50 protein-coding genes (2 of these 50 cut by a window edge) are annotated in these 57,671 nt (G+C 61.0%); 23 read left to right on the forward strand and 27 right to left on the reverse strand.

What is annotated here, in order from left to right:
- The 10 genes from mraY to lpxC all read left to right on the forward strand — a co-directional run.
- Positions 1–104, forward strand: partial view of a phospho-N-acetylmuramoyl-pentapeptide-transferase gene (mraY, locus tag C4J91_RS05190; protein WP_124361357.1) — the 3' end only. 979 nt of this gene lie to the left of the window's left edge; 104 of the gene's 1,083 nt are visible here — the last part of the coding sequence; the start codon falls outside the window, past its left edge; the stop codon is at positions 102–104.
- 6 nt (positions 105–110) lie between these two features.
- The gene (gene murD / locus C4J91_RS05195) at positions 111–1,457 is read left to right on the forward strand and encodes a UDP-N-acetylmuramoyl-L-alanine--D-glutamate ligase (protein ID WP_124361358.1); all 1,347 of its coding nucleotides are present in this window, start codon (positions 111–113) and stop codon (positions 1,455–1,457) included.
- Positions 1,454–2,677 carry a putative lipid II flippase FtsW gene (ftsW, locus tag C4J91_RS05200; RefSeq protein WP_065885825.1) on the forward strand — a complete coding sequence of 408 codons (1,224 nt, stop codon included), beginning with the start codon at positions 1,454–1,456 and terminating at the stop codon, positions 2,675–2,677. Before murD ends, ftsW begins: the two co-directional genes overlap by 4 nt.
- A complete protein-coding gene (gene murG, locus C4J91_RS05205; protein WP_124361359.1) occupies positions 2,667–3,737 on the forward strand; it encodes an undecaprenyldiphospho-muramoylpentapeptide beta-N-acetylglucosaminyltransferase in 1,071 nt (356 codons plus the stop codon). Before ftsW ends, murG begins: the two co-directional genes overlap by 11 nt.
- Entirely contained in the window at positions 3,730–5,175 is a 1,446-nt protein-coding gene (murC, locus tag C4J91_RS05210) for a UDP-N-acetylmuramate--L-alanine ligase (protein ID WP_124361360.1), read from the forward strand. Before murG ends, murC begins: the two co-directional genes overlap by 8 nt.
- The gene (locus C4J91_RS05215) at positions 5,172–6,128 is read left to right on the forward strand and encodes a D-alanine--D-alanine ligase (RefSeq protein ID WP_124361361.1); all 957 of its coding nucleotides are present in this window, start codon (positions 5,172–5,174) and stop codon (positions 6,126–6,128) included. The genes murC and C4J91_RS05215 overlap by 4 nt, the downstream gene beginning before the upstream one ends.
- 4 nt (positions 6,129–6,132) lie before the next feature.
- Complete coding sequence (locus C4J91_RS05220) at positions 6,133–7,002, forward strand: cell division protein FtsQ/DivIB (protein WP_124361362.1); 870 nt, start codon at positions 6,133–6,135, stop codon at positions 7,000–7,002.
- A gap of 15 nt (positions 7,003–7,017) precedes the next feature.
- Positions 7,018–8,280, forward strand: coding sequence for a cell division protein FtsA (gene ftsA, locus C4J91_RS05225; RefSeq protein ID WP_057724626.1), 1,263 nt, complete (start codon positions 7,018–7,020; stop codon positions 8,278–8,280).
- A 132-nt stretch (positions 8,281–8,412) separates the two neighbouring features.
- Positions 8,413–9,609: a cell division protein FtsZ gene (gene ftsZ, locus C4J91_RS05230; protein WP_003216225.1), complete on the forward strand. Its 1,197-nt coding sequence runs from the start codon at positions 8,413–8,415 to the stop codon at positions 9,607–9,609.
- 112 nt (positions 9,610–9,721) lie between these two features.
- Positions 9,722–10,633, forward strand: a complete 912-nt coding sequence (gene lpxC, locus C4J91_RS05235; protein ID WP_003171886.1) for a UDP-3-O-acyl-N-acetylglucosamine deacetylase — start codon at positions 9,722–9,724, stop codon at positions 10,631–10,633.
- A gap of 50 nt (positions 10,634–10,683) precedes the next feature.
- On the opposite strand, the gene C4J91_RS05240 is transcribed toward lpxC, so the two are convergent.
- From C4J91_RS05240 to C4J91_RS05265, 6 genes are all read right to left on the reverse strand, one after another.
- Entirely contained in the window at positions 10,684–12,171 is a 1,488-nt protein-coding gene (locus C4J91_RS05240; RefSeq protein ID WP_124361363.1) for a sensor domain-containing diguanylate cyclase, read from the reverse strand.
- A 189-nt stretch (positions 12,172–12,360) separates the two neighbouring features.
- Positions 12,361–13,683 (reverse strand): OprD family porin, encoded by a 1,323-nt coding sequence (locus C4J91_RS05245; protein ID WP_124361364.1) that lies wholly within the window; start codon positions 13,681–13,683, stop codon positions 12,361–12,363.
- Between the two features lie 381 nt (positions 13,684–14,064).
- Positions 14,065–15,429 carry a heavy metal sensor histidine kinase gene (locus C4J91_RS05250; RefSeq protein ID WP_124361365.1) on the reverse strand — a complete coding sequence of 455 codons (1,365 nt, stop codon included), beginning with the start codon at positions 15,427–15,429 and terminating at the stop codon, positions 14,065–14,067.
- Positions 15,419–16,096 (reverse strand): heavy metal response regulator transcription factor, encoded by a 678-nt coding sequence (locus C4J91_RS05255; RefSeq protein ID WP_124361366.1) that lies wholly within the window; start codon positions 16,094–16,096, stop codon positions 15,419–15,421. Before C4J91_RS05255 ends, C4J91_RS05250 begins: the two co-directional genes overlap by 11 nt.
- A 31-nt stretch (positions 16,097–16,127) precedes the next feature.
- Positions 16,128–19,223, reverse strand: a complete 3,096-nt coding sequence (locus tag C4J91_RS05260) for a multidrug efflux RND transporter permease subunit (RefSeq protein ID WP_124361367.1) — start codon at positions 19,221–19,223, stop codon at positions 16,128–16,130.
- The gene (locus tag C4J91_RS05265; protein ID WP_124361368.1) at positions 19,220–20,386 is read right to left on the reverse strand and encodes an efflux RND transporter periplasmic adaptor subunit; all 1,167 of its coding nucleotides are present in this window, start codon (positions 20,384–20,386) and stop codon (positions 19,220–19,222) included. Before C4J91_RS05265 ends, C4J91_RS05260 begins: the two co-directional genes overlap by 4 nt.
- 219 nt (positions 20,387–20,605) lie before the next feature.
- Here C4J91_RS05265 and C4J91_RS05270 point away from each other — a divergent pair, with 219 nt between their 5' ends.
- Positions 20,606–20,839, forward strand: a complete 234-nt coding sequence (locus C4J91_RS05270) for a hypothetical protein (protein ID WP_124361369.1) — start codon at positions 20,606–20,608, stop codon at positions 20,837–20,839.
- A gap of 165 nt (positions 20,840–21,004) precedes the next feature.
- On the forward strand, positions 21,005–21,814 hold the full coding sequence (locus C4J91_RS05275) for a transporter substrate-binding domain-containing protein (RefSeq protein ID WP_124361370.1): 810 nt from the start codon (positions 21,005–21,007) through the stop codon (positions 21,812–21,814).
- On the opposite strand, the gene C4J91_RS05280 is transcribed toward C4J91_RS05275, so the two are convergent.
- The 5 genes from C4J91_RS05280 to C4J91_RS05300 form a co-directional block, all read right to left on the reverse strand.
- Positions 21,792–22,535 (reverse strand): YkgJ family cysteine cluster protein, encoded by a 744-nt coding sequence (locus C4J91_RS05280; RefSeq protein WP_124361371.1) that lies wholly within the window; start codon positions 22,533–22,535, stop codon positions 21,792–21,794. The genes C4J91_RS05275 and C4J91_RS05280 overlap by 23 nt on opposite strands.
- A 108-nt stretch (positions 22,536–22,643) precedes the next feature.
- Entirely contained in the window at positions 22,644–23,123 is a 480-nt protein-coding gene (locus tag C4J91_RS05285; protein WP_124361372.1) for an N-acetyltransferase, read from the reverse strand.
- 3 nt (positions 23,124–23,126) lie between these two features.
- Positions 23,127–24,029, reverse strand: coding sequence for a chemotaxis protein CheV (locus C4J91_RS05290; RefSeq protein WP_124361373.1), 903 nt, complete (start codon positions 24,027–24,029; stop codon positions 23,127–23,129).
- 198 nt (positions 24,030–24,227) lie between these two features.
- Positions 24,228–25,202, reverse strand: a complete 975-nt coding sequence (locus C4J91_RS05295) for a D-glycerate dehydrogenase (RefSeq protein WP_124361374.1) — start codon at positions 25,200–25,202, stop codon at positions 24,228–24,230.
- A gap of 121 nt (positions 25,203–25,323) precedes the next feature.
- Positions 25,324–26,292: a LysR family transcriptional regulator gene (locus tag C4J91_RS05300; RefSeq protein ID WP_124361375.1), complete on the reverse strand. Its 969-nt coding sequence runs from the start codon at positions 26,290–26,292 to the stop codon at positions 25,324–25,326.
- 182 nt (positions 26,293–26,474) lie between these two features.
- On the opposite strand from C4J91_RS05300, the gene C4J91_RS05305 reads away from it, so the two are divergent.
- The 4 genes from C4J91_RS05305 to C4J91_RS05320 are packed head-to-tail and all read left to right on the forward strand — an operon-like array spanning position 26,475 to position 31,247.
- Positions 26,475–27,986, forward strand: a complete 1,512-nt coding sequence (locus C4J91_RS05305; RefSeq protein WP_124361376.1) for an efflux transporter outer membrane subunit — start codon at positions 26,475–26,477, stop codon at positions 27,984–27,986.
- A 10-nt stretch (positions 27,987–27,996) separates the two neighbouring features.
- On the forward strand, positions 27,997–30,186 hold the full coding sequence (locus C4J91_RS05310; protein ID WP_124361377.1) for an FUSC family protein: 2,190 nt from the start codon (positions 27,997–27,999) through the stop codon (positions 30,184–30,186).
- Positions 30,176–30,376 carry a DUF1656 domain-containing protein gene (locus tag C4J91_RS05315; RefSeq protein WP_124361378.1) on the forward strand — a complete coding sequence of 67 codons (201 nt, stop codon included), beginning with the start codon at positions 30,176–30,178 and terminating at the stop codon, positions 30,374–30,376. The genes C4J91_RS05310 and C4J91_RS05315 overlap by 11 nt, the downstream gene beginning before the upstream one ends.
- 10 nt (positions 30,377–30,386) lie before the next feature.
- On the forward strand, positions 30,387–31,247 hold the full coding sequence (locus C4J91_RS05320; RefSeq protein WP_124361379.1) for an HlyD family secretion protein: 861 nt from the start codon (positions 30,387–30,389) through the stop codon (positions 31,245–31,247).
- A 104-nt stretch (positions 31,248–31,351) separates the two neighbouring features.
- Here the strand turns inward: C4J91_RS05320 and C4J91_RS05325 are convergent, their stop codons facing one another.
- From C4J91_RS05325 to C4J91_RS05335, 3 genes are read right to left on the reverse strand one after another with little or no spacing between them, the layout of a single operon-like run.
- A complete protein-coding gene (locus tag C4J91_RS05325; protein WP_124361380.1) occupies positions 31,352–31,753 on the reverse strand; it encodes a DUF4440 domain-containing protein in 402 nt (133 codons plus the stop codon).
- A complete protein-coding gene (locus C4J91_RS05330) occupies positions 31,754–32,566 on the reverse strand; it encodes an SDR family oxidoreductase (RefSeq protein ID WP_124361381.1) in 813 nt (270 codons plus the stop codon).
- Positions 32,567–32,579: 13 nt separating this feature from the next.
- The gene (locus tag C4J91_RS05335) at positions 32,580–33,044 is read right to left on the reverse strand and encodes a multidrug transporter (RefSeq protein WP_124361382.1); all 465 of its coding nucleotides are present in this window, start codon (positions 33,042–33,044) and stop codon (positions 32,580–32,582) included.
- 207 nt (positions 33,045–33,251) lie between these two features.
- Between C4J91_RS05335 and C4J91_RS05340 the strand changes: the two genes are divergently transcribed.
- Positions 33,252–33,707 (forward strand): hypothetical protein, encoded by a 456-nt coding sequence (locus C4J91_RS05340; protein WP_124361383.1) that lies wholly within the window; start codon positions 33,252–33,254, stop codon positions 33,705–33,707.
- Positions 33,708–33,837: 130 nt separating this feature from the next.
- Here C4J91_RS05340 and C4J91_RS05345 read toward each other — a convergent pair whose 3' ends face one another.
- The 13 genes from C4J91_RS05345 to yaaA form a co-directional block, all read right to left on the reverse strand.
- Positions 33,838–35,289, reverse strand: a complete 1,452-nt coding sequence (locus C4J91_RS05345) for a mannose-1-phosphate guanylyltransferase/mannose-6-phosphate isomerase (RefSeq protein ID WP_124361384.1) — start codon at positions 35,287–35,289, stop codon at positions 33,838–33,840.
- 220 nt (positions 35,290–35,509) lie between these two features.
- On the reverse strand, positions 35,510–36,166 hold the full coding sequence (locus tag C4J91_RS05355; RefSeq protein WP_043049782.1) for an alginate O-acetyltransferase AlgF: 657 nt from the start codon (positions 36,164–36,166) through the stop codon (positions 35,510–35,512).
- A gap of 16 nt (positions 36,167–36,182) precedes the next feature.
- Positions 36,183–37,370, reverse strand: a complete 1,188-nt coding sequence (locus C4J91_RS05360) for an alginate O-acetyltransferase (protein WP_124361385.1) — start codon at positions 37,368–37,370, stop codon at positions 36,183–36,185.
- Positions 37,371–37,381: 11 nt separating this feature from the next.
- Complete coding sequence (locus C4J91_RS05365) at positions 37,382–38,914, reverse strand: MBOAT family protein (RefSeq protein WP_124361386.1); 1,533 nt, start codon at positions 38,912–38,914, stop codon at positions 37,382–37,384.
- 189 nt (positions 38,915–39,103) lie between these two features.
- Positions 39,104–40,213, reverse strand: coding sequence for a mannuronate-specific alginate lyase (locus C4J91_RS05370; protein WP_124361387.1), 1,110 nt, complete (start codon positions 40,211–40,213; stop codon positions 39,104–39,106).
- Positions 40,214–40,221: 8 nt separating this feature from the next.
- On the reverse strand, positions 40,222–41,670 hold the full coding sequence (locus tag C4J91_RS05375; RefSeq protein ID WP_124361388.1) for an alginate O-acetyltransferase: 1,449 nt from the start codon (positions 41,668–41,670) through the stop codon (positions 40,222–40,224).
- Between the two features lie 11 nt (positions 41,671–41,681).
- Entirely contained in the window at positions 41,682–43,250 is a 1,569-nt protein-coding gene (gene algG / locus C4J91_RS05380) for a mannuronan 5-epimerase AlgG (RefSeq protein ID WP_124361389.1), read from the reverse strand.
- Entirely contained in the window at positions 43,250–44,737 is a 1,488-nt protein-coding gene (locus tag C4J91_RS05385; RefSeq protein ID WP_124361390.1) for an alginate export family protein, read from the reverse strand. Before C4J91_RS05385 ends, algG begins: the two co-directional genes overlap by 1 nt.
- The gene (gene algK / locus C4J91_RS05390) at positions 44,734–46,113 is read right to left on the reverse strand and encodes an alginate biosynthesis TPR repeat lipoprotein AlgK (protein WP_124361391.1); all 1,380 of its coding nucleotides are present in this window, start codon (positions 46,111–46,113) and stop codon (positions 44,734–44,736) included. Before algK ends, C4J91_RS05385 begins: the two co-directional genes overlap by 4 nt.
- A 131-nt stretch (positions 46,114–46,244) precedes the next feature.
- Positions 46,245–47,411 (reverse strand): alginate biosynthesis protein Alg44, encoded by a 1,167-nt coding sequence (locus tag C4J91_RS05400; protein ID WP_124361393.1) that lies wholly within the window; start codon positions 47,409–47,411, stop codon positions 46,245–46,247.
- Positions 47,412–47,449: 38 nt separating this feature from the next.
- Entirely contained in the window at positions 47,450–48,931 is a 1,482-nt protein-coding gene (alg8, locus tag C4J91_RS05410; protein ID WP_164484512.1) for a mannuronan synthase, read from the reverse strand.
- An 82-nt stretch (positions 48,932–49,013) separates the two neighbouring features.
- Positions 49,014–50,330: a nucleotide sugar dehydrogenase gene (locus C4J91_RS05415; protein ID WP_124361395.1), complete on the reverse strand. Its 1,317-nt coding sequence runs from the start codon at positions 50,328–50,330 to the stop codon at positions 49,014–49,016.
- Positions 50,331–51,206: 876 nt separating this feature from the next.
- Positions 51,207–51,986, reverse strand: coding sequence for a peroxide stress protein YaaA (gene yaaA / locus C4J91_RS05420; protein ID WP_124361396.1), 780 nt, complete (start codon positions 51,984–51,986; stop codon positions 51,207–51,209).
- A gap of 132 nt (positions 51,987–52,118) precedes the next feature.
- Between yaaA and C4J91_RS05425 the strand changes: the two genes are divergently transcribed.
- From C4J91_RS05425 to C4J91_RS05450, 6 genes are all read left to right on the forward strand, one after another.
- Positions 52,119–53,243 carry a polysaccharide deacetylase family protein gene (locus C4J91_RS05425; protein ID WP_124361397.1) on the forward strand — a complete coding sequence of 375 codons (1,125 nt, stop codon included), beginning with the start codon at positions 52,119–52,121 and terminating at the stop codon, positions 53,241–53,243.
- A gap of 341 nt (positions 53,244–53,584) precedes the next feature.
- Positions 53,585–54,979: a PhoH family protein gene (locus C4J91_RS05430; protein ID WP_057724660.1), complete on the forward strand. Its 1,395-nt coding sequence runs from the start codon at positions 53,585–53,587 to the stop codon at positions 54,977–54,979.
- Between the two features lie 96 nt (positions 54,980–55,075).
- A complete protein-coding gene (gene moaC, locus C4J91_RS05435; RefSeq protein ID WP_124361398.1) occupies positions 55,076–55,549 on the forward strand; it encodes a cyclic pyranopterin monophosphate synthase MoaC in 474 nt (157 codons plus the stop codon).
- A complete protein-coding gene (moaD, locus tag C4J91_RS05440) occupies positions 55,546–55,788 on the forward strand; it encodes a molybdopterin converting factor subunit 1 (protein ID WP_124361399.1) in 243 nt (80 codons plus the stop codon). Before moaC ends, moaD begins: the two co-directional genes overlap by 4 nt.
- Positions 55,789–55,790: 2 nt before the next feature.
- The gene (gene moaE / locus C4J91_RS05445) at positions 55,791–56,237 is read left to right on the forward strand and encodes a molybdopterin synthase catalytic subunit MoaE (RefSeq protein ID WP_124361400.1); all 447 of its coding nucleotides are present in this window, start codon (positions 55,791–55,793) and stop codon (positions 56,235–56,237) included.
- 225 nt (positions 56,238–56,462) lie between these two features.
- Positions 56,463–57,671, forward strand: the 5' portion of a protein-coding gene (locus C4J91_RS05450) for a hypothetical protein (protein ID WP_124361401.1). 771 nt of this gene lie beyond the right edge of the window; only the first 1,209 of its 1,980 coding nucleotides appear in the window; its start codon is at positions 56,463–56,465; its stop codon lies beyond the right edge, outside the window.

The raw sequence follows: 57,671 nt of genomic DNA on the forward strand, positions 1-57,671 counted from the left end.
ACTTTGAACTCAAGGGCTGGCCCGAGCCACGCGTGATCGTCCGTTTCTGGATCATCACCGTGATTCTGGTACTGGTCGGCCTTGCCACCCTGAAACTGAGGTAGAAACGAGTGTCCCTGATCGCTTCAGACCACTTCCGCATCATTGTCGGCCTCGGCAAGAGCGGCATGTCCCTGGTTCGCTTCCTGGCGAACCGGGGCACGTCGTTTGCCGTGGCCGACACGCGGGAAATTCCACCGGAGCTGGTCACGCTGCGCCGTGACTACCCGCACGTGGAAGTGCGTTGTGGCGAATTGGACGTAGAATTTCTGTGCCGCGCCGATGAGCTTTACGTGAGCCCCGGCCTGGCATTGGCCACACCGGCCCTGCAAGCAGCAGCGGCGCGTGGCGTGAAGCTGTCCGGCGATATCGACCTGTTTGCGCGTCACGCCAAGGCGCCGATCGTGGCCATCAGCGGCTCCAACGCGAAAAGCACCGTGACCACCCTGGTCGGCGAAATGGCGATGGCTGCCGGCAAGCGCGTGGCGGTGGGCGGCAACCTCGGGGTGCCGGCGCTGGATCTGCTCAGCGACGACGTCGAGTTGTACGTGATGGAATTGTCGAGCTTCCAGCTGGAAACCACCCATGACCTCGGTGCCGAAGTGGCTACCGTGTTGAACGTCAGCGAAGACCACATGGACCGCTACAGCGGCCTGCCGGCCTATCACCTGGCCAAGCATCGTATCTTCCGGGGCGCCAAGCAGTTTGTGGTCAACCGCCAGGATGCCTTGAGCCGTCCACTGATAGGCGAAGGCATGCCTTGCTGGACCTTTGGTCTGAGCAAGCCTGATTTCAAAGCCTTTGGCATTCGCGAAGAGAACGGTGAGAAATACCTGGCCTTCGAATTCCAGAACCTGATGCCGGTGCGCGAGTTGAAAATCCGTGGCGCCCATAACCAGTCCAACGCCCTGGCGGCCTTGGCGCTCGGCCACGCGGTGGGCCTGCCCTTCGACGCCATGCTCGCCAGCCTGCGCACCTTCGCCGGCCTTGAGCATCGCTGCCAGTGGGTGCGCGACCTCGACGGCGTCAGCTATTACAACGACTCCAAGGCCACCAACGTCGGCGCTGCCCTGGCGGCCATCGAAGGCCTGGGTGCCGATATCGACGGCAAGCTGGTGCTGATCGCCGGTGGCGACGGCAAAGGTGCCGACTTCAAGGACCTTAAAGCGCCGGTCGCAGCGCATTGCCGCGCCGTGGTGCTGATGGGCCGTGATTCGGACCTGATCGCCGCAGCCCTGGGCGACGCGGTGCCGCAAGTGCGCGCTACCTCCCTGGACGACGCGATCGCCCAGTGCAAAGCCCTGGCCCAGCCGGGTGATGCGGTACTGCTGTCGCCAGCCTGCGCCAGTTTCGACATGTTCAAGAACTATGAAGAGCGCGGCCAGCTGTTCGCCCGCGCTGTGGAGGCTTTGGCATGAGCCTCAACCTGAAAAACATCATCAAACCGTACCCGTCGCCAATCATTACCGGGCGCGGCATCGACCTGGATTTCCCGATGCTCGCCGGTTGCCTGGCGCTGCTCGGCCTGGGCCTGGTGATGATCACCTCGGCGTCCTCCGAAGTGGCCGCCGTGCAGTCGGGCAACACCCTGTACATGATGATCCGTCACCTGGTGTACCTGGTGATCGGCCTGGGCGCATGCATCGTCACCATGATGATCCCGATCGCCACGTGGCAGCGCCTGGGTTGGCTGATGCTGATCGGGGCGTTTGGTTTGCTGGTGATGGTGATCCTGCCCGGCATCGGCCGCGAGGTGAACGGTTCGATGCGCTGGATCGGCTTCGGTGCCTTCAACGTGCAACCCTCGGAAATCGCCAAGGTGTTCGTGGTGATCTACCTGGCCGGCTACCTGGTGCGCCGTCAGAAAGAAGTGCGCGAAAGCTGGATGGGCTTTTTCAAGCCATTCATCGTGCTGCTGCCCATGGCCGGCCTGCTGCTGATGGAGCCCGACTTCGGCGCCACCGTAGTGATGATGGGCGCCGCCGCCGCGATGCTGTTCCTGGGCGGCGTCGGCCTGTTCCGCTTCACCTTGATGGTGGTGCTGGCGGTCGCGGCCGTGACGATTCTGGTGCAGGCGCAACCCTACCGGATGGCCCGTCTGATTACCTTTACCGACCCGTGGTCCGACCAGTTCGGTTCCGGCTACCAGTTGACCCAGGCGCTGATTGCCTTCGGTCGCGGCGAGTGGCTGGGCGTGGGCCTGGGCAACAGTGTGCAGAAGCAGTTCTACCTGCCCGAAGCGCATACCGACTTCGTGTTCTCGGTACTGGCCGAGGAACTGGGCGTGGTCGGTTCGCTGTGCACCGTCGCGCTGTTTGTGTTCGTGTGTGTACGCGGCATGTACATCGGCTTGTGGGCCGAAAAGGCCAAACAGTATTTCGCCGCCTATGTGGCGTACGGCTTGTCGTTCCTGTGGATCGGCCAGTTCCTGATCAATATCGGCGTGAACGTCGGGCTGCTGCCAACCAAGGGCCTGACCTTGCCGTTCCTCAGTTACGGCGGCAGTTCGTTGGTGATTTGCTGCGCCTGCCTTGGCTTGTTGTTGCGCATCGAGTGGGAGAGTCGCACTCACCTGGGCAGCGAAGAGATGGAGTTCAGCGAAAGCGACTTCGCCGAGGAGCCGACCCATGGGCGCTAACGTGCTGATCATGGCTGGCGGCACCGGGGGCCATGTGTTCCCGGCCCTGGCCTGCGCGCGCGAATTCCAGAACCGTGGCTACAGCGTGCACTGGTTGGGAACGCCGCGTGGCATCGAGAACGAGCTGGTGCCGAATGCCGGCTTGCCGCTGCACCTTATCAACGTCACGGGCTTGCGGGGCAAGGGCAAATTGTCGCTGCTCAAGGCGCCGTTCGTGTTGCTCAAGGCGGTATGGCAGGCACGCCAGGTCATCCGTGAGTTGCAGCCTGTGTGTGTACTCGGCTTTGGCGGTTATGTGACCGGCCCCGGCGGCGTGGCGGCGAAACTCGCCGGTATCCCCGTGATCGTGCATGAACAGAACGCCGTCGCCGGTACCGCCAACCGTTTGCTGGTGCCATTGGCCGCGCGGGTGTGTGAAGCGTTCCCGAATACCTTCAGCGCGTCGAGCAAGCGCCGTACCACCGGCAACCCGGTGCGCACCGAGCTGTTCATGGACATCGCCCGCCAAGCGCTGGTCGGACGCAAGGCGCACCTGCTGATCCTCGGCGGAAGCCTGGGCGCCGAGCCGCTGAACAAATTGCTGCCGGAGGCGCTGGCGCAACTCCCTGTGGAATTGCGGCCTGAGATCTTCCACCAAGCCGGCAAGCAGCACGATGAAGTCACCGCCACGCGCTATCGCGAGGCCGGTGTCGAGGCGACTGTCCAGCCCTTCATCAAAGACATGGCCCACGCCTATGGCTGGGCCGACCTGGTGGTCTGTCGCGCTGGTGCGCTGACCGTCAGTGAACTGGCCGCCGCCGGTCTGCCGTCGTTGCTGGTGCCTCTGCCCCACGCAATCGACGATCACCAGACCCGCAACGCCGAATATTTGGCCGGGGAGGGCGCTGCCTTCCTGCTGCCGCAAAGAACGACTGGCGCCGCCGATTTGGCCGCACGCCTGACCGAGGTTTTGATGCAACCGGAACGACTCAACAGCATGGCGAGCACCGCAAGCCGCCTGGCCAAACCTGACGCAACCCGCACCGTGGTCGATATCTGCCTGGAGGTGGCCCATGGTTGAGAATCAGAAAGCCATGCCACAACCGGAAATGCGCCGCATCCGTCGCATCCACTTCGTCGGTATCGGCGGCGTGGGCATGTGCGGCATTGCCGAAGTATTGCTGAACCTGGGCTATCAGGTGTCCGGCTCTGACTTGAAAGAGTCGCCGGTCACCGAGCGCCTGAAGTCCTTTGGCGCGCAGATCTTCATCGGCCACCGCGCCGAGAACGCCGCCGAGGCGGACGTGCTGGTGGTGTCCAGCGCTGTGAACACGTCCAACCCGGAAGTGGCCACCGCCCTTGAGCGCCGCATCCCGGTGGTGCCGCGTGCCGAGATGCTCGCCGAGCTGATGCGCTACCGCCACGGCATCGCCGTCGCCGGTACCCACGGCAAGACCACCACCACCAGCCTGATCGCCTCGGTGTTCGCCGCCGGTGGCCTGGACCCGACCTTCGTCATCGGTGGCCGCCTGAATGCAGCCGGCACCAATGCCCAGCTCGGCACCAGCCGCTACCTGATCGCCGAAGCCGATGAAAGCGACGCGAGCTTCCTGCACCTGCAACCGCTGGTCGCCGTCGTCACCAACATCGACGAAGACCACATGGCAACCTACGACGGTGACTTCAACAAATTGAAGAAAACCTTCGTCGACTTCCTGCACAACCTGCCGTTCTACGGGTTGGCCGTGGTGTGCCTGGACGATCCGGTGGTGCGCGAGATTCTGCCGCAGGTCAAGCGCCCTACCGTGACCTACGGCTTCAGCGAAGACGCCGACGTGCGCGCGATCAATGTGCGCCAGGAAGGCATGCAAACCTTCTTCACCGTGCTGCGCCCCGACCGCGAGCCGCTGGATGTGTCGGTCAACATGCCGGGCAACCACAACGTACTGAACTCCCTGGCGACCATCTGCATTGCCACCGACGAAGGCGTCAGCGATGAAGCCATCGTCGAAGGCCTGTCGCGCTTTGCCGGTGTCGGCCGACGCTTCCAGGTCTACGGCCAGCTGCCGGTTGAAGGCGGTGAGGTGATGCTGGTGGACGACTACGGCCACCACCCGACCGAAGTCGCCGCCGTGATCAAGGCCGTACGCGGTGGCTGGCCGGAGCGCCGCCTGGTGATGGTCTATCAGCCGCACCGCTACAGCCGCACCCGTGACCTGTATGACGACTTCGTCAATGTATTGGCCGATGCCAATGTGCTGTTGCTGATGGAAGTGTACCCGGCCGGTGAAGAACCGATTCCGGGCGCCGACAGCCGCAAGCTGTGCAACAGCATCCGTCAGCGTGGGCAGTTGGACCCGATCTACATTGAGCGCGGCGTCGACCTGGCGCCGATCGTCAAGCCGCTGCTGCGCGCTGGCGACATCCTGCTATGCCAGGGCGCCGGTGATATCGGTGGCCTTGCGCCTAAATTGCTGGCCAGTCCGCTGTTTACCGCCGCAAAGGGGAAGTCGAAATGATCACTGACTACGCCTCCCTGTTCTCCACTGTCGCGCCTGCCGACTTCGGCCGCGTTGCCGTGCTGTTCGGCGGCAAGAGCGCCGAGCGCGAAGTGTCGCTCAAATCCGGCAATGCCGTGCTTGAGGCGCTGCAAAGCGCCGGTGTGAACGCATTCGGCATCGACGTGGGCGATGATTTCCTCGCCCGCCTGCAGGCCGAAAAGATCGACCGTGCCTTCATCATTCTCCACGGCCGTGGCGGTGAGGACGGCAGCATGCAGGGCCTGCTCGAGTGCGCCGGCATCCCCTATACCGGCAGCGGCATCCTGGCTTCAGCGCTGGCGATGGACAAGTTGCGCACCAAGCAGGTGTGGCACAGCCTGGGCATTCCTACACCACGTCACGCCGTGTTGCGCAGCGAGGACGATTGTATTTGCGCAGCCAAGGAACTGGGCCTGCCTTTGATCGTCAAACCTGCCCATGAAGGCTCCAGTATCGGCATGGCCAAAGTGAACTCGGCCGCTGAATTGATCGACGCATGGAAAGCGGCAAGTACCTACGATTCGCAAGTGTTGGTGGAACAGTGGATCCAGGGTCCCGAGTACACCATCGCCACCCTGCGTGGCCAGGTATTGCCGCCTATCGCATTGGGCACGCCCCACACTTTTTACGATTACGACGCCAAGTACGTGGCTTCCGATACCCAGTACCGGATTCCCTGCGGCCTTGACGCAACCAGGGAACAACAATTGATGGACCTCACGGCGCAAGCCTGTGAGGCGCTGGGTATCGCCGGTTGGGCGCGGGCAGACGTGATGCAGGATGACCAGGGGAATTTCTGGTTCCTGGAAGTCAACACCGCACCCGGGATGACCGACCACAGCCTGGTCCCAATGGCCGCCCGTGCCGCCGGCCTGGATTTCCAGCAGTTGGTGCTGGCGATCCTGGCCGACAGCATTGAGCCAAGAGGCTAAGCACATGAAAGGCGCATCGCTTCGTCATCAGCCCCCACAAGCACCGAGCCGCAAGCCGGTGCCACGGGGTGCCAGCCGCATGGTGGCCAAAGAGCCGATGTCGGCGCGCCTGCCCAAAGCCAACTTTGGTTTCATCAAGGCGCTGTTCTGGCCGGTGTTGCTGGTGGTACTGGGCTTTGGCACCTACGAAGGGGCGCAGCGTCTGTTGCCGTATGCCGACCGGCCGATCACCAAGATCAGCGTGCAGGGCGACTTGAGCTACATCAGCCAGCAAGCGGTACAGCAGCGCATCAGCCCGTTCCTGGCGGCGAGCTTCTTCACCATTGACCTGGCCGGCATGCGCGCGGAGCTGGAACAGATGCCATGGATCGCCCATGCCGAAGTCCGCCGCGTATGGCCGGACCAGGTAACGATCCGCCTGGAAGAACAGCTGCCCGTGGCCCGCTGGGGCGATGGTGCGCTGTTGAACAACCAGGGGCAGGCATTTGCGCCGCGTGAAGTGGCGAACTATGAGCACCTGCCGCAGCTGTTCGGGCCGCAGCGGGCGCAACAGCAAGTGATGCAGCAGTACCAGGCCTTGAGCCAGATGCTGCGGCCACTGGGCTTCTCCATCGCACGCCTGGAATTGCGTGAGCGGGGCAGCTGGTTTCTGACGACCGGGGCAGGCAATTCCGGCCCGGGCATCGAGTTGTTGCTGGGACGCGACCGCTTGGTGGAAAAGATGCGCCGCTTTATTGCCATCTATGAAAAAACCTTGAAAGAACAGATTACGAACATTGCGAGCGTCGACCTGCGTTACGCCAACGGCCTGGCCGTCGGTTGGCGTGTACCGGTAGCGCCCACGGCAGCACAACCCGCTGTCGCGAAGAATTAAGAAGAGGCAGGACCCATGGCAAACGTGCAAAGCGGCAAAATGATCGTCGGTCTCGATATCGGCACCTCCAAGGTGGTGGCGCTGGTGGGCGAGGTCGGTGAAGACGGCACGATCGAAATCGTCGGTATTGGCACGCATCCGTCCCGGGGCCTGAAGAAGGGCGTGGTGGTGAACATCGAGTCCACCGTGCAATCGATCCAGCGCGCCATCGAAGAAGCGCAGCTGATGGCCGGTTGCCGGATCCACTCGGCGTTTGTCGGCGTGGCCGGCAACCATATCCGCAGCCTGAACTCCCACGGCATCGTGGCGATCCGCGACCGTGAAGTCAGTGCGGCCGACCTTGAGCGCGTCCTCGACGCCGCCCAGGCCGTGGCGATCCCGGCTGACCAGCGGGTGTTGCACACCTTGCCCCAGGACTACGTGATCGATAACCAGGAGGGCGTTCGCGAGCCACTGGGCATGTCGGGCGTGCGTCTGGAAGCCAAGGTCCACGTAGTGACCTGCGCCGTCAACGCCGCGCAGAACATTGAAAAATGCGTGCGTCGCTGCGGCCTCGAAATCGACGACATCATTCTTGAGCAGTTGGCTTCGGCCTACTCGGTGCTGACCGACGACGAAAAAGAGCTGGGCGTGTGCCTGGTGGACATCGGCGGCGGCACCACCGATATCGCGATCTTCACCGAGGGTGCGATCCGTCACACCGCCGTGATCCCGATTGCCGGCGACCAGGTCACCAACGACATCGCCATGGCGTTGCGCACACCGACCCAGTACGCCGAAGAAATCAAGATCCGCTACGCCTGCGCCCTGGCCAAGCTGGCCGGTGCCGGTGAAACCATCAAGGTGCCAAGCGTCGGCGACCGTCCACCGCGCGAGCTGTCGCGCCAGGCCCTGGCCGAAGTGGTCGAGCCGCGCTACGACGAGCTGTTCACCCTGATCCAGGCCGAATTGCGCCGCAGCGGCTACGAAGATCTGATCCCGGCCGGCATCGTGCTGACCGGTGGCACCTCGAAGATGGAAGGCGCGGTCGAACTGGCCGAAGAGATCTTCCACATGCCGGTGCGCCTGGGCGTGCCCCATGGCGTCAAAGGCCTCGGCGACGTGGTGCGCAACCCGATTTATTCCACCGGTGTGGGCTTGCTGTTGTACGGGCTGCAAAAGCAGACCGATGGCATTTCCCTGTCGGGCCCGAGCATCCGTGACAGCTACCGCAGCGATGACGAAGCGAAAGCGCCGTTGTTCGAGCGGCTGCAGGCTTGGGTAAAAGGGAACTTCTGACGAAGTTAGCTTCAAGCGACAAGTTTTAAAGCTTCAAGTAACACGCTTCAAGCTTGCAGCTAATAGCTTGCAACTTGCAGCTGATGTAAAGCAGTAGGCGAAAAAACTAGAGAAAACGAAAGGAGAGGGAACATGTTTGAACTCGTAGACAACATCCCCGCTAGCCCGGTTATCAAAGTAATCGGTGTCGGCGGTGGCGGCGGCAACGCTGTCAACCATATGGTCAAGAGCAACATTGAAGGCGTTGAATTCATCTGCGCCAACACTGATGCCCAGGCGCTGAAAAGCATCGGCGCGCGGACCATCCTGCAATTGGGCACAGCCGTGACCAAGGGCCTCGGCGCTGGCGCCAATCCGGAAGTCGGCCGTCAAGCCGCCCTGGAAGACCGCGAGCGTATTGCCGAAGTGCTGCAAGGCACCAACATGGTGTTCATCACCACCGGCATGGGCGGCGGTACCGGTACCGGTGCAGCGCCGATCATTGCCGAAGTGGCCAAGGAAATGGGGATTCTGACTGTCGCTGTCGTGACGCGTCCGTTCCCGTTCGAAGGCCGCAAGCGCATGCAGATCGCCGATGAAGGCATCCGTCTGCTGTCTGAAAGCGTCGACTCGTTGATCACCATTCCCAACGAGAAACTGCTGACCATTCTGGGCAAGGACGCCAGCCTGCTGTCCGCGTTCGCCAAGGCTGACGATGTACTGGCCGGTGCCGTTCGCGGTATCTCCGACATCATCAAGCGCCCGGGCATGATCAACGTCGACTTTGCCGACGTACGGACTGTCATGAGCGAAATGGGCATGGCGATGATGGGCACTGGCTGCGCCAGCGGTCCTAACCGTGCACGCGAAGCCACCGAAGCGGCCATCCGCAACCCGCTGCTGGAAGATGTGAACCTGCAAGGTGCGCGCGGCATCCTGGTGAATATCACCGCAGGTCCAGACCTGTCCCTGGGTGAGTACTCCGACGTGGGTAGCATCATCGAAGCCTTCGCATCCGAGCACGCCATGGTCAAGGTCGGCACCGTTATCGACCCGGACATGCGCGACGAACTGCACGTGACCGTGGTTGCGACCGGCCTGGGCGCAAAAATCGAGAAGCCTGTAAAGGTCATCGACAATACCGTCCATACCAGCCACGCCAGCCAGCAAGCGGCCGCTCCAGCGCCTTCGCGCCAGGAACTGCCGTCGGTGAACTACCGTGACCTGGACCGTCCGACCGTGATGCGCAACCAGGCTCAGGCCGGTGCTGCGGCGTCCCGTAGCCCGAATCCGCAAGACGATCTGGACTACCTGGACATCCCGGCATTCCTGCGTCGTCAGGCCGATTAATGGAATGTATCAGGGCTATGAAGGTGATTGGTGTTCAGCAAAGGTCTGGTCTGCTATTATCGCCAGCCTTTGTTGATACCAGTTCGCAATTTGCGCTGAAGCGGTCCAAGCCATGATTAAACAACGCACCCTGAAGAATATTATTCGTGCCACAGGTGTAGGTCTGCACTCCGGGGAAAAGGTATACCTGACCCTCAAGCCTGCACCTGTCGACACCGGCATCGTGTTTGTGCGTGCCGACCTGGACCCTGTGGTGCAGATACCTGCTCGCGCGGAAAACGTTGGCGAAACCACTATGTCGACCACATTGGTCAACGGTGACGTCAAAGTGGACACGGTGGAGCACTTGCTCTCGGCCATGGCCGGTTTGGGCATCGATAACGCCTACGTCGAGCTCTCCGCGTCCGAAGTCCCGATCATGGATGGCAGCGCTGGACCCTTCGTATTCCTGATTCAATCTGCCGGCCTGGAAGAACAGGACGCAGCCAAGAAGTTCATTCGCATTCTGCGGGAAGTGACAGTAGAAGACGGCGACAAGCGCGCCACCTTCGTCCCGTTCGAAGGCTTTAAAGTGAGCTTTGAGATCGATTTCGATCACCCGGTATTCCGTGACCGCACCCAAAGTGCAAGCGTGGATTTTTCCAGCACTTCGTTCGTAAAAGAAGTCAGCCGCGCCCGTACCTTTGGTTTCATGAGTGACATCGAGTACCTGCGCAAGCACAACCTCGCACTCGGCGGCAGCGTTGAAAACGCCATTGTGGTCGACGCGGATGGTGTACTGAACGAAGACGGCCTTCGCTATGAAGACGAATTCGTGAAGCACAAGATCCTCGATGCAATCGGTGACCTCTACCTGCTGGGCAATAGCCTGATAGGCGAGTTCAAAGGCTTCAAGTCGGGCCACGCCCTTAACAACCAGCTGCTGCGCAAGTTGATTGAGCAGACAGACGCTTGGGAAGTCGTGACCTTCGAAGATGCCAGCACCGCACCGATCTCTTACATGCGTCCCGTTGCGGCGGTGTAAGTAACAACTCTCTTCTTTAGTTTTAAAGGCTGCCTTCGGGTGGCCTTTTTTTATGCCCCGGCGTTGATCGTCCGATTGCGGCCACTGTGCTTGGCCTCATACAACGCCTGGTCGGCCCTGAGCAGCAAGTCCTCGAGGGACATACCGCTGCGCTTCTCCCAGGTACTCATGCCGATGCTCACGGTAATCGGCTGCTCGTCCCATGCCGGCCGTGGCAAGTGCTCAACACCACTGCGGATATGCTCGGCGATCACCCACGCGCCCTTGGCGTCGGTATCGGGCAGCACCACCGCGAATTCTTCACCGCCGTAACGTGCGGCAAGGTCGGCCGGGCGGCGGATATTGCTGTCGATCACCTGCGCCACCGTGCGCAGCGCGTCGTCTCCGCCCTGGTGGCCATGGCGATCGTTGAAGGCCTTGAAGTGGTCCACGTCGATCATCAGCACCGTCAACGGCTCGGTTGAACGTTGCGCGCGGTCCCATTCCAGGCGCAGGCGTTCGTCGAGAGTGCGGCGGTTGGCCAGGCCAGTGAGGGCATCGGTACCTGCCAGTTCTGACAGCACCTGCTCGGCCCGGTGACGCCGTCGCAGCTCCATGCACAGCGCCCAGGTCAGCCACAACAGGCCAATGCAGAGCACCCCCGTCGCGAGACTGACCAGCCACGCCGCCCGTCGCCATGGCGCGAACACTTCGTCGCTGGCCAACGCCACCGCGACGATCAGCGGCAAATCGCCCACGTTCGAGAAACTGTAGAGCCGAGGCAGCTGGTCGAGGCTGGAGACGCTGCGGAAAGCGCCATCCCGCTCGCGCAGCATGCGCGCCACATTGGGCCGCTGGCTCAGGTCCTTGTTGATGATATCCGCTTCCAGCAACGGTTCTTGCGCCAGCAAAATGCCCTGGTGGTTGAGCAGGTTGATGGTGCTGTTGCTGCCGATATTCAGGCTGCTGAACAGTTGGTGGAAGTACGACAGACGCATGGAGGCGACAGCCACACCCAGGAAGCGCCCGTCCGACGACGAAACGCGGCGGCTGAATGCAATGCGCCACGGGTCATCGCATTCGCAGCGGGCCCTGAACGGGCGACTGATATACAGCCCGATGTCGGGATTGGTGCGATGAATCTGGAAATAGTCGCGGTCGGCGAAGTTGCCGGCCTTGGGCGTGAGCAGGGACGAGTCGGCAATCACCTCGCCGCTCGGGCCCAGCAACAGGATGTCGCCTTTGTACGGCGCTGTGGCGGAGCGGTCGAACAGCACCAGGTGCCGGATGCTCGCGGACACGCCCTGCAGGTCAGTGCGCTCGGTCGCGGCGATCAGGCCTTTGAGGGCCATGTCATAGAGCTCGACGTTGCGTAGCACATCGGCATCGATCAACTGGGTAATGGTAGTGGCGGTGCGCTTGGCGGTCTGCAAGGTGTTGGCGTGTTCGCGATTCAACAGTGCGATGACGATGCCTACGATCAGCAACACCGTGAGGGTGCTGCTCAGGATCAGCAGGCGTTCCGGGCGGCGGGTAGGGCGGGCAAGGCTTGAACTCATCGGGCGTACTTCTGCTCTGAGGATGCCTTTAGCGTAGTAGCAACTCTGGAAGATGGCGCAGAAGCAAAAAATGTGGGAGGGGGCTTGCTCCCGATGGCGGCGAATCAGTCAAAGTATTATTGACTGACACTCTGCCATCGGGAGCAAGCCCCCTCCCACATTGGATCTTCTTTGTCAGTGAGATCGTGGTTAGAACACGTTGATTGGGTAGTCGACGATCACGCGGTACTCATCCACATCCCGATCCACCGCCGAGTAGCCATTGCCGCCACGGTTGGTCGCCCATTGCAGGCGTACCGCCAGGTCCTTGGCCTTGCCGCCCTGCACCACGTATTTCAGGTCGATATCGCGCTCCCAGTGCCTGGCATTCTTGCCGTCGGCGCTGTACCAGCTGCTGTAGCCCCGGCTGTTCGGGTCTACCGTGGTCAGGTCGGTCTTGCCGCTGATATACGACACGGCGGATGTCAGGCCGGGCAGGCCGACACCGGTGAAGTCGTAGGCATACTTGAGCTTCCACGAACGCTCGTTGGGGCCGTTGAAGTCCGAGTATTGCTGGGAGTTGTCCAGGTACACGCTGTCACCCTGGGTAATGTAGTCGAACGGCGTGTTGCCGTTGACCCGCTGGTAGGCGGCGGTAACGCTGTGGTTGCCCACGCCCAGGGTCACATGCAGGCTGTAGGTGTTGTTGTCGATAGCGCCCAGCAGTGCCTGGCCGGTGTCCTGGGTGTGGTAGTAATGCAGGCCGGGGGTCAGGCTGACCAGGTCGTTCAGTGCATAGGTGTACTCGAGGTCGTAGTAGTACTGGTGCCACACGTCCTTGAGTTCAGCGGCGTACAGGTTGCTGGTCAACCCGGGGATGCCGCTGAACGCTACACCGGCCCAGTTCAGGTGCTGGGCGTCGGCGTTGGCTGGCAATGCGCCGTAGCTGGTGCCGATGCGCCGGTGGCCGCTCTGGTTGTAGAGCTTGGTGAAGCTGGCCTGGCCGCCTTCGAACATCCAGCCGTCGAGGCTGTGGTTGGCGAGGCTCACGCCGCGAAACGTCTGCGGCAGCATGCGGGTCATGCCGCCGGCGATCACCGGGTTGTTGAGGAACAGGTCGCCGGCCTTCAGCTCGGTATCGAACGCGCGCAGTTTCAAGGTGCCGCCAGCGGTGGAGAACGTGCCGGGCGCTTTGCCGTTGCCGCTGCCGTACGGAAGGATGCTGGAACCGTCGGTGCCACCACCGCCGTCGAGCTTGAGGCCGAGCATGGCATTGAGGTCCAGGCCGACGCCTACGGTGCCTTGGGTGTAGCCGGAGGTGAAGGTGCCGATAAAGCCCTGGCCCCATTCCTTGCTGTCATCGGTATGCAGGTCGCGACGGTCGCGATTCATGTAGTAGTTGCGGGTGTCGATCGTGAGGTGCGAACCCTCGACGAAACCCTCGGTGGGCGTGGCGTCTGCCCCGTGGGCAAGGGGAGTGATCGTTGCTGCGATGGCGAGGAATAACGGGGTGAATGTCAGCGAGTTCTTCACCGGTGGAGCTCCTTTGATCAATCATGAACGGCCAGTGTCGTGGGGTGTGCCTGGCCTTTTTTACGGCAAAAAAAAGCCGCTGAAGTCAGCGGCTTTAAGACAGATTCCCAGTGTAGAGCCCTGGAAATAAGTCGAGGGAAATTCGGGTGAGGGTTCGGCTGTCTTTACCGTCGCGCTCATCGATGCGTCAAAGTAACGCAGGCGAGCGGTGCGATACAGAGTGTAACAAGATAATTACTGTTACCCAAATCGCAACAGTTGGCTGGCGGTGGTACCCATTGTGGGAGGGGGCTTGCTCCCGATAGCGGTGGGTCAGCTGGCTCATTTGTAGCTGAGCCGCCGCCATCGGGGGCAAGCCCCCTCCCACATTTGATCGAGTGTTCAGGCTGGCAGAGTAATGCCGAAGGTATTGCCATTGGCGTCGCTGCGCACAAACACATCCCCTCCATGCATCAACGCAATCGCCTTGACGATAGCCAGCCCCAAACCGTGATTGGCCCCGCTGTTGCTGCGCGACGCATCCACCCGATAGAAACGTTCGAACAGTCGAGGCAGGTGCTCGCTGGCAATCACCTCGCCTGGGTTGGTCACGCCGATCGTTACCTGATGCTCCAGCACATCGATGTTCACGTCGATGACCTGCCCAGGCGCGGTGTGCTGCACCGCATTGCTCAACAGGTTGATCAGTGCGCGGCGCAGGTGGGCTTTTTCGATATGCACCTGGGCGTCGCCCTGTACCCGCACCTGAACCTGGGCGTCCTCGAAGATGAAGTCCAAGTAGTCGAGGGTGGTGGCGACTTCATCGGCCAGGGAGCTTTCAATCAGCTTGGTGGCCTTGCTGCCCTGGTCGGCACTGGCGAGGAACAGCATGTCATTGATAATCGAGCGCAGCCGTTCCAACTCTTCCAGGTTCGATTGCAGCACCTCGAAATAATGCTCGGCCGAACGCCCGCGGGTCAGCGCGACCTGGGTCTGGCCGATCAGGTTGGTCAGCGGCGAGCGCAGTTCATGGGCCACGTCGGCATTGAAGGATTCGAGGCGCGAGTAGGCGAGTTCGACGCGGTCGAGGGTGGCGTTGAACGAGTTGACGAACTGGCTCAGTTCCGGCGGCAGCGGTGACAGTTGCAGGCGCCCGGAGAGTTTGGGCGGCGCGAGTTTCTGTGCTTCGTCCGAGAGTTTTTCCAGTGGCTTGAGGCCGATGCGCGACACCCAGAAGCCCAGCAACGAAGCCATCACCACGCCGACCAGCGCCAGGCTGATCAGCGCTACCAGCAGATGATGCTGGGTGGCGCGGAAATTCTCGGTGTCGATGGCGATCATGAAGCGCAGCGGTGGGCGTTGGTCCTTGGCGGCGAACTGGCTCACCAGCACCTTGAACGGGTAATCGTGGCCGGGCAGGTGCAGGTCGCGTTTACCGGTCGGGCCCTGGGCAAAGGCGCGAATCTGCGCATCCGGTTCACCGTATTCGTAACTTGGGTCGCTGCTGACCACCCAGAAGCGAATGCGCTTGTCTTCCTCCCCCAGCAGCTTGAGCTTGGCCTTGATCTTGACCCAATGCTCCGGCGTACCGAAGCGGTTCACCGAGGATTCGAGCACGCTGTAGCGCGCATCCAGCTCGGCCCCCGGCAACAACCCCAGGCCGCGATCCACTTGCTGGTACAGCGCGCCGCCGATCAGCACGAAGATCAGCAGCGCCACCAGGGTGAACATGCCGCTCAGGCGCAGGGCGATGGAGTTAGTCGGCACTGCGGTTCTCCAGCACGTAGCCCATGCCACGAATGGTGTGCAGCAGCTTGTGCTCGAACGGCCCATCGAGTTTGGCGCGCAGGCGCTTGATCGCCACTTCGACCACGTTGGCGTCGCTGTCGAAATTGATGTCCCAGACCATCTCGGCAATCGCCGTCTTGGACAGGATTTCGCCTTGGCGCCGCGCCAATACGCTGAGCAACGAGAACTCCTTGGCGGTCAGGTCCAGGCGCACACCGTTGCGACTGGCCTTGCGGCTGATCAGGTCGATCCACAGGTCGGCAACCGTCACCTGCACCGGCTCATGGCCGCCACTGCGGCGGGTCAACGCCTGCAGGCGCGCCACCAGTTCCAGGAAGGAAAACGGCTTGCCTAGATAGTCGTCGGCGCCTTCGCGCAGGCCACGGATGCGGTCTTCCACGCGCTCGCGGGCGGTGAGCATGATCACCGGTGTCTGTTTGCGTGCGCGTAAAGCACGCAATACGCCAAACCCGTCGAGCGCCGGCAGCATCACGTCGAGCACGATCACCGCGTAGTCGTTCTCCAGCGCCAGATGCAACCCCTCGACGCCCTCGCGCGCCACGTCGACGGTGTAGCCTTGCTCCGTCAGGCCGCGGTGCAGGTAGTCCGCGGTTTTTTCTTCATCTTCAATAATCAGGACGCGCATCAGCCTTTCGTTCCAGGGCGGGGCCTTGGCCTCAGTGTGTGGTCGCCAGCGCGAGCGCTGGTTTGGGCCTGTGGAAAAATCGTTCAAGGTACAAGTAAATGACTGGCGTGGTGAACAGCGTCAGCGCCTGGCTCACCAGCAAGCCGCCGACCACGGCGATGCCCAGAGGCTGGCGCAGCTCCGCGCCAGGGCCTGAGCCGAGCATCAACGGCACCGCGCCAAGCAGGGCGGCGAGGGTGGTCATGATGATGGGCCGGAACCGCGTGACGCAGGCTTCGTAGATCGCGTCCTCAGGCGCCAGGCCGCGTACGCGCTGGGCCTCCAGGGCGAAGTCGATCATCAGGATGCCATTTTTCTTGACGATGCCGATCAGCAGCACCAGGCCGATCAAGGCCATGATCGAAAAGTCCTGGCCCAGCAGCCACAGCATGATCAACGCGCCCAGGCCCGCCGAGGGCAAGGTGGAAATGATCGTCAGCGGGTGCACGAAACTCTCGTACAGCACGCCCAGGATAATGTAGACCGCGACCAGTGCCGCGAGGATCAGCCACGGCTGGCTGGCCAGCGAGCTCTGGAAAGCCTGGGCCGCGCCCTGGAAATTACCGATGATCGTGCTGGGCATGCCGATGTCGTTCTTGGCCTGGTTGAGCATGATCACCGCATCCCCCAGCGCCACACCGGGGGCCAGGTTGAACGACAGGTTGGCGGCCGGGAACATGCCGTCATGGCTGATGGACAATGGCCCCACGCTCGGTGGGTCGACCCTGGCCAGCGCCGACAGTGGCACCATCTCGTTGGTCAGCGGCGAGCGCAGGTAAAAATAGTTCAGGCTCTCGGCCTTGCCGCGCTGTTGGCGATCCAGCTCCAGCACCACCTGGTACTGGTTGATCTCGGTCTGGTATTCGTTGATCTGGCGCTGGCCGAACGCGTCGTACAGCGCTTGGTCGACGTCGGTGGCGGTCAGGCCAAAACGCGCCGCGGCCTGGCGGTCGATGGTGATGTGGGTGATGCTGCCGCCCAATTGCAGGTCGTTGGACAGGTCCCGAAAGGCCGGGTTGCTGCGCAGTTTTTCGGTGAGGCGCTGGGTCCAGGTGTTCAGGGTCGGGCCGTCGTTGCTCTTGAGTACGTATTGGTACTGGGCGCGGCTGGGGCCGGAGCTCAAGTTGATATCCTGGCCAGCGCGCAAGTACAGGACGATGCCCGGCACCTTCGCCAGTTGCGGGCGGATGCGGTCGATGAACTGGCTGGCCGACACATCGCGATCACCCCGGTCTTTCAGGGCGATCCAGAAGCGCCCGTTGGCGATGGTCTGGTTGCTGCCGGTCACACCCACCGAGTGGGAGAAAGCTTGTACCGCCGGGTCGGCCTGGACGATGTCGGCCAGTGCTTTGTGCTTGGCGACCATGTCCGGGTACGACACATCGGCTGCCGCCTCGCTGGTGCCCAGCACGAAACCGGTGTCCTGCACCGGGAAGAAGCCCTTGGGGATAAACACATAGCCGACCACGGCCAGGGCCAGGGTCACCACGAAGATCGCCGCCATGCTGCGTTGATGGGCCAGGGCTCGCCGCAGGTTGCGCGCATAGCCGGCCAGCAGGCGCTCGCTGAAGGTGGGTTTGGCATGGGCGTGATGGGTTGGCGCACGCATGAACAGTGCGGCGAGGGTGGGCGCCAGGGTCAGCGAAACCACCACCGAAATCAGGATGGTGGAGGTGGCCGTCAGCGCAAATTCCTTGAACAGCCGCCCGACCACGCCGCCCATGAACAGCAGTGGAATAAACGCCGCCACCAGCGAGAAGCTGATGGACACCACGGTAAAGCCGATTTCGCCGGAGCCTTTGATCGCAGCTTCGCGCTTGCCCAGGCCGGCCTCCAGGTGACGGTGAATGTTTTCCACCACCACGATCGCATCGTCCACCACAAAGCCCACGGCAATCACGATGGCGACCAGGGTCAGGTTGTTCAAGCTGAAGCCCATCACATACATCAGCGCGAAACTGGCCACCAGCGACACACCGAGCACGGCAGACACAATCAACGTCGCCGACAGTTGGCGCAGGAACAGCGCCATCACCGCCACCACCAGCAGGATGGCGATCAGCAGGGTCATTTCCACTTCATGCAACGAGGCGCGGATGGTCTTGGTGCGGTCGGTCAGTACACTGACCTGCACCGAGGCCGGCAGCATGGCTTCCAGGCGCGGCAGTGCTTGCTGGATGCGGTCGACCGTGTCGACGATATTCGCCCCCGGCTGGCGCGAAATCACCAGGTTGACCCCCGGCGTATCGCCGGACCAGGCCTGCACGTAGGCGTTTTCCGAACCGTTGATGACCTTGGCGATATCGCGCAACTGCACGGGTGCGCCGTTCTTGTAGGACACAATCAACTGGCCGTAGTCGTCGGGGTGAAACAGTTGATCGTTGGTCGACAGGGTCGACACGCTGTTGGCCCCGTATATCGCGCCTTTGGCCAGGTTCAGGCTCGATTGCTGGATGGCCAGGCGGATGTCCGCGAGCGTCAAGCCGACCGCCGCGAGTTTGTCGGGAGAGGCCTGCACGCGAATCGCCGGGCGCTGCTGGCCAGTGATGTTGATCTGGCCGACACCGTCGATCTGGCTGATCTGACGCGCCAGCAGGGTTTCCACGTAGTCGCTCAGTTCCGTGCTCGGCATGCTCGCGGAGCTGACGCTGAGGATCAGCACCGGGCTGTCGGCCGGGTTGACCTTCTTCCAGGTCGGCAGGCTCGGCATATCGCTGGGTAACTTGCCGGAGGCGGTATTGATCGCGGCCTGCACTTCCTGGGCGGCGGTGTCGATGCTTTTGTCCAGAGTGAATTGCAGGGTCAAGAGGCTTGAGCCCAAGGCGCTGCTGGAGGTCATCTGGGTCATGCCGGGGATGGCGCTGAATTGCACCTCGAGCGGCGTCGCCACCGATGAGGCCATGGTGTCCGGGCTGGCGCCGGGCAATTGCGCGGTGACCTGGATCGTCGGAAACTCCGCTTCCGGCAGTGGCGCAACGGCCAGCCGCGGGAAGGCAATGATCCCCAGCAGCACCAAGGCAAAGGTCAGCAGCAGGGTGGCGACCGGGTGATCGACGCACCAGGCCGAAGGCGAGCGGCTGCCGCTCATGGCTGCACCTTGGCGTCGACGGTCTGGATCACCTGCGGCGGTTCCTTGAGCACTTGCACCTGGGCGCCGGCCTTGAGCCGCGACTGGCCATCGCTGACCAGCACATCCCCGGCCTGCACGCCCTTGATGATATTCAGCTCACTGTTCTGGTAGGTGACCTGCACGGGCACCACCTCCACCTGCTCACCGTTGAGCCGGTACACGAAATGCGAGTCCAGGCCACGCTGCACCACCGTCGGCGGCACCACCAGGGCGTTCCTGTCGATGGCGGTCTGGATCTTGATGGTCACCAGTTGCCCCGGCCACAGCTTCTGCTTGCCGTTCGGGAACTCGGCCTTGGCGCGCAGGGTGCCGGTGGTGGAGCTGATCTGGTTGTCAATCAGGCTCAAGTGGCCTTCCCCCAGCAGGTCGCCGGTCTGGCCGTCGGTATCGGCCCCCAGGTAGGCATCGACGCTGGCTTTTTGCGGGGCGGCGATCAGGCCTTGCAAGGTCGGCAACATCTGCTGCGGCAGGGAAAACTCAACCGCGATCGGGTCGATCTGGGTGACCGAGAACAACCCTTGGGTATCGCTCATGCGCAGGAAGTTGCCTTCATCCACCGTGCGAATGCCGACGCGACCACTGACGGGGGAACGAATCTGGGTGTAGGAAAGTTGTACTTGAGCCGAATCAATCGCCGCCTGGTTGCCCTGCACGGTGGCCTTGAGCTGGTTCACCAGGGCTTGTTGCTGGTCGTAGGTCTGCTTCGATACGCCATCGTCGATACTCAGTTCCTTGTAGCGCTTGAGGTTGACCTGCGCCACTTGCAGCTGCGCCTGGCTTTCCCCCAGCTGGGCCTTGGCCTGGTCGAGGCTGGCGCGGATCGAGCGGTCATCGATGGTCGCCAGCAGGTCGCCGGCCTTTACCTGTTGGCCTTCCTTGACCAGCAAGCGGGTGAGGATGCCGTCGATCTGCGGGCGGATCACCACGCTGTGCAACGACAACACCGTGCCAATGCCGCTGACGAACCGCGGGACATCCTGTTGCGCCACGCTTACCACGCGCACGGGAATAGCGCTGGGTGCCGCCAGCCGGGCCTTGGCGGGCCGAGTCAAAGTCCAGGCTGCCAGCGCCATGACCAGAAGGGCGCCCACCAGCAGGGCCGTGTTTCGTTTTATGGGCATAGGAGGAACGCCGAAAGCGCAGTTGCAAGTTTCAAGCTGCGAGCTGCGAGCTGCAAGTTTATGTGAATGCCTTATAACCCCGTAAGCCGGTCAGCACGATGACTGCAAACTGACAGCCGTGACAGCTGAGCGATTTTAACTTGCGGTTTGAAGCTTACCGCTGAAAGCTCCGGCCCCGTATACTCACGCCTTTACACACATTGCTGCGCCGGAGCCCTTATGACTTCCCCGATCCAACCCCCCGTTGAAGCGGTCGACCTCGTCGATTCGGTCGATGCCGACGGCGTTGAAAAAGCCGAAATCCCGGCGTTCAAGTTCCCTTTCAACCCGGGTGAACTGGCTGGGGCCAAGCAGGCCGCCCAGCCCTGGTACAAAGGTGGCGCGAAGAATGGCCATACCAAAACGCCGGGCATGGCGCCGCCGGGTACGCGTCGTTCGATGGGTAAACGTTGAGAGTAATGCGCATATTCGCCGTATAGGCAGTTGCCTACAACTCGCGTCGATATTTCTTATTGTAGGTCCGCGACCGTTTCTTGAAAGCTTGCGCAGCATCGCCTTGCCCTGATCATTTGTATCGGGACATGGCGACGCAGCTCTCTCCGGAAAAGGACGTTTCCCGTGGCTTTGATACATTTCTGTGTGGCGCTTGCCCTCCTGTTATCGGTGGAGGCCATGGCCGCCGCCGAGCCGCCGCGACGCGAAATCCGCTTCGCTGTCGCGGCGCATTTCCCCCCCTTTCAAAGCCGTAATCCGCAAGGGCAATTGGTGGGGCTCAATATCGAATTGGGTAACGCCCTGTGCGTGCAGCTCAATGTGCATTGCACGTGGGTCGACCAGATCGTCATGGAAAACTTCCCCGCCCTCGATGCCCGGCAATTTGACGCGATCATGGGGATGGCACCGACCTTGAGTCGACAGCAGAGAGTCAACTTCAGCGATGACCTCTACCCGATCACCACCTGGCTGGTGGCCCGCAGAAACTCGGGCTTGAGCCCGCACAAGCGGTTACTCAAGGGCAAGCGGGTCGGAGTGTTGGTCAGGAGCAATCGCGAAGCCTTTGCCCGGTCGCAGTGGGCGCCGGCTGGCGTGATCATCGAGAGCTACTGGCTCAACGACCAACTGGTGCGCAGCCTGGTTGCGGGCGAGATCGATGCGACGCTGCAGGGCGCCGTGGAAATCCGAGAGGCCTTGCTCGACACGCCTGAAGGCATGGATTTCGATTTCATGGGCCCGCCGGTATCGTCTGACCTGTTGGGCAACAGTGTCGCGATTGCACTGCGCAAAACCGATACCGTGTTGCGTACCGAACTCAACCATGCCCTTGAGCAACTCAAGCAGAACGGCGAGTACCAGCGCATCCTCCAGCCCTACCGCCTCGACACCGCGCCCGTGAACCCGTCGAGCCTCAAGCCGCCCGCAACGGGATAAACGCGTAATTGGCCGGCACTTCGGTAGCAATCTGCGCGCCGGCATCCAGCAGTTGTTCGGCAATATCCATCCCGGAGACGTGAAACACCCACTCGTTGGCCGTGATCGGCTGGTCAGTTGCCAATGCAATGGCTTGGGTAAACGCATTCATATCCGGCAAATACGCCGTGAATCCGTCGCCCTTGAGTGCGGTGGTACGAATCCCCAGCAAGGCACACACGGCCTCCTTGGTTTGCACATCGTCACGGTCGGCCTGGCGTGAACGGCGGATCAGTTCAGCCAGTTCAGCATCCATCAATGCCCCGCCCACGATCAGCGCCGGCCCCTGTTCCCAGGATTCCGGCGGGCAATCCTTGGCGCTCGGGTTCAGCGGGATGTGCGGATTGATCTCCATCGGATAGATCCGGCACACCAGCGGACGTCGTTCATAGATGCCGCAGCGATTGTTTTCGTCAAGATTCCGACAGCGCCCGGCGTTGTAGGCCGCAAAGGTGATCGCCACGAATGCCTGGGTATTGCCGCTGGGCACCACCACTGAACGGCGTTCGGCATGTTCACGCTGCTGCTGGGGCAAACCCAGGCCGCTGGCGAGAAAACCTTCTACCAGAACAATGACATTGCCACCGTCCGCCGCCCACTGCCGGGCTTCGTCGAGGGTCAGGGGCACGTGGTGATCGGAGCAGCATTTGCCACAACCTACGCAGGAAAAGTGAGTATTCATGGCGGATCTGTCACCAGGCAAGGTCAGAAGGCAAGCATGGGCGGTGACGGGTTTTTACCTCTATCCACCGCTTGGGCTCTCTGGAAGCAAGTTATGCGCCAGTGAACGTCATTCCTCAACCACGTCGCGCAGGACGAACCGCATGCCTGCGCTTTCATACAGCTGCCGCGCGCGCAGATTGCTCTCCAGCACCTTGAGGTCCACATAGGGTTCGCCACGCTGCTTGAAGACGTGGAAGGCATGCAGCAGCAACGCTCGGCCAAGCCCCTGGCCCTGGGCGCAGGGGTGTATCGAGAGGTTCTTGATAAAGGCACTGGTCCAGCATTGCGCCACGCCGAGAATGCCCTCGGCGTTACTGGCTACCAGGCACAACGAGGGGTCGAACTCGGCATCGTCAACGAATTGCCGGCACCATTGCTCAAGGCTCGCGACGCGGCCACCGCCCTGATTCTGAGTCATGCGCAATACCGCGTGAATCGCCGGGGCCAGTTCATCGCGATAGTGATCCAGCAGGGTGTTGGCCGGCCACTGCGGCGCCGGCAGGCTGCCGGTCAGGTCGCGTCGCAGCAGTTGGAAATGCTCAGCCAAGGCTTACAAGCCCTTTTGCGCCACGGTTTGCGCAGCCACCACCAGGCACTTGGTCAGCTCGGGGGAGGAAAACTTGGTCAGCACCGCATCGGCGCCGGCCAGGCGCGCTTTTTCACTATTCATCGCGCTGTCCAGGGAGGTGTGCAACAGCACGTAGAGCTGCTGGAAGTCCGGGGTTTCGCGCAGCGTGCGGGTGAGGGCATAACCGTCCATCTCGGACATTTCGATGTCTGACACCACCACATTGATTTGCTCGCCCGTGCCTTGCAGCTCCAGCAGCACGTCGATGGCCTCTTTGGCGCTGCGCGCGGTGTGACACGTCAGCCCGAGGTTGCGCAGCGTATGCACCGATTGCTGCAGCGCCACTTGGCTGTCGTCCACCACCAGGATGCGTGCATGGCCGAGGACTTCGGCTTCTTCCATGGTCAGGTCGGTCGGCGCAGCTTCTATCGGCGCCGGGGCGATGCCATGGATGACTTTCTCGATATCCAGCACCTGCACCAGGCCGCCTTCCACCTGGGTCACCCCGGTGATAAACGCGCGATTGCCGCCGGAGCCATAGGGCGGTGGGCGGATATCGGTGGTCAGGCAATGCACGATCTTGCTCACCGCCTGCACGTGCAAGCCCTGCTTGGAACGGCTGACATCGGTAACGATCAGGCAGCCGCCGTTCGGGTCCTGCAACGGCATCTCGCCCAGGGCGCGGCTCAAGTCGATCACCGCCAACGAGTTACCGCGCAATGTGGCAATGCCTTTGACGTGAGGGTGCGACTCCGGCAGCTTGGTCAGCGGAGGGCAGGGGATGATTTCGCTGACTTTCAGCAGGTTGATCGCCATCAGCTTGCCGCTGCGCAAGGTAAAGAGCAGAAGCGAAAGTGAGTCTGCGCGGGCTTTGGTGGTGGACATAAAAACCTTCTGTGGATCAGGGGTGGCGATCTATGGAAGGTTATCGACCCTCTCACGAAAAACTAAAGGTGTGACCTGTGGCGAGGGAGCTTGCTCCCGCTGGGCTGCGAAGCGGCCCCAAAAAGCCAGGGAGCGCTACGCACTCCAGCGCGAGCAAGCTCGCTCGCCACAACAAGCGCGTTCCAATAGGGCGGGGTGTCAGCCTTTCCAAACCTGTGGGTTCACCAGGTCCTGCGGGCGCTGGCCGAGCAGGGCGCTGCGCAGGTTGTCGAGCGCGCGGTTGGCCATGGCTTCGCGGGTTTCATGGGTCGCCGAACCGATATGCGGCAGCGTCACCGCATTGCTCAACTGGAACAGGGGCGACTCGGCCAGCGGTTCCTTTTCATACACATCCAGCCCGGCGCCACGAATGCGCTGGGTCTGCAGGGCCTGGATCAGCGCGGGCTCGTCCACTACCGGGCCACGGGAGATGTTGATCAGGATCGCACTGGACTTCATCAGTGCCAGTTCGCGGCTGCTGATCAGGTGACGGGTCTTGTCGCTTAGCGGCACCACCAGGCAAACGAAATCCGCCTCGGCCAGCAGCTGGTCCAGGCTGCGAAACTGTGCGCCCAGCTCTTGTTCCAGCGCGCTCTTGCGGCTGTTGCCGCTGTACAGGATCGGCATATTGAAGCCCAGGCGCCCACGCCGGGCCACGGCCGCGCCGATATTGCCCATGCCGACGATGCCCAGGGTCTTGCCGTGCACATCGCAGCCAAACAACGGGGCGCCAACGCTGGCTTTCCACTGGCCGGCCTTGGTCCAGGCGTCCAGTTCGGCCACGCGGCGTGCGCTGCTCATCAACAGGGCGAAGGCCAGGTCGGCGGTGCTCTCGGTGAGCACGTCAGGGGTATTGGTGAGCATGATCCCGCGCTCGTTGAAGTAGGCGACATCGTAGTTGTCGTAGCCCACCGACACACTGGAGACCACCTCCAGCTGGCGCGCGCCTTCAAGCTGTTCGCGGCCCAGCTTGCGGCCCACGCCGATCAGACCATGGGCGTGGGGCAGGGCTTCGTTGAATTGGGCGTTGATGTCCCCCTGCTTGGGGTTGGGCGCAATCACCTCGAAATCCTGTTGCAGGCGTTCGATCATTGGCGGGGTGACACGGCTGAAGGCAAGGACAGTCTTTTTCATGGCAGGCGGGCTCATCGACTACGGAAGAATGCCAAGCAACCTAACATATTGTCAGGACCCCGTTGAACCCATGTGGGAGGGCAAGCTCCCTCCCACAAGGTTCTTTATCGTCTGCCAGGAATCAGTTCGCCAAACGCGCACCGCTCAGGGTGCCGCTCAACTCGTATGCCACCAATTCCGCTTGATGCGCCGCGAGAATCTCCGGCAACGAACCGCGCAAGTATTCCACCCAGGTCTTGATCTTCGCATCCAGGTATTGGCGCGACGGGTAGATGGCGTACAGGTTCAGCTCCTGGGAACGGTAGTTGGGCATTACCCGCACCAGCGTGCCGTTACGCAACCCTTCTATCGCGGCATACACCGGCAGCAGGCCGACGCCCATGCCGCTGGTGATCGCGGTTTTCATGGCGTCGGCCGAATTGACCAAAAACGGCGAGCTGTTCACCGCAACGCTTTCCTGGCCTTCGGGCCCGTTGAAGGTCCATTTATCCAGCTGGATCACCGGGCTGACCAGGCGCAGGCAGGCGTGATTGAGCAAATCCTGGGGGCGTTGTGCGCAGCCCTTGGCTTTGACGTATTCCGGCGAGGCGCAGGCGATGCTGTAGGTGATGCCCAGGCGCTGCGAGACGAAACCGGAATCGGGCAGTTCGCTGGCCAGCACGATGGACACGTCATAGCCCTCATCGAGCAGGTCCGGCACGCGGTTGGCGAGCGTCAGGTCGAAGGTCACGTCGGGGTGGGTGCGGCGGTAGCGGGCAATCGCGTCGATCACGAAGTGCTGGCCGATACCGGTCATGGTGTGCACTTTCAATTGCCCGGCGGGACGCGCATGGGCGTCGCTGGCTTCCGCCTCGGCTTCCTCGACGTAGGCGAGGATCTGCTCGCAGCGCAGTAAATAGCGCTTACCGGCCTCGGTCAGCGCGATGCGGCGAGTGGTGCGGTTGAGCAAGCGGGTTTGCAGGTGGGCCTCAAGGTTCGAGACCGCGCGCGAGACGTTGGCGGTGGTGGTGTCCAGCTGCGCGGCGGCGGCGGTGAAGCTGCCGGCCTCTGCAACGCAACTGAACGCGCGCATGTTTTGCAAAGTGTCCATGGGGTGTTCTCAAGGGAGATGGCAAATTGTGACAGAAAGTTGCGCCGTCCAGTGATCCCTACCAACGGATTATCGCCTTAACGGTAACAAAGATTCACAGGAATGACAGCTTATCGGCGCCCATCGCGGGCCCTAGAATTGCGCCACCTCTCCCCGTAACACCCTCTCAGGAATTCGTCAGCGTGCCGCGTCGCATCAGCAGAGAGCTGAAGACTCTCAGTGTTTGGGCCTTTACGCTCGCCATCAGCGGCTGTATCGGAACCGCAGGAATCGGCCCCCAGGGCCAATCCTTGAATGCCAACGAGCTGGCCACGGACGAAGCGATCCAGAACGCCGCCAGCGACGCCCACTGGCCCACCGCCCGATGGTGGCAGGCCTACGGCGATCCGCAACTGAACCGCTGGGTCGAACTTGCCACGCAAAACAGTCCGAGTATGGCCATGGCCGCCGCACGGGTGCGTGAAGCGCGCGCCATGGCCGGGGTGGCGGAGTCTGCCGAGTCCCTGCAGATCGACAGCGACACCACCCTCAAACGCCACAACTGGCCGAAGGATCAGTTCTACGGCCCCGGCGAATTGAGCGGTGCGAACACCTGGGATAACAATTCATCCCTGGGCTTGAGTTATGCACTCGACCTGTGGGGCCGCGAAAGCAACGCCACCGAGCGTGCCGTCGACCTGGCTCATATGAACGTCGCCCAAGCGCGCCAGGCCCAGCTCGAGCTGCAGAACAACGTGGTGCGTGCCTATATTCAGTTGTCGCTGCATTACGCCGATCGTGACATCGTCGCGGCCACCTTGGCCCAGCAACAGCAGATGCTGGATCTGGCCAACAAACGCCTGGACGCCGGGATCGGCACGCACTTCGACGTCAGCCAGGCCGAGACCCCGCTGCCGGAAACCCATCGTCAGTTGGACGCGCTCGATGAGGAAATCGCCCTGAGCCGCAACCAGCTGGCGGCGTTGGCCGGCAAAGGCCCGGGCGAGGGCGCCCGGTTGCGGCGCCCCAGCCTGTCGCTGGCCGCTGCGTTGAAATTACCCTCGAACTTACCCGCGCAATTGCTCGGCCAGCGTCCGGATGTGGTCGCCAGCCGCTGGCAGGTGGCGGCGCAGGCGCGCGGCATCGACGTCGCCCATGCGGGCTTCTACCCCAACGTCGACCTGGTCGGCAGCCTCGGTTTCATGGCCACCGGTGGCGGCATGCTGGAATTCCTGGCGGGCAGCAAATTCAATTACAACGTCGGCCCGGCCATCACCCTGCCGATCTTCGACGGCGGGCGTCTGCGGGCGCAGCTGGGGCAAGCCAGCGCCGGTTACGACGTGGCCGTGGCGCATTACAACCAGACCCTGGTCAATGCGCTCAAGGGCATCAGTGACCAGTTGATCCGTCGCGAATCCATGGACAAGCAGGCGGTGTTTGCCGCGCAATCGGTGGCGTCGGCGCAGAAAACCTACGACATCGCGACCATCGCCTATCAACGCGGCCTCACCGACTACCTCAATGTGCTGAACGCCCAGACCCTGCTGTTTCACCAGCAGCAGATAGCCCAACACATACAGGCCGCACGCCTGAGTGCCCACGCCGAGCTGGTGACTGCCCTGGGCGGTGGCCTCGACGCCGGCGACGATGTACCGCACACCGACAAAATTCTTCCCGGCAAGCCCCCTGCGGTGCTGGCCGTGTTCGATCACTGAGTAGATGGCCATGACTTCCTTGTCTGCTCCCCTGCGCTGGCTGCACGGCCTTGAATGGCGCCGTGGTTTTTTTGACTGGGCGCGCAGCGATGGCGTGACCTGGGTATATATCTTCAAGGTGCTGCTCGCCGCGTTCCTCACGCTGTGGCTGGCGATGCGCCTGGAACTGCCGCAGCCGCGCACCGCGATGATCACCGTATTTATCGTGATGCAACCGCAGAGCGGCCAAGTATTCGCCAAGAGTTTTTACCGCTTTCTCGGCACTTTAGCCGGGTCGGCGGTGATGGTGTTGCTGATCGCGTTGTTTGCGCAGAACACCGAACTGTTCCTCGGCGCCCTGGCCATCTGGGTGGGTATCTGCACCGCCGGTGCCACGCGTAACCGTAACTTTCGCGCCTACGGGTTCGTGCTTGCCGGCTACACGGCGGCGATGGTCGGCTTGCCGGCGCTGGCCCACCCTGACGGCGCCTTTATGGCCGCGGTGTGGCGCGTGCTGGAAATTTCCCTGGGCATTCTCTGCTCGACGCTGGTCAGCGCCGCGATCCTGCCGCAGACCTCCAGCGCGGCGATGCGCAATGCGCTGTATCAACGCTTTGGCGTGTTCGCATTGTTCGTCACCGACGGTCTGCGCGGTCGCAGTCAGCGTGAAGGGTTCGAAAGCACCAATGTGCGCTTTATCGCCGAGGCAGTGGGCTTGGAGGGCTTGCGCAGCGTTACGGTGTTCGAGGACCCGCACATGCGCCGGCGCAACGGCCGGCTCAATCGCCTCAACAGCGAGTTCATGAGCATCACCACGCGCTTCAACGCCTTGCACCAGTTGCTGGCGCGGTTGCGCGCCGACGCAGCCGATCACGTGGTCGCGGCGATCAAGCCCGGTCTGCAGGACCTGGCTGAAGTGCTCGACGGGTTTTCCGGCCAGGCGCTGACCAGCCCCGACGCGGCGCGGTTGGTCAACTTGCTCAGTGTCTATAAGGACAGCTTGCCTGCCAAGGTGCGCAGCCTGCGCGCCGGCTTCCAGCAAAGCGCCCCCACCGAAGCCGAACAGCTGGATTTTCATACCGCCTACGAGCTGCTGTACCGCTTCGTCGACGACCTGCACAACTATGCGCAAACCCATGCGTCCCTGGCCGAACACCGCCACGCGCGGGAAGACTGGGACCAGGCCTATACGCCGAAAACCAACTGGCTGGCCTGCGCCGCCGCCGGGATACGCGCCTCGTTCATCCTGGTCGTCCTCGGCAGTTATTGGGTAGCCACGGCCTGGCCCAGCGGCGCCACCATGACCTTGATCGCGGCCGCCACCGTCGGCCTGTCCGCCGCCACGCCCAATCCCAAGCGCATGGCTTTCCAGATGGCCTGCGGCACCATGATCGGTGCGCTGGTAGGCTTCGTCGAAATGTTTTTCGTGTTTCCCTTGATCGATGGCTTCGCGCTGCTGTGCGTGATGCTGGCGCCGGTGATCATTTTCGGCGCCTTTCTCGCCTCACGCCCGCAGTACGCCGGGGTCGGCGTGGGCTTGCTGATCTTCTTCAGCACCGGCTCGGTGCCGGATAACCTGACGCTCTACAACCCTTACAGCTTTATCAACGACTACATCGCCATGGTCATCGGCATGCTGGTGTGCGCGGCGGCCGGGGCAATCATCCTGCCGCCCAATAGCCGCTGGCTGTGGCGTCGCCTCGAGCAAGACCTGCGCGAGCAAGTGGTGTACGCGATCAGCGGCAAGCTCAAGGGCCTGGCGTCGAGTTTCGAAAGCCGCACCCGTGACCTGCTGCATCAGGCCTATGGCCTCGCCGCCGGCCAGCCGCAGGTGCAACGCGAGCTGCTGCGCTGGATGTTCGTGGTGCTGGAGGTCGGCCACGCGATCATCGAACTGCGCAAGGAACAGGCGATCCTGCCGGTGCACCCGGCGTACGCCGAATCCCAGCCCTGGCGCCAGGCGATCCGTGTGATGGGGCGCTCGCTGGTACGGCTGTTCCTGCAGCCCAGCGCCAGCAACCTGGAGCGCGGGCTGATCGCCGTCGACCATGCGATCAGCCGCGTGCAGGCCACCGATGAACCCTTCGCGCCGCACTTCGACACCTCGGCCCTGCGCCGCGTGAAAAGCTACCTGCACTTTATCCGCACCTCGTTGCTCGACCCGCAATCGCCGTTGGCGACTCTAAAAGGCACCACGCAAGGAGCCATGAATGCCTCGTGAAATCGCCTTCCACGGCCTCTACATGCCGAGCATGACCTTGATGTTCCTGATCGCGGCTGTGCTGGCCTGGGCCCTGGACCGTTTCCTGGCCGGGTTCGACCTGTACCGGTTTTTCTGGCACCCGGCGTTGCTGCGCCTGAGCCTGTTCGTTTGCCTGTTCGGCGCCCTGGCGCTGAGCGTCTACCGTTGAGAATGCCCCGATGAAAAAGTTTTTCAGCCTGCTCGCGACCCTGCTGGTGCTGGCGTTGGCGATCTGGATTGGCCGCACGTTGTGGGTGCATTACATGGAAACGCCGTGGACCCGCGACGGCCGCGTGCGGGCCGATATCATCAACGTCGCTGCCGACGTTACCGGCGAAGTGGTGGACGTGCCGGTACGCGACAACCAGTTGGTAAAGAAAGGCGACCTGCTGATGCAGATCGACCCCGAGCACTACCGCATCGCGGTCAAGCAAGCGCAGTCGCTGGTTGCGTCGCGCAAAGCCACCTGGGAAATGCGCAAGCTCAACGCCCATCGCCGCGCCGACCTCGACGCCCTGGTGATCTCCCGGGAAAACCGCGACGACGCCAGCAACATTGCCGATTCGGCCCTGGCTGATTACCAGCACGCGCTGGCGCAACTGGAAGCGGCTGAACTCAATTTGAAACGCACCCACGTCGTGGCGGCGGTGGACGGCTACGTCACCAACCTCAACGTGCACCGCGGCGACTATGCGCGCATCGGTGAGGCGAAGATGGCCGTGGTGGATATGAACTCGTTCTGGGTTTATGGCTTCTTCGAAGAAACCAAGCTGCCCCACGTGAAGGTCGGCGACACAGCCGACCTGCAATTGATGAGCGGCGAAACGCTCAAGGGCCATGTGGAAAGCATCTCCCGAGGTATCTACGACCGCGACAACCCCGAGAGCCGCGAGCTGATCGCCGATGTGAACCCTACGTTCAACTGGGTGAGGCTGGCCCAGCGCGTGCCGGTGCGGATTCACATTGATGAAGTGCCGGAAGGCGTGCTGCTGGCGGCGGGCATCACCTGCACCGTGATCGTCAATCCAGCACAGAACTAAAATGTGGGAGGGGGCTTGCCCCCGATAGCGGTAATTCAGTCATGGATTCAGTGACTGGCACTCCGCTATCGGGAGCAAGCCCCCTCCCACATTCTTTAATCGAGTCAGGCCTTGATAAAGGTTTCATGCAGATGGCGCCACAACAGCGCACCACTGGCCTGCTTCTCGAACACCACCGTCGCCCGTCGATCCGTCCGCGTACCGCTGTCATCCACCTGATGTTCGCGATAAGTCACCGTGGCACCGCGTGCATGCCGGTCAATCCCGGTCATTTCACTCAAGGTGATTTTCAAACCTGGGCGCATGCCACCCAGGCGCGTGAACAGAGCATTCACCCCGGCTGCGTTGACGCGCGTGCCAGTGGCGGGTGCGACCATGCTGAATTCGGGGGAGAAGCGCGCGAGCAGACTCTGCAGGGTACCTTCGGGCGCGACGCCGGCAAACCATTGCTCGATTTCGACGTGGGTCTGGATCACTTCTTCGAAAAAGTCGCTGTAGTCGATCATTTATAAACTCCCATTCAAACCAAAGCGTTTCTTCAACACGGTTTCCAGTAATCCTTTGGGCAGCAGGGCTGCCATTAACGGCAATGCCCGGCTGCCATTGCCCGCACGCAGCAGGCGTGGCGGTGTCGGCTGTTGCGCGGCTTTGAGTACTTTGGCGGCAAATTGGTCGGCCGAAGTCGGCTTGTCCTGCGAGGCCTGGGAGCGCGCACGAATGCCCTCGCGCAACGGCCACCACGGCGACTGTTCATTGATCAAAAGCTCGGCCTGGGCCCCGGCATTCTTTGCAAAGTGTGTATCAATCGCACCGGGTTGAACCTCCATGACGCGCACGCCAAACGGCGCCAGCTCCATGCGCAGGGCGTCGCTCAGGGCATGTACGGCGGCTTTCGACGCGCAGTAGGCCCCGGCGAAGGGTGTGACCAGCACGCCGGAGACGCTGCCGATATTGATGACCAGGCCTCTGCCGCGCCGCAGGGCGGGAAACAGCGCCTGCGTCACGCCGACGATGGAAAACACGTTGGTCTCGAACTGGCGTTGCATCGCCTCGGTGCCGCCATCGAGCAGCGGGCCCATGGCGCCGTAGCCGGCGTTGTTAACCAGCACATCGAGCTCGCTCAGTTGTTCGGCCAGGCGCTGCAAGGCGCCAGGGTCGTTGACGTCCAGCTGCACAGCGTTGAAGCCGGCGGCGGCTAGGGCGGCGACATCGTCTGTGCGGCGGGCGCTGGCCCACACCGCGTAGCCTGCGGCCTTGAAGGCATCGGCCAGGGCGCGGCCGATGCCGCTGGAGCAACCGGTGATCAGTACGTTGGGCATGGGGCAATCCTTTCTAGTCCGAGAAACTGCCTTGCAGGTGCTCGGCACGAAATTCCAGGGTTTGTGGGCGGTAGCCGGGGCGTAACGGCGGGACGGGCAGGCAGTCGTCCCAGGTGGCGCCGGCCTGCAGCTCGCCGGGGCCACGATAGCGCGGGGCCGCGTACACGTTGTCGGCCAGGTTTACGGTGTCGCCGGGTGCGTAGGCGGCGATACGCCAGCGCAGTTCGGTCAGCGGTACATCGTTGCCGTTGTTCAGCGTCAGCTTCAATGGGCGGTCGGCAGGGCATTCCTGCGCAGCGTAGCTGACGCGCAGTTCCAGGCGGGCCAGTTGCGCCGCTTCGCGGTTGTCGAGCCAGACCACCCAGACTGCCACCAAACCCAGGCCGACGGCAGCGGCCAGCGACACCGGCAGGGCCTTGGCCGGATAGCGCAGCAGCAGGACCAGCCAGGTGATGATCAGCAACACACCAAAGAACATACACACAACCTCGCACAGGGATAAAACATCCTACTCGTGGGGCGGGCCGATTGCCTATGGTGCAGCGCTGCTTTCCCTCGTGCGCAGGTATCTATTCCCTCTGATGCAGGAACTGCATCGCTCTCTTTTGCCACGAAGTCTTTACAAGGAATGACCTTGAAAGCCAGGAAGGTGCCAAACCGTAGATTCATGAATTCAGGTGCTTTTATGACCGTCTCAAATATCGCCACACCCGTATTGACCTCCCTCAGCGCACCTATGGCGCCGGTACCGCCCGCAGCGTCGGCAGCAGTCAGTCAAGCGCCCAATCCAGAGGTCGGCTCAACATCATTGCCGCGTATGCAGAACCTGGGGCTGACGAGCTTGCGGCAGACTGTTATGCAAGGTATCAGCGACCAACTCAGTTCATACGTTTCCCCTAGGCTTTCGATGAACTCGGAACAAACCAAAGGGGCTGCCTTGACGCTAGCTGGGGGGATGGCAAAAGTGCTTGGACAGAGCATGACGAAATCAGGTGGTGCAAGCTCCAAAGCGGTGGGTACGGCTTTGATATGGGGAGGCAAAACGGCTGAAAAAATTGGCAAAGGCACTTACAAAGAGGCTGGCAAGGATCACGGGGCGGGTAATTACAATGCCTTTGCCCCGCGGAACTGGGCCAAGTAGCCTTGTTGGCCTGCTATTGAGCTGCGGGCCTGCGACGCCGTGAGACTTTCATTGCACTAAAAAGCCCCCGCCTGACCGGCTGCGGATAGGGGACGCAGCCGGCTGGGCGGGGGCTTTCTGTACGACTCCTTTATTGCGCGATAGTTTTCACCGAAACACCACGTTCAATCGGCGTCGAGCGGCCGTAGATATCTTCGAACCGCTCAATATCGTCTTCGCCCAGGTAGCTGCCCGATTGCACTTCGATGATCTCCAACGGGATCTTGCCCGGGTTGCGCAGGCGGTGCACCGAGGCAATCGGGATGTAAGTGGACTGGTTCTCGCACAGCAGGAACACGTTGTCGTCACAGGTGACTTCAGCGGTGCCGCTGACCACGATCCAGTGTTCGGCGCGGTGGTGGTGCATCTGCAGTGACAGGCAGGCGCCCGGCTTGACCGAGATGTGCTTGACCTGGAACCGCCCGCCCATATCCACCGAATCGTAGGAGCCCCACGGACGATACACTTCGCAGTGGTTCTGGGTTTCGCTGCGCCCCTGCTCATTGAGGGTGTTGACCATCTGCTTGACGCCCTGGACCTTGTCCTTATGGGCAATCATCATCGCGTCCTTGGTTTCCACCACCACGATGTTGTCCAGGCCGATCACCGAGACCAGCTTGCCGTTGCCATGCACCATGCAGTTGCGGCTGTCCTGGATGACCACATCACCCTTGCTCACGTTGCCGTTGGCGTCTTTATCGTTGACCGCCCACAGCGAGGCCCAGCAACCGACGTCGCTCCAGCCGGCGCTCAGTGGCACCACACAGGCGCGTTGGGTTTTTTCCATCACGGCGTAGTCGATGGAGTTGTCCGGGCAGCAGGCGAAGGTGGCTTCATCGAACGTCACGGTGTCGGTGGTCTGCTCGCTGCGCTCCAGGGTCAGGACGCAGGTGTCGTAGATGTCCGGATCGTGCTTTTTCAGCTCTTCCAGGAAGCGGCTGGCGCGGAACAGGAACATGCCGCTGTTCCAGAAGTAGCCACCGCTTTTGACGAACTCGACCGCGCGTTTTTCATCGGGTTTTTCCACGAACTGCTGTACGCGGCTCACGCCTTCGGGCAGCAGCGAATCGTTGGTGGACTTGATGTAGCCGTAGCCGGTTTCCGGGCGCGTGGCCGGTACGCCGAACAGCACCATTTCGCCGCGCTCGGCCGCCACGGTGGCCAGGGCCAGGGCGCGTTGCAGGGCTTTCTGGTCGTCGATGACGTGGTCGGCGGGCAGCACCAGCATCAACTCGTCACGGCCTTCATTGACCAGCATCATCGCGGTCAAGGCCACGGCCGGCGCGGTGTTGCGGCCGAACGGTTCCATCAGGATGCGTTGGCATTCGAGTTTGCGCGCGCTCAACTGCTCGTTGACGATGAAGCGGTGATCCTTGTTGCAGACCACGATCGGTGAGTCCATGCCTTCGAACACCAGGCGCTCCAGGGTTTGCTGGAACAGCGTGTGCTCGCCGGTCAGGGCCAGGAATTGTTTTGGGAACTGTTTACGGGAAAGCGGCCAAAGACGTGAGCCGCTACCACCGGAAAGGATTACTGGGATCATGTGTTTCTCCTTGAATCAATTTGGGTCAGAGCTACGAAGGTTTGTCGTTTCACTCTTGTTTTTGTCTCGTGTCCGGGCCGGCGCCTCGATCCCTGTAGGAGCGAGCTTGCTCGCGAAAAACCTGAGAGCACCGCGATAAACCAGAGGCGCTGCGTCATCGTTGATGTTCTTCGCGGGCAAGCCCGCTCCTACAGTAGATTGCGTTCAGTCCGGGAAATAATCAGCGGGTCGACACCGGGCGTTTCACCCAGACCGGCGACAGGCTCGAACCCGAACCGGTGACGTAAAGCACCGCTGCTTCACCGCGCTCCAACGCAACCGGCTTCACATCGCCGACTTTCTTGTCACCGTCATACAACGCCAGGCTCACCTTCACCGGGTTGATTTCACGTTCGCCACGGCCTTTGGCGGCTACCGACTTGACCACGTCAGTCTTGCCATCGGCGGTTTTCAGGGTCAGGGCCTTGTCGCTGAGGTTCTGCACGCGAACCAGGGACTTCTGCTTGTTCTTGAACGGCGGCTCTTCGATCAGTTGCGGCTGGCCGCTGCTGTTGTTGACCAAGGTGTAGTAGTGATCGGCCGCAAGCTTGACCGGTACGGTCTGGCTGCCGACCTTGGCGCTGTAGTCACCACCGGGCATGAAGCTGAAGTCGCTGCTGGCCAACGGCGCGACGTCGCTGAGGTTGGTGCTGCCAACGGTGGCGCTGACTTCCTGGTTGCTGGCGTTGTAGATGCGCACGAAGCTCGAACCTTTTGGCGCGGTAGGGCCGTAGAGCGCGGCGTCACCACCGGCGAAGGCAGACATCGATACGAAGCTCAGGCCGGCAGCGATAGCCAGGGTCTTGGCGAGACGACGAGGAGTTGTAGTGAAAGTCATGTGAGTTACCTCTCTTTCAGTTTTGCGCCCGGTCGGGCGTCTCGGATTTCTGATTTTTAAAAGCGGGGGTGTTCTGTGCCATGTTTTGTTGGCGCGAACCGGCTTGTTTAAGTTGCGCAACCCATGATGGGTCGGCATCACCGATTTCGTTGTTGACGGGCAGATAGCGTTCAGGGAACTCCCAGATCAGCACCTGCGGCGGGCTGTTCTTGAAGTCATCACTTTTCAGGTAGCTGAGCATCGGCAGGATCGGGCCGTGGCCGTCTTCGGCGTAGCTGACCACGTCGCTGCCCAGGGCTTGCTTGAGGGCGCCGACGAAGTTCCAGTTGGGGTTGGCGCTGTAGCTGGTGCCGACCAGTGCCACCGGGGTTTGGCTGTCGCTGAACAGCGCGTCGTCGCCCTGGGTTTGGGCCAGGTGCGTCACGCGTTTTTCCAGCGGCTCTTTAGGCGGCATCAGGTTTTCGAACAGCGGGTCCAGCGGCAGGAACAGACGCAGGTCGCCTTTATGCGGCTCGGTCTTTTCCGCTTCGGTAACAAAGCGCTGCGGCTCACCGTTGAGCGGAGTTTTATCGGCAATCGCCTTGGCCAATTGCTTGGCGGCGATTTCGGCACCGTCCGGTGTCCAGTGGGTGTCGGTGCGCAGGAACACTTGCTTGCCGCCCAGCTTGGCCTGTTGCAGCGGGCCGAGCAGGTCCGGGGCGATGATCTTGTCCGCCGCGACACGGGCGTGGAAGTCCTGGTACAGGTTGGCGTGGATGCTCGCCGGTTTCACTTCACCCAGGTGCTCCGGATACAGGCGCACCTTGGCCGGCACGATCGCCATCACCAGCTGGATGCCCTGGGCCTTGAGCTTCTGGCGCACGCCTTCGACCAGCGCGTAATTGCCCTGCAGGTTCTGGTCTTCGTTGACGGCAGGGTTGAACTCCTCGTCGCTGTACAACCAATGATCGCGGCCCAGCACTACGCCAGGGCGGCCTTCATTGAACAGCTTGTAGTCCAGCGCTGCCCACAGGTTGGTGCCCAGGCGCTTGATCGGGAACTCGTCGTCGTAATGGGTCTCGACGGCTTTGGTCCAGCGACCGTTGAGCACGGTGGCATCGGCATTGGTGCTGAAGCCGAAGAAACTGCGCAGCGACCAGGCGCCCAGTGCCAACAGCACCACCAGGAACAGGCCGATATAGAGGACGCGTAATGAACGGGTCATGGTCGGCTCCCTCAGAATTGGAAGTAAAGGAACGGCGAGAAACTCTGCGCCGACAGTTTCAGGATCGACGCCACGAACAGCAGCAGCACGGCGGCGCGCATGGCGTAGCGTGGCCAGTCAGCGGTCCAGTAGGCCGGTTGCACGGCGGCGTCACGGCCCACCGTGAAGCCAGGCTCGTGGATGCTGCCGGGGTTGTCGCCCGGTACGGCCTTGATCAGGCTCGGATCGCTCGGCTTGGTCTTGTCGGCAGGGCGATTGCGGTAGAAATCGCGCAGGCCGAAGAACGCCAGCGTTGCGTAGGCCACCACCAGGGTCGCCACTTGCAGGCCGGTGAGGCTGGCGCGGTTGAGTTCCGACAGCGACCATTCGCCAAAGCTGAACATCGCACCGTACATACGCCCGGCGACGTGCAGGTTTTCCGCGCGGAAGATCACCCAGCCCATCACCACCAGCAGGAAGGTGAAGGCCCAGCGCAACACATTGAAGCTGCGCGGCGCGGTGTTGAGGCCGATGGCTTTTTCAATCGCCAGCCACATGCCGTGCCAGGCACCCCACACGATGTAGGTGATGTTGGCGCCGTGCCACAGGCCACCGAGCAGCATGGTCAGGAACAGGTTGCGATAGGTGGTCAGCGTACCTTTGCGGTTGCCGCCCAGGGTGATGTACAGGTAATCGCGCAACCAGGTCGACAGGCTGATGTGCCAGCGCCGCCAGAACTCGGTGATCGACTGGCTGATGTACGGCTGCTTGAAGTTTTCCATGAAGCGGAAACCCATCATCAGGCCCAGGCCGATGGCCATGTCGCTGTAGCCGGAGAAGTCGAAATACAACTGTGCGGTGTAGGCCAGCGCACCGAGCCAGGCATCCCCCGTAGTTGGGTTTTGCAAGGCGAAGCAGTGATCCGCGACTACCGCCAGGGTGTCGGCGATAAACACCTTCTTGATGAAACCCTGCATGAACCGCGTGCAGCCCTCGGAGAACTTGTCGAGGGTGTGGGTGCGGTTGTTGAACTGGTCGGCCAGGTCGCGAAAACGCAACACGGGGCCGGCGATCAGGTGCGGGAAGATCGCCACGAACGCCGCGAAGTCGATCAGGTTGCGTGTCGCCGGGGTATCGCCACGGTACACGTCGATGATGTAGCTGATGGACTCGAAGATGTAGAACGAGATACCAATCGGCAACAGTACGTGGGTGAGAATGAACGGCTCCAGGCCCATCGACTTCATCATCACGTTGATGCTGTCGACGCCGAAGTTGGCGTACTTGAAGTAGCCGAGGATGCACAGGTCGACTGCCACGCCGAGCAACAGCCAGCGTTGGGCCGGTTTGGTGCGCACGCCGGCGGCGCCGACCTTGAGGCCGATCCAGTAATTCCACAGGGTCACTGCGGCGAACAAAGCCAGGAAGTCCACTCGCCACCAGGCGTAGAACACATAGCTGGCAATCAGCAGCAGCAGGTTGCGATAGCGTTGCCCGCTCAAGTAGTACAAGCCGAGAAAGATCGGCAAGAACAGAAACAGGAACACATTGGACGAGAAAACCATCCCGATCTCTCCATGTTTAACCAACAGTCAAGGGCCAGAGCCCCCCCAAACCCCCCCACGATTTCGGGGGAGGCTTTGATCGTTCCCACGCTCTGCGTGGGAATGCCTCTTGTGACGCTCAGCGTCACGCTTTGGGACGCAGAGCGTCCCGTGCTGCATTCCCACGCGGAGCGTGGGAACGATCAGCGACTAGCTGCCTTTGTTGCCTTTTTCGTGCGTCGGGTCGTAGACCTTGGTCAGGTCACCGCCCAGGCGGAACGTCTTGAATGGCTGCATGCCATGCTTGCGTTCGAGCACATCCGGGGCGCAGGTGTAGAGGGTGCAGAACGGCTCAAGCCAGGCGAATTTCATCGCCTGCTTCAAATCCTTCATGTCCTGCTCCTTGCCGTTCTTCTGTTCGAAGATGTCCGGGTCTTTCACCCCGGCGAGTACCTTGTCGCCCAGGCGCTTGAGCGCACTGTTGTTTTCCTGGCGCAGGTCCACACCGTTGACCAAGGCAAAGCTTGCGATCATCGACAGCGGCGGCAGGGCGTAGTTGTGATACGACAAAGCCCGTTGCTGACGCTTCAATTCGTTGGGCAGGAAGCCTTGGTCGTCGACCTGGTTCACCCCGACCTTGTATTCCTTGACAGCCCAATCGAACAGGTCGCGACGGTTAGTGGCGATGGACGTTGCCATCACCGACCAGGCGGCCCAGTACGAGTGGTTGTTGGTTTTTTCCAGCGGCAGGTTGTCCCAGTCGCTCACCACTTGATCGGCCAGCTTGTTGAACCAGGCCTCGATCAGTTGCGATTCCTGCTGATGGTTGGCCAGCGGGTGCGAGTCGGAGAATTTCAAGCGCACATAGGCCGAGGCCATGCTGCCCAGCGCCCATTTGCGCATCGACTTGCCGGTGTGGTTGAAGTCCTTGGACATCAACGCATCAGCCTTGGCCCACGACACCAGCCAGTTCAGCGTGCATTCGAGCTGCTGCGGACGACCGTCGCGCATGAACTGCATCACGCGCTTGCTGGTGTCTTTTTCCAGCTTGGTGATGTCGGCGGTGCTGTCGCGAAAGGCCTGTTCCGATTGCACGTTCAGGGTCGAACGCGCCTTGTCGGAGCCTTCGTACTTGCTGCGAAATTGCAGAGGCCCGGTGTAGGGCGTCGGCATGGCGTCGCAGTTTTCCTTGAAGTCGCCGGTCTTGAACGCTTCGATCGGTGCAAAATAGCCCTGGGGCGGCCGCAGGGGTGCGGCGGCGTTGACGGAGCCGGCAAACATCGCCAGGCCTAGCAGGGTGGGCAGCAATAGCTTTTGCATAAGTAACCTCACTTCCCGAGCTGGGCGGTCTGCTGACCACCGCTTGGGAATACGTTGCGTGTGCAAATTTTCGCTTCGACCTTCTGCGCCGCAGCACCCTTTTCCGGGCCCTGCACTTCCACGGCCAGCAAGTTCTGCGAGGCCCAGTCTTCATCGGTGCGCAATTCAAAGGCGAAACGCCCGTCTGTATCGGATGTCTCGGGTTTTTCGATCTTGATGTCCTCGTGGCGCCCGTTCATGTACCAGAGGGTGGCTTGCAAGGTTTTCACCGACGGATCGGCGAAGCGGATATCGACCTGATGGTTGGCGTTGCGCAGGTCTTTGTTCGCGCTGTTGACCATCAGTTCGTTTTTGCCTGGTTTGAGCGTGGTGCTGACTGACATCTGTGCGGTCTTGCCCTCACAGCCGTTGTCGAGCAGCGCCATCATCTGGCGGTAGATGGTTTCCTGATCGAGACGGTACAGAGGCGAGAATTCCCAGATCAGGATTTTTGGCGGGTTTTTCTGGAACTCTTCGCTGCCCAGGTACTGGATCATCGAGCCTTCCAGACCACCGCCGGGGAAGGCGACGTTGAGGATGTCGGCACCGATTTCCTCCTGCAGGAAGCCGGCGAAGTTGTAGTTCTTGCCGCTGTGGCTGGTGCCCACCAGGGTGATCTGCGGGTTGCCCGAATCGCTGAACAGGTCACCGTCACCGGCTTCGCCCTTGGGCTCGGTGGTGAATTGGTCCATGTACTGGATCGCGTAGCTGGTGCCGCACAGCTGCCCGGCCATGTTGTGCAGGGTGCCGGTCTTGCCCATGCGGCCCGAGCGCTTGGTCTCGAATTCGCGCTTGGGAATTTCCGCATATTCCGGCATCTGCTTGACCTTGGCCGCGACGATTTTCGCGGTGCGCTGGGCGCCGTAAGGGGTCCAGTGCTGGTCGCCACGGAAGTAAAAGTCGTGGGCCGGCAGCTCATCCGGCAACTGCTCGTTGGTCAACGGCGAGAGGTCCGGCACCACGTAGCCCATCTTGGCGAAACGGCCGAGCATGGTCTTGTAGTTGGTCAGGGCCTTGTCGAAATCGTACTTGGCCTTTTCCTCGGGGTTGAGCTTGTTGCGGTTCACCAGGCCACGGGTCGGCTGGTAGACCACCACCAGTTCCACGCCCTTGGCTTTGAACGCATCGTGCAACTGCTGCATGCGCTTGTAGCCGGCCGGGGTGGTGTCGAATTCGGTACGCAGGTCTTCCTGGGTCCGGAACAGCCAGTCGCCCTGGGCTTGCACCAAGGTGGTGAAGTTCTGCTGGTAGCGCGTGGTGTAGTTCTTCGCGTCATGGGCCGCCGGGCACAGGCTGCAGCACGGCTCGGCGGTGAACGTCGGTGCTTTCACCTCGTCGGCGCGCACGCCCTGGCTGGCCGCGAGCAGGCCGAGGGTCAGACCCGAGAGGCTCAGCAATTTGATCATGTGTGGGTGCATAAGGGTCATCCTCAGTCCTGCATTTCGGTCTGGCGTTCGACAGGGTCGATCAGCACGGCTTTCTGCTGGCGTACCAGCAGGTCGAGAATCTCTTCCTGGCGCTCGCCAAGAACGCCGGAGAAGCTGATGCCGCTGGATTTGGTCGGCGCCAGCATCGACACGCGGTACAACTCGATACTCAGCGGCGAGTCGATGGACAACGGCCCGCTGCCGTTGCCCGCCAGTTCACCGCCGACCACGATCAGCGAGACCTTGGCGTCGAACGGGTCAAGGGCGATGTCGCGGTCGGTGTCGGTCAGATCCTTGATGTGGCCGTACACACCGGTCAGGCCGTTGGCCATGGCGGTGTTTTCGTACAGCTTGATGTTCACGCTGTTACGTATGCGGATGCCGTGGCGACGGTTGCTGATGACTTTGTTGCCCCACAACAGGTTGTCACCGCTCTCATAGAGGGTGATGCCGTCGGTGTGGTTGCGGTAGATCTCGTTGTCGGCGATCAGGTTGTTGACGCTGTTACGGTCGATCACCAGGCCCGAGAGCTTGTTGTCATAGCTGCGGTTGTTGAAGATGAAGCTGTCGTTCACTTCTCGGGAAATGATGATGCCGTGCTTCTTCTTGGTGCCGTACACGGTGTTGTCAGCGATGATCAGGCCGTGGGAACGGTCATGGGGGTCAATGCCGTAGACGATGTTGTCTTTGTAGGTATTGCCCTTGATCACAAAGCCCGTGGTTTCGTAGCAGTAGAAGCCGTACCACATGTCCGAGAACTCGGAATCGATGATCCAGCCGGTCGGCTCAGGGCGCTTGAGCACCTTGGCCATGTTCGGCGTGTACTGGGAAATACTCACCCCGTACGACTTACTGTTGGCGTAGCCGAAGCTGGCCATTTTGGTCTTGGAAATGTAGGTCTCGGTGCCGCCCCAGGCCAGCAGGAACGGGCGGAACTCCTTGGGCGACTTGAACAGCGCCGGGCCGTTGGTTTTTTCATCCCAACCGGTGACCTTGGTGTCACGCACGAACAGTTGGCCGTCGTTGATCAAAAACGAACCGGCTTGCTGGGACAGGCGCAATTCCTGGGTCTGCTTGTCGATATCGAGGATGCCTTTACGGCCGACCACGATCGGCAACTTGGCCAGGAACACACCCGGCGACGTCTCGCTGAAGTACTGCTTGGGCACCTTGCCCAGCAGGTCCTTGAGGTTCATGTAACCATCGTCGACAAAGATCGCCTGGGGAATGCCATGCTGGCGCACCACCCATTCGGCCATCTTGTTATCGCCGCCGATAAAGTCCTTGAGGGCGTCTTCCTGCATCATGCGGCGGATGCTGACCTTGCCCGGTTTGCTTCTGACGATTTTCTTTTCCATGGCCGCAGCGGTATAGCCCGACAGATCGGGCAGCGCCGGCTTGGCCATTTCCAGCGGCGCGGTCGGCGGGCTGGAAATGGTGTAGGTCTTGGCCTGTTGCAGTTCCTTGGCGATGGTCGGCGCCTTGGCCGCCGTATCGGCGAACGCTGGGGCACTGGCCACCAGCATTGCCGCGACGAGTAGGCTTTGAGCATTCATTGCGCAGGCTCCCATCAGAATTTCCAGATCACGTCGACAAAGGCGCGGTGCATGTACGAGTCGACCTGGCTGCCATAGGCATCGCCCGGTTTGAACACACCGGCGCGCAGGCGCACCAGCGCCGATGGCTCGTCGATCGACTGGCTGAGCGCGGCCGGCAACAGGCCTTTCTTGAAGTACTTGGTGACGACCAGGTCCATCTCCTGGCCCAGGTCTTTCTTGCCATCTTCAAGGGGCAGGGACGTGCTGGACAGGATCGCGCCGGTCACGTCATCGGTGTTGTTCTGCACCGCATCAATGCCGTTGCTGCCCACCGGCTTGTTGCCGTCGACGCGCCAGAATTTGTGGTACACCAGGCTGGCGTCGTAGTCCTCGCGCAGCTGCCAGGAACCGAACAGGCTCATGGACTGCATATTGTTCATTTCGCCGCGAAACGCTTCGCCGAAGCGATGCACGCGGGACTGGGTACCGGTCCAGTTCGAACGGTTGCTTTGCAGGCCGTTCTGTTCGTATTCGGCACTGGCGCGCGAATAGGCCGCACCCACTTGCCACTGCGGGTCGAGACGCAGGCGCACGCCGATATCGGTGGCCCACCCGCTCACGTCATCGCTGCGCTTGGCGTTGGTGGGGCGAGTGCCGTCGGCGTTCAAGGCGTTGACGGTGTCGCGGTCGCCGCGCATGCCGGTGATGCTCGCCCAGTAGTTGACGGTGTTGGTGTTGCGCCAGTTATAGGCGTCGCTGTTGGCTTCAATGCCGAGCCAGGTCAGGTCGCCGTTTTCGCGTTTGTCCAGCGGGTCGCTGGCCACGCCCGGTTCGGCGTAGTCGAGCTTGCCGTCGTCATGGGTGTGGTGGCCGCGCAGGCCGATCCACTGGCCCGGCGTCCACTGGTAGGCGGCGTCGGCGTAGAAGTGCTGGCGGTCCTTGTCCTTGGGCGACAGTTCCTTGAGGTCGGTGCGGTATTCGCTGAAACGCTCGGCGGCGCCGACGTTGGCCTTGAGCAGGGTGGTGTCGAAGGTCCAGTTCAGCGCTTCAATATTGGTGTCGCGCCATTGGCCGTCGTCATTGCGCAGGCGCTGGCGACCGAACTTGAGGAGCTCGCCGGGGTAGGGCGTGAAGCCGCTGTAGCCGACCCAGAACTCGCGCAGGGCCAGGTAGTTCTTCTTGGCCTTGCGGTCGTCGTTGCTCGATTGTTCGGTGGTGTCATCCGCCGACTGCTGCAGGGTGTCGGTCTCGATGATGTCGCTGGACACCACGGCCTGGCCCATGGCGTAGGCGCTCCACGCGCCGCTTTCGGCGTAGATCCACGGGCGCAGGTCGAGGCCGATGCCGTTGACGTCGCCGCCTTTCTGGGTACCCAGGTCGCGGTCGTCTTCGGACTGCGCGGTGGCTTTGACTTCCAGGCCGAAGTTCTTGGCTTCGGTCAGCGCGGCCAGGGTCGGGCACGACCACAGCAGGGCGAAGGACAGGCCGATGCCGGCCTTGACGAATGGGTTGAGCTTCATAGGGATTCCTCGCCGTCTTCTTCTTGCAGGGCGTGCAGTTGCAGCGTGCTTTGGGCCAGGGTGCCGCGGGCGGCCAGTTCCTGCTGCACCAGGCGTTGGCCTTCGGCGCGTTGCTCAGGCGTCAGCGGGGCTTCAAGCTGGGTGGCCAGCTCATTGGCCTCTGGCGTGTCCTGGGCCTTGGCCAACTGGCTGAAGACATAGGCGTTCAGCGGGTCGGGCTTGGTGCCCTTGCCTTGGGAAAACAGTTGAGCAATGGCGAAGTCGGCGCTGTTCTGGCCGTTGCGCGCAGCGGTCAGCAGGTGGTCCAGGGCTTTTTGCGGATAGACCTTGCCCAGGTAGCCACGGCGGTAGATCTGGCCGAGGTAGTAATCGGCGGCCACTTCACGGCCTACGGCTTTTTCGAAATGGGCTTCGGCGGCCTTGGCGTCGGCCGGCACCCACTTGCCTTCGTAGTAGAGCTTGCCCAAGAGCAATTCTGCGCGTGGCTGGTCGGCGGCACGGCCGTTGTCGAGGTACTTCATCATCTGGTCGACGTCGCCCAGTTCGGGGAAATCGTAGAGCAGTTGCGCCAGGCTGACCCAGGACGCCGGGTAGCCAGGGGCGATTTTTTCCAGCAGGGCCTGGGCAGTTTTCTCGTCCGGCGTGCCGAGGGTCGCATCGCCCAGCACACGGGCGACGCTGTCGACACGTTGGGCGGTGACGGTGCCACGGCTGTAGCCTGCTTCCATCTGCTTGAGCAGTTCGGCCTGTTGTTCCGGCTGAGCTTTTTTCTGGTAGACCGTGGCCAGTTCGACGTAGCAGATATCGGTGGTGTTCAGCGCGGCCTTGCAGATGCGCTCCACATCATCCAGATGCTGATCGTAGGTGCCCTGGGTGCGGTACAGCAGCACCTGGGCCAGGCCGGCCTCTGGATAACCGGCCGCTTGCCATTGGCTGATCTGCTGCTGGGCATTCACGTTGGGGAAGCTGTGCGGGTATTGCAGGTACAGCATCGCCAACGGGATCAGGGTGTTGCCTTCGCCATTGGCAAAGGCTTTTTTCAGCAGGCTTTCGGCTTCGTGGTGCTCGGCTTCGGTGGCGCCGGGCTTGGCCACCAGCAGGCGGCCAAGACGTGCCTGGGCGCGGGGCGAGGTGTCCGCCGCAGCACGGTAAGTGGCTTCGGCCTGTTTGATTTGCGCCGGGTCACGGGTGCCTACCTGGATGTCGGCCAGGCCCACTTGGGCCTCGCTGTAGCCCAGGTCAGCCAGCTGCTGGTAATTCTGTTGCGCGGTGACGGTGTCGCCGCGTTTCAATGCTTCGTTCGCCAGGCGCTGGTCAGGCAGGCCGGCGCAACCGGCCAGGCTCACCGCAACAGCCAGCAACGCCACCGAACCCATGTGGGAGGGGGCTTGCCCCCGATGCAGGCGACTCGGTCCGCCAGGCAAACCGCGCTGATCCCATCGCGAGCAAGCCCGCTCCCACAGGGATTGTGTTGTTCTTGAAATAGGGTTCACAGGCATGTCCTCGCTTACAGACCGTGAGCCATGGCTTTATCGATCAGCCAGTTCAGCGAAGGGCCGCGGTCGCTGGTGACTTCCACCGGGCGGCCGGCGTAGGTGCTGTCCAGCGGGGCGTCAGGCTTGATCTGCACGCGGATGTCCGAGGACAGGTCGGCGCTGTTCAGGCTGGTGCTGCTGACGATGGTGCCGGTGCGCACCTGTTCTTCGTCGGCGACCTGGAAGCTCACCGGCGTACCTGGGCGCACATCACCGAACTGGCGATAGGTGAAGCGTGCTTCCACGTTGGCCTGGCTGCCGCGTGGCACCAGTTGGAAGATCACATCACCCTTGCTGGCGTACTGGCCGTCGGCGACCAATTGCTGGGCGACCACGCAATCACACGGCGAGGTCAGGGTGCCGGTCATTTGCTTGCCGAACAGCTCTTCGACCTTGGCCGGTTGCAGTTGGTCTTCGTCCAGGTGGCCCTTGAGCACGTCGAGCATGCTGGTGCTGAAGGTGGCCAGTGGCGCGCCTTTGGCCGCTATCGCGTCACCCTTGAGCAGGCTTTGCACGGTGCCGTCGCGCGGCATGGTCACGTTCATGCCCGGCACGCTGACAAGCCCGGCCTGGGCGTGGCTGACAAAGTACATGCCGTACAGCGACTTGAAGACAAACCCGAATGCTGCCAGGCCCACCAGGAAGATCGCCAGGCTGAACGTCACGGCGCGCAGGCGCCCGAACGCGGTCATGCCGCTGCCGCCGTCCTTGACCTTGCGCGCCTTGGTGAAGTTGTCGCGTTGTAGGGTGGCGAGCACGTCGCCCATGGTCACGATGTCGCCCGACAGGTGCGAGGTGATCAGGTGGCGCAGGGTGGAAATGTCCTGGGCATCGAGGTTCTGGAACTGGCAACCGGTGCGGCCGGTCTGGCGGTCGTAAGAGCGAATCTGCAGCTCCACGTCCATCGCCAGGCCGAGGTTATCGATGACGAATTGCAGGCGACCCTTGTGCACCTGGCCGATGGTGAGCGGCTGGGTGGCGGTGAACGCCAGGCCGCCGGCGGACAGGTCGATGACCTTGGCCTCGGTCGGCGTGCGGTCGCTGTTGAAAAAGCGCAGCTTGGCCGGGATTTTTACCCGGGCGTGCTGGCGCTGGGCTTCGGATTCGTGGACAACGTTGGCGTTTACTTGGCTGTTCATCAGGGCAATTTCCTTAAGTTAATTCAGGCTTGGCAGGGTCAGACCATCATCAGCAACACGGCAACGAAGATGCTGCCGGCGGAGAAGGTCATGGTCCGAGACGACCAGGTGTTGAACCAACGTTGAAAGCTGGCCAAATCGCGGGTCAGTTTGGTGTCCTGGCGGGTCCAGGACTGTTGATCAAGGCGGAAGAACACGTAGATCTTCACCAACGCGCCCATGATCTGGTTGTAATAGAGAATCAGCGGGTAGGCCGGGCCGATCTTGTGGCCGGAGCACGACAGCAGCAGGGTGAGAATCAGGCGGGTGATGCCGATCCACAGCAGGTACGCGAGGATGAACGCGCCGCCGTACTTGAAGGTGGCGATGATCGCCACGGTCAGGCCGAGCAGGGAGGTCCACATCGACACGCGCTGGTCGAACAGCACCACGCTGGTGAACAGACCGAGGCGGCGTACACCCAGGCCCAGGGCGCGAGAGTTCTGGCGCAGGTTATTGCCGTACCAGCGGAACATCAGTTTGCGGCTGGCCTTGATGAAGCTCTTTTCCGGCGGGTGCTCCACGGTATTGATCGCGGCATCGGGCACGTAGAAGGTGTCGTAGCCCAGGCGCATCAGGCTGAACCAGCTGGATTTATCGTCGCCGGTCAGAAACTTGAAGCGGCCCAGGCGCCAGTGTTGCAGCGAGTCGCTTTCCACGTCGGCGATAAAGCCTGGGTCGGTCACCACGCTGGCGCGGAACACCGACATCCGCCCGGTCATGGTCAGCACGCGCTTGGACAGGGCCATGGAGCACATGTTGATGTGGCGTTGGGCGAAGCGCAGTTTGTGCCATTCGCTCATGATGTAGCCGCCGCGCACTTCGCAGAACTCGTTGGTGGTCAGTCCGCCGACATTGCCGAACAGCTGGAACCACGGCACGGTCTTGCGCACCACGCCCTCGGCGAGCACGGTGTCGCCATCAATCACGGCCACCACGGCGCGGTCATCCGGCAGGTGGCGCGAGATGGCGCGAAAACCGAAGGCCAGGCCGTCACGCTTGCCGGTACCGGCGATGCGCACGAAGTCGAGCTTGACGTGATCCGGCGGGTTGAGTTTTTCCCACAGGCTCTTGACCAGCAGTTCATCGGACATTTCCACCAGCGAGCAGACCACAGTGGTGGGGAAGCCACATTCGATGGCTTCGCGAATCACCGAGCTGTAGACCTGCGCGGTGGTCAGCGCGTCGATACGAAAACTGGTGACCATCAGGAACACATGGGATGGGTCGGCGGCCTTGCCCAGCTTGCGCACTTTGCGGCGCAGGTGCGGGTAGACCACGTAGAGGAACAGCATGCCGCGAAAGAAATGCGTTGCACCCATCGAGTAGCGCCAGATACCGACGGCGCCAATCAGGAAAATAAAGTTCTTCGATTGCGAATCGAAGGTGCTCGCCGGCAACGCCAGGGCGAGTCCCATCAACAGGCTGAGGAACAACAGCCAACCGGCGGCTTGCAGGAATACATGTTTTAACTTGGACATAAGCGTCATCCGCAAGGAGAGGAGGTTTCAGGCTGCAAGCGCTGGGGATAAAGACACTTGCAGCCTGAAACTTGCCGTGCTGTTACCAGCAAATACCTTCGGTACGGCCGCTTACGCTGGTGGCCTTGGACATGAAGCCCACCAGGTCGACCACTTGCTTGCCATCCGGGGCGTTGTGCGCGAGGGCACGGAATTTCTCGTCGCGGTTACCCAGGATGATCACGTCGGAGTTGTTGATCACTTCGTCGAAGTCCGAGTTGAGCAGGGACGACACGTGAGGGATCTTGCCTTCGATGTAGTCCTTGTTCGCACCGTGTACGCGGGCGTATTCGACGTTGCTGTCGTAGATGCTCAGGTCGTAGCCCTTGCCGATCAGCATTTCCGCCAGTTCCACCAATGGGCTTTCGCGCAGGTCGTCGGTACCGGCCTTGAAGCTCAGGCCCAGCAGGGCGACTTTGCGTTTGTCGTGGCTGGAAACGATGTCGAAGGCGTTCTGTACCTGGGACTCGTTACTGCGCATCAGCGAGTTGAGCAGCGGCGCTTCCACGTCCAGGGAACCGGCGCGGTAGGTCAGGGCACGCACGTCTTTTGGCAGGCACGAGCCGCCGAACGCGAAGCCTGGGCGCATGTAGTACTGGGACAGGTTGAGGGTCTTGTCCTGGCAGACCACGTCCATCACTTCACGACCATCGACGCCGACGGCCTTGGCGATATTGCCGATTTCATTGGCGAAGGTGACTTTGGTGGCATGCCACACGTTGCAGGTGTACTTGATCATCTCGGCGACAGCGATGTCCTTGCGGATGATCGGCGCGTCGAGTTCTTCGTACAGCGACTGCAGGACATCGCCGGAGGCTGTGTCGAATTCGCCGATAACGGTCATTGGCGGCTGGTCGTAGTCAGCAATGGCGGTGGATTCGCGCAGGAATTCCGGGTTGACCGCAACGCCGAAGTCGACGCCGGCTTTCTTGCCGGAGCAGTCTTCGAGGATCGGGATCACCACGTTGGCCACGGTGCCGGGCAGTACGGTGCTGCGCACCACGATGGTGTGGCGGGTGGTCTTGTCACGCAGGACAAAGCCGATCTCGCGGCATACCGATTCGATGTAGTTGAGTTCCAAGTCGCCGTTTTTCTTGCTCGGCGTGCCGACGCAAATCATCGACAAATCGGTATCGCGAATGGCTTCGGCGAAGTTGGTAGTGCCACGCAGCCGGCCCGTCTGGATACCCTGGCTCAACAGCTCGCCCAGACCCGGTTCAACGATCGGCGATTTGCCGGCGTTGATCAGGTCGATCTTTTCCTTGGAGATGTCTACGCCGACCACTTCGTGGCCACGGGCAGACAGGCAACCGGCACACACTGCGCCAACGTAACCCAAACCAAATATGCTGATGCGCATCGCAATTACCTCTGTATTTAAATCATGCCATTAGATGGCCGGAGTTCATGTTTGCAAGCGTCACTGATGCCGCGAAAGTTGGGCGAATAGACGCCGACTTACCGCGTGCAGGCATGTTGAATAACGAGTGACTAACTATTGCACTCAAGTTGTGCGCGACCAGGCCTTATTATTGGGGCTTGCCCTGAAATGCAGCCGGGCTCCCTTGGAGGAAGGCTCCGGCGCCGGTGCTGCAAGGTCTTGATGCAGGCAAAATGCCTTTGTTATCAATGCCTTGAGTGCAAGCACGGCTCATTTAGGTCGGGCGCTGCCTTGGCCTGTAGGGGATAGCAATGCGTACTTATCGCCACCCTTAACTCGATCAGTTGATGTTGTGACCATAGAGTCAAAGTGTTCTATGACAACTTGACTACTTCCGTTGGTCGTTATGTAAGTCATCTCTTACAGCAGCAGAGAATTTCGTTACCGGTGGTATGAGCGGTGCTTCAGGATGAAGTTCCTGGCCGCTCATCCTGTTTCCGGAAATTTTTTGAAATATTAGAGAAGATGGCACTGGTACTATAGTGATAGCACTTGCTATTTAGGCCAGTAGTTGTGGGGAGTTGGCACGTTGAGATAGTTTTGTGCCACTACTGTTTAAAAAAACTGGTGCCACTACGAAAAAAACCGACGAGTGTCGAGTGAAGAAATTGTTAGAGTTGTGTCTGGGTGTTTTTCTGGCGCCAAATAAATGACGATTCTCATTTGGAATACAGAACAAAATGTGGGAGGGGGCTTGCCCCCGATAGCGGTGTATCAGTCCCTGTAGAGGTGACTGTTGCATCGCCATCGGGGGCAAGCCCCCTCCCACAGTTGATACTCAGTGTGTTTAAGGCCTTATTCCGGTGCGTGATCGCGTAAAAACACCAGGTTGTCCGCCTTGGACTGCTCCGCATTGAAGCGATAACCCTGTGCATCAAACTGCTTGAGCTGGGCCGGGTCGTTGATCCGCTCTTGAATCACAAACCGGCTCATCATGCCACGGGCTTTTTTCGCGTAGAAGCTGATGATCTTGTACTGGCCGTTCTTCAGGTCCTTGAACTCGGTGTTGATGACCCGTGCGTTCAGGGCCGTGCGCTTGACCGCCGAGAAATACTCGTTGGACGCCAGGTTGAGCAGCACATCGTCACCTTGTTCGGCCAGCGCCTCATTGAGCCACTCGCTGATGCGCGTGCCCCAGAAGGCATAGAGGTCCTTGCCACGGGCGTTGGCGAGTTTGGTGCCCATCTCCAGGCGATACGGCATCATCAGGTCCAGCGGGCGCAGCAGGCCGTACAGGCCGGAAAGCATGCGCAGGTGATCCTGTGCGTAGCTGAAGTCGGCGTCGCTGAAGGTTTCGGCGTTGAGGCCGGTGTACACGTCGCCCTTGAACGCCAGCAGCGCCTGTTTGGCATTGGCCGGCGTGAAAGCGGGCGTCCAGCTGCCGAACCGGGCGGCGTTGAGGCCACCGATCTTGTCGGACACGTGCATCAACTCACTGATCTGCGCCGGGCTGAGTTCGCGCAGTTGCTCGATCAGTTCTTGGGAATGGTCGAGGTACAGCGGCTGGGTGAAGCGCGGGGTTACCGGCTTGGACTCGAAGTCGAGGGTCTTGGCGGGGGAAATCACCATCAGCATGAAGTTGGCTCCAGAAATCGTGGCGTGTAGCGTGGCTGCGATTCTAGGGGTTGGGGCGGTTTGACTCCACCTATGATGGTGATAGGCGCGATCCGCTATGATGGCCGGCAACTCTGGAGAGGGAGACCCCAAGTGCGATTAGCGCTTTTTGTGACGGCGTGCCTGTGGTGCCTGAATGTGCAGGCCGCGCCCGTTGACGTTGCCAGCCTCGACCGCGCCACTTGGCCGGAAAAACTCAGCAGCCCGGCGCTGTTCGACGTCGCCTCGCGTGCGGAAATCCTGATGTTTGCCCATGGCTTGATCCTCAGCGAAGCCCAGGATGAAACCGCGCTCAAGCAACGCCTGGGGCTTAAGATCATCAACCCGGCGGCCATCGACGACCTGCGCCGCCAGCTCTGGCAACGTTTGCTGGAGAACTACACGTTTGCCCAGCAGAGCTGTGAGCAAGACGCCTCGTTCTGCTACCTGGTGGAAAACATGGACGATCTGCGCGAGCAGGCCGGCAAATTCGAGGTCAGTGACAACTCTTTCTATATAGGCTGGGCCGCCCCCAGCCGGCAGTTCCATGGGCGCTATCTGGACGAACTGCTGCGCAAGGCCGCGTTGTTGCCGCAGATCAGCAGCGAAGTCGCGCGCTTCGGTGATCATGAACGCAATGGTGACGAGCTTAATGACCGGATGTTCCTGCTGACCTTCGACGGCGGGCCGGCACCGGTCGGCGGCAATACCGACTGGCTCGCCGACTACCTGCGCCAGCAAAAGATGAACGCTACGTTCTTCGCCCTCGGCAGCAGCCTGCAGGCCCGTGTGGAGCGCAGCTCGGCGGCCGATGTGCAGGCGCTGTACCAGGGGCAGTGCGTGGGCAGCCAGGGCTGGCAATATCGCTCCCACAGCCATTGGGTCGACTGGCAAGACTCGATCATCCGCAGCGCATCGTTGGTGCAGAACCTGCTGCCGGAAAACTATGTGCCGCTGTTCCGGCCGCCTTACGGGCAGCGCCGTGCGGACAGCCAGGGGTTCTTTCAGGCGCAAGGTCTGCAGGTGGCGTTGTGGGACATCGACTCCCAGGACGATCCGGGCAAGCTCAAGGCCGAGGAATCGGCGCAACGGGTGCTGACGCTGATGCTGTTGTGGCGCAAAGGGGTGATTGTGTTTCACGACACCCAGGACAAGGCGCGAGTGGCATTGCCGCTGCTGTTGCAGGCAACGGCGCAAAGTGGCCTGGGTTGGCAGGACTGCCGCGAGGCGTTTCGCTGAAAATGCCCGGCCCTGCTGGGTGAGAGGCATTTTCGGGGTGATTTGCTGCGACATTTCGCAGCAGGCGGACTTCCGACTTTAACGGCCTGCCTGGCGCTCGGCTAGTGCTATTCGTCATCCTGAAAAATAAACTTCAAAAAAGCGTCAAAGTGCTTTTTCCTGTCATGGGTTTTGCGGTATTACGAAGTCAGATCGCCGAACCCTGCAACACAGGTGGCGTCTTCCAAGACTCCTCATGTGGGCACCGCACTTGACGTCACTCAAGCTGCGGTCGGTGGTCGAATCGAGGCGCAGCACCGCCCAGGTATTGCGTCGACTGGCTCCCACAAAGGTGACCGAGTATGGATGATCATGGACGCACCCCTTCTTCCGACCAGCCAATCCTTTATGTGCTTGATACCAACGTACTGATTCACGATCCAAACGCACTGCTTAATTTTGAAGAACACCATGTCGCCATCCCGATGATCGTGCTGGAGGAACTCGACAAACTCAAAAGCGGCCATCACAGCGTCGCCGCCGAATGCCGCCAGGCCATCCGCCTGATCGACAAGACCCTGGGTGAAGCCTCGCCCGAGGACGTTGAAGTCGGCGTACCGATCCAGCGCGGCAAAAGCGGGCCCAAGGGTTTGCTGTCGATCCTGATGAGCAAGCGCAACGAGCCCAACAGCCTGCTGCCGGAAAACCTCAACGACAACAAGATCATCAACCAATTGATCGACCTGCATGCGCGCGACAAGGACCTGCGTGTGGTGCTGGTGACCAAAGACATCAATATGCGCCTCAAGGCCCGAGCGTGTGGGATCGCGGCCGAGGACTACAGCACCGACCAACTGGTTGACGACGTGTCGATGTTGTCGCGCGGTTATCACATGATGACCGGCTCGTTCTGGGACCGCGTCAGCAAGGTCGAGACCCGCCAGGACCATGGCCGCACCTGGCACCAGGTGCAGTTGATCGACAACCTGCCGGCCGTGCATATCAATGAATTCATCGTCGACGAGCAGGGCTTCGTGGGCTGGATCAAAGAGATCCAGGTCGACAAGCTGCTGATCCTCGACCTGCATCAGGAACCCCTGTTGCACCAGGAAGCCTGGGGCCTGAAACCGCGCGATATCTACCAGAGCCTGGCGCTGTACGCGCTGCTCGACCCGGACATCCATCTGGTCAACCTGACCGGCGCCGCCGGCTCGGGCAAAACCATCTTGGCCCTGGCCGCTGCTATCGAACAGACCATGGTGACCAAGCGCTATCGCCGCATCATCGCCACCCGTAGCGTGCAGGGCCTGGACCAGGAAATCGGTTTCCTGCCCGGCACCGAAGCAGAAAAAATGGAGCCATGGCTGGGGGCGATCACCGACAACCTCGAAGCCTTGCACATGGACGACGAAAACACCCATGGCAGCGTCGACTACATCCTCAGCAAAGTGCCGTTGCAGTTCAAATCCCTCAACTACATCCGAGGCCGCAGCTTCCAGCAGAGCCTGATTTTGATCGATGAATGCCAGAACCTCACCCCGCACCAGATGAAAACCATCATCACCCGTGCCGGCGCTGGTTCCAAAGTGGTGTGCCTGGGCAACCTGGCGCAGATCGACACCCCTTACCTGTCCGCGACCAGCTCCGGGCTGACCTACCTGACGGAACGCTTCAAAGACTTCCCGAACGGCGTGCACATCGCGCTGCAAGGGGTGCCACGTTCGATCCTGGCCGAATACGCAGAGTCGCATCTCTGAGTAGCAAGCTTTAAGCTACAAGCTGCAAGTTGGTCCAGTGAGCTTTTCACTTGCCGCTTGCAGCTTGTAGCTTTTTTGCTGCCTCAAGGAGGCTCTGTGCTGACTCATCTAGATTCCCAAGGTCGCGCCCATATGGTCGACGTCACCGACAAAGCCGTGACGTTCCGTGAAGCGGTGGCCGAAGCGCGGGTGCGCATGTTGCCGGGCACCCTGCAAATGATTGTCGACGGCGCCCATCCCAAGGGCGACGTGTTCGCCGTGGCCCGCATCGCCGGGATCCAGGCGGCAAAGAAAACCAGTGACCTGATCCCTCTGTGCCACCCGCTGATGCTTACCGGCGTCAAGGTCGAACTGCGTGCCGACGGTGCCGACGCCGTGTACATCCTGGCGCGCTGCAAGCTCTCCGGCCAGACCGGCGTGGAGATGGAGGCGCTGACCGCCGCCAGCGTCGCAGCGCTGACGATCTACGACATGTGCAAGGCCGTGGACCGGGGCATGACCATCGAAAGTATTCGCCTGCTGGAAAAGCTTGGCGGTAAAAGCGGGCATTTCAAGGCGGACCAGCAATGAGTATCAACGTACTGTTTTTTGCGCGATATGCCGAAGCGGTGGGCTTTGATTCGTTGGAAATGGAAGGTGAGTTTGCCACCGTTGATGCCGTGCGCCTGGCACTGGCCGCTGACCTGGAGTTCGCAGTACTCAACGAGGCGAGTCTGATGTGTGCGCGCAACGAAGAGCTGTGCAATCTCGACGAGCCGGTCGAGGCCGGTGACGAAATCGCGTTTTTCCCGCCCGTGACCGGAGGCTGAACATGGCCATTCGTGTGCAGGTCGAAGCCTTTGATCCGGGCGCCGAAGTCAACGCGATGCATGCGGCCAATGTGGGCGTGGGCGCGGTGGTGAGCTTTGTCGGCTATGTGCGCGATTTCAATGATGGCCGCGAAGTGGCGGGGATGTTCCTGGAGCATTATCCCGGCATGACCGAAAAGGCACTGGCCAAGATCGCCGTCGAGGCCGAGCAACGCTGGCCGCTGCTCAAATTGGAGGTGCTGCACCGCATCGGTGCCCTGGAACCCGGCGAGCCCATTGTCTTTGTAGCCGCCGCCAGTGCCCACCGCCAGGCCGCGTTCGACGCCTGTGCATTTGTGATGGACTACCTGAAGACCCGCGCGCCGTTCTGGAAAAAGGAAAACACCAGTGAAGGGCCGCGCTGGGTGGAAGGGCGGGACAGTGATCATGTGGCGGCGGATCGTTGGTAGGGGTGAACATCGTCAACTGTTAACTCTATTTAGGCTATAAAACACTCAGGCTTAGGCCAAAGGGTTCTGCATAACTGTCAAATCTGACAGTTGTTCGTCATTTTCTTTTAAGACTTAATTACTCTTGTCGGCATAGGTTTTTTCTTTAGGAGCAACCAGCCTGGGTTGAGTAATTATGCCTCCGGTTGTATTTCATAGCAGTTGAAAATACCAGGGAGAAAGAAGATGGCTGAGACAACTAAACTGTCCAGACTTTCCCATTTCAGGGTTACATGCCCGGATGGCTCGGAGTTTACCAATAAACTTTATGCTAATGGACGGCATCAAAGTGAGGTTGTTGTTGAAGTCATAAAGGAATGTCAAATCAACGCTGGGGTGTGGCAACGTACCGAGTTAACTAATGAGGAAATTGCGAGCGTGAGAGTGGCTCCATTTTTTTCAGACGATGGGCAGTCGCTACCTAGTGGTTGGCGGTGTGATGATAAAAAAAATATTTATAGCGAAGGATTGTGGGAGCGTGAACAAAAAGTGGGTTCGGAACCTGATGCTTATAATCCAGGTACCGTGGTTCAGAGGGTTTCTCGTTATCTGCGGTTCAGTTCGCAAGAAGGGCCCTTGGATGCGGTCACTTTTGTAGCGTATATGGTTGTGGATAGTCAGGTTTATACAACCCGATTGTCGGCGGAGAATAGCTGCTTTGATTCTTCGGTTACCCTTCAGCCAATAATGCCATTTAGACTTTCTGTGAGTGACTTGATTGAATATAGACATAATGCAGTTTCGGCACCAGATTTTTATGCGACGGTATACTACTGGACGCCTCCGGCAGGAGTAGTATTTGTTGCACAAGAAGGTCTTGATAGGCCGTTGAATATGCAGTACGAAGGCGATCACTTTCAGACGAGCTACGCTTATGCTAAGCAGGGTGATGGCACTCCCCATAAGGGTGGTGTAGTTGTTAATAAGGAAAAATCACCCGTTATGCGGGAGGATGTGTTTAAGCCTTATGGTTATCCGGTTTACAATTATCATGTCCCGGTTGATATCCGGCCGACAATTATGAGAGCTATACTTGTACGCTCTCTCGCTTTGAAAGTTGACGTTACACGCGATTCGAATAGCGCATGGAGCTTGATGGACAATTTTGGAAATATTCACCGTTTCTCCCTGGTGCCGAATGCTGATTACTTTTTGCGTTTGGAGGATTATGAGTTTCGGCCTGAAACTAATATTAGAAATTTCAAAATTATATTTCCCGATGGTCTCCCCACCAGTAATGCCCTTTATGCCAATGGTCGCCATCAATGTAAGGTTTTGATTGAGGCTACTAAGGAGGAATATCTGCCGGATGGTACTTGGCGAGCCGTACCCTTGACTCGAGCAGAGTGTAACAGTGCAACAGTAACACTTTATTCTGTGAATGATGGTCAAGCA

Origin of the sequence: Pseudomonas sp. R3-52-08 (assembly GCF_003851745.1) — a bacterium.
Taxonomy (GTDB): Bacteria; Pseudomonadota; Gammaproteobacteria; order Pseudomonadales; family Pseudomonadaceae; genus Aquipseudomonas.

Bases quoted from the DNA above. Each gene is read 5' to 3' on its own strand.
- C4J91_RS05255 (WP_124361366.1), bottom strand. From the start codon at position 16,096: ATGCGCGTCCTGATTATTGAAGATGAAGAAAAAACCGCGGACTACCTG.
- C4J91_RS05355 (WP_043049782.1), bottom strand. From the start codon at position 36,166: ATGACTTTCACTACAACTCCTCGTCGTCTCGCCAAGACCCTGGCTATC.
- C4J91_RS05300 (WP_124361375.1), bottom strand. From the start codon at position 26,292: ATGGACACTTTGCAAAACATGCGCGCGTTCAGTTGCGTTGCAGAGGCC.
- C4J91_RS05365 (WP_124361386.1), bottom strand. From the start codon at position 38,914: ATGGTTTTCTCGTCCAATGTGTTCCTGTTTCTGTTCTTGCCGATCTTT.
- C4J91_RS05260 (WP_124361367.1), bottom strand. From the start codon at position 19,223: ATGAGCGGCAGCCGCTCGCCTTCGGCCTGGTGCGTCGATCACCCGGTC.
- C4J91_RS05320 (WP_124361379.1), top strand. From the start codon at position 30,387: ATGAAAAAGTTTTTCAGCCTGCTCGCGACCCTGCTGGTGCTGGCGTTG.
- C4J91_RS05270 (WP_124361369.1), top strand. From the start codon at position 20,606: ATGACTTCCCCGATCCAACCCCCCGTTGAAGCGGTCGACCTCGTCGAT.
- murC (WP_124361360.1), top strand. From the start codon at position 3,730: ATGGTTGAGAATCAGAAAGCCATGCCACAACCGGAAATGCGCCGCATC.
- C4J91_RS05325 (WP_124361380.1), bottom strand. From the start codon at position 31,753: ATGATCGACTACAGCGACTTTTTCGAAGAAGTGATCCAGACCCACGTC.
- C4J91_RS05385 (WP_124361390.1), bottom strand. From the start codon at position 44,737: ATGAAGCTCAACCCATTCGTCAAGGCCGGCATCGGCCTGTCCTTCGCC.
- C4J91_RS05345 (WP_124361384.1), bottom strand. From the start codon at position 35,289: ATGATCCCAGTAATCCTTTCCGGTGGTAGCGGCTCACGTCTTTGGCCG.
- C4J91_RS05430 (WP_057724660.1), top strand. From the start codon at position 53,585: ATGGATGATCATGGACGCACCCCTTCTTCCGACCAGCCAATCCTTTAT.
- C4J91_RS05290 (WP_124361373.1), bottom strand. From the start codon at position 24,029: ATGTCCACCACCAAAGCCCGCGCAGACTCACTTTCGCTTCTGCTCTTT.
- yaaA (WP_124361396.1), bottom strand. From the start codon at position 51,986: ATGCTGATGGTGATTTCCCCCGCCAAGACCCTCGACTTCGAGTCCAAG.
- C4J91_RS05335 (WP_124361382.1), bottom strand. From the start codon at position 33,044: ATGTTCTTTGGTGTGTTGCTGATCATCACCTGGCTGGTCCTGCTGCTG.
- ftsW (WP_065885825.1), top strand. From the start codon at position 1,454: ATGAGCCTCAACCTGAAAAACATCATCAAACCGTACCCGTCGCCAATC.
- C4J91_RS05265 (WP_124361368.1), bottom strand. From the start codon at position 20,386: ATGCCCATAAAACGAAACACGGCCCTGCTGGTGGGCGCCCTTCTGGTC.
- C4J91_RS05375 (WP_124361388.1), bottom strand. From the start codon at position 41,670: ATGCACCCACACATGATCAAATTGCTGAGCCTCTCGGGTCTGACCCTC.
- lpxC (WP_003171886.1), top strand. From the start codon at position 9,722: ATGATTAAACAACGCACCCTGAAGAATATTATTCGTGCCACAGGTGTA.
- ftsZ (WP_003216225.1), top strand. From the start codon at position 8,413: ATGTTTGAACTCGTAGACAACATCCCCGCTAGCCCGGTTATCAAAGTA.
- ftsA (WP_057724626.1), top strand. From the start codon at position 7,018: ATGGCAAACGTGCAAAGCGGCAAAATGATCGTCGGTCTCGATATCGGC.
- C4J91_RS05295 (WP_124361374.1), bottom strand. From the start codon at position 25,202: ATGAAAAAGACTGTCCTTGCCTTCAGCCGTGTCACCCCGCCAATGATC.
- C4J91_RS05370 (WP_124361387.1), bottom strand. From the start codon at position 40,213: ATGCAAAAGCTATTGCTGCCCACCCTGCTAGGCCTGGCGATGTTTGCC.
- C4J91_RS05400 (WP_124361393.1), bottom strand. From the start codon at position 47,411: ATGAACAGCCAAGTAAACGCCAACGTTGTCCACGAATCCGAAGCCCAG.
- moaD (WP_124361399.1), top strand. From the start codon at position 55,546: ATGAGTATCAACGTACTGTTTTTTGCGCGATATGCCGAAGCGGTGGGC.
- C4J91_RS05315 (WP_124361378.1), top strand. From the start codon at position 30,176: ATGCCTCGTGAAATCGCCTTCCACGGCCTCTACATGCCGAGCATGACC.
- alg8 (WP_164484512.1), bottom strand. From the start codon at position 48,931: ATGTCCAAGTTAAAACATGTATTCCTGCAAGCCGCCGGTTGGCTGTTG.
- moaE (WP_124361400.1), top strand. From the start codon at position 55,791: ATGGCCATTCGTGTGCAGGTCGAAGCCTTTGATCCGGGCGCCGAAGTC.
- C4J91_RS05215 (WP_124361361.1), top strand. From the start codon at position 5,172: ATGATCACTGACTACGCCTCCCTGTTCTCCACTGTCGCGCCTGCCGAC.
- algK (WP_124361391.1), bottom strand. From the start codon at position 46,113: ATGGGTTCGGTGGCGTTGCTGGCTGTTGCGGTGAGCCTGGCCGGTTGC.
- murG (WP_124361359.1), top strand. From the start codon at position 2,667: ATGGGCGCTAACGTGCTGATCATGGCTGGCGGCACCGGGGGCCATGTG.
- C4J91_RS05310 (WP_124361377.1), top strand. From the start codon at position 27,997: ATGACTTCCTTGTCTGCTCCCCTGCGCTGGCTGCACGGCCTTGAATGG.
- C4J91_RS05240 (WP_124361363.1), bottom strand. From the start codon at position 12,171: ATGAGTTCAAGCCTTGCCCGCCCTACCCGCCGCCCGGAACGCCTGCTG.
- C4J91_RS05415 (WP_124361395.1), bottom strand. From the start codon at position 50,330: ATGCGCATCAGCATATTTGGTTTGGGTTACGTTGGCGCAGTGTGTGCC.
- C4J91_RS05220 (WP_124361362.1), top strand. From the start codon at position 6,133: ATGAAAGGCGCATCGCTTCGTCATCAGCCCCCACAAGCACCGAGCCGC.
- C4J91_RS05340 (WP_124361383.1), top strand. From the start codon at position 33,252: ATGACCGTCTCAAATATCGCCACACCCGTATTGACCTCCCTCAGCGCA.
- algG (WP_124361389.1), bottom strand. From the start codon at position 43,250: ATGGGAGCCTGCGCAATGAATGCTCAAAGCCTACTCGTCGCGGCAATG.
- C4J91_RS05280 (WP_124361371.1), bottom strand. From the start codon at position 22,535: ATGAATACTCACTTTTCCTGCGTAGGTTGTGGCAAATGCTGCTCCGAT.
- C4J91_RS05330 (WP_124361381.1), bottom strand. From the start codon at position 32,566: ATGCCCAACGTACTGATCACCGGTTGCTCCAGCGGCATCGGCCGCGCC.
- C4J91_RS05360 (WP_124361385.1), bottom strand. From the start codon at position 37,370: ATGACCCGTTCATTACGCGTCCTCTATATCGGCCTGTTCCTGGTGGTG.